Origin of the sequence: Aquabacterium lacunae, from assembly GCF_004310865.1 — a bacterium.
In the GTDB taxonomy this organism is placed as follows: domain Bacteria; phylum Pseudomonadota; class Gammaproteobacteria; order Burkholderiales; family Burkholderiaceae_C; genus Aquabacterium; species Aquabacterium lacunae.
Genome location: NZ_SIXI01000003.1, coordinates 1 through 57671 on the forward strand (window position 1 = coordinate 1; position 57671 = coordinate 57671).

Annotated in this window: 48 protein-coding genes, 1 other RNA gene and 1 pseudogene (1 of these 50 running past the window's edge); 33 read left to right on the forward strand and 17 right to left on the reverse strand. The window is 62.8% G+C overall.

The annotated features are described in order from the left end of the window. Nucleotides 1–263, reverse strand: a pseudogene (locus tag EYS42_RS07445) (IS3 family transposase); the annotation flags it as partial. Further along, nucleotides 260–577 (reverse strand): DUF1153 domain-containing protein, encoded by a 318-nt coding sequence (locus tag EYS42_RS07450; protein WP_130967413.1) that lies wholly within the window; start codon nt 575–577, stop codon nt 260–262. The pseudogene EYS42_RS07445 and the gene EYS42_RS07450, both read right to left, overlap by 4 nt. 76 nt (nt 578–653) lie before the next feature. Here EYS42_RS07450 and EYS42_RS07455 point away from each other — a divergent pair, with 76 nt between their 5' ends. Further along, a complete protein-coding gene (locus EYS42_RS07455; protein ID WP_207301132.1) occupies nt 654–1037 on the forward strand; it encodes a polysaccharide pyruvyl transferase family protein in 384 nt (127 codons plus the stop codon). A gap of 70 nt (nt 1038–1107) precedes the next feature. Here the strand turns inward: EYS42_RS07455 and EYS42_RS07460 are convergent, their stop codons facing one another. The 4 genes from EYS42_RS07460 to EYS42_RS07475 are packed head-to-tail and all read right to left on the reverse strand — an operon-like array spanning nt 1108 to nt 5980. Continuing rightward, nucleotides 1108–2019, reverse strand: coding sequence for a class I SAM-dependent methyltransferase (locus EYS42_RS07460; protein ID WP_130967417.1), 912 nt, complete (start codon nt 2017–2019; stop codon nt 1108–1110). Next, entirely contained in the window at nt 2016–2870 is an 855-nt protein-coding gene (locus EYS42_RS07465) for a glycosyltransferase family 17 protein (protein ID WP_130967419.1), read from the reverse strand. Before EYS42_RS07465 ends, EYS42_RS07460 begins: the two co-directional genes overlap by 4 nt. After that, entirely contained in the window at nt 2867–4933 is a 2067-nt protein-coding gene (locus EYS42_RS07470; protein ID WP_130967421.1) for a glycosyltransferase, read from the reverse strand. Before EYS42_RS07470 ends, EYS42_RS07465 begins: the two co-directional genes overlap by 4 nt. 21 nt (nt 4934–4954) lie before the next feature. Next, a complete protein-coding gene (locus tag EYS42_RS07475; protein WP_130967423.1) occupies nt 4955–5980 on the reverse strand; it encodes an NAD-dependent epimerase in 1026 nt (341 codons plus the stop codon). Here EYS42_RS07475 and EYS42_RS07480 point away from each other — a divergent pair. Both EYS42_RS07480 and EYS42_RS07485 read left to right on the forward strand, forming a co-directional pair. Beyond that, the gene (locus tag EYS42_RS07480; RefSeq protein WP_130967425.1) at nt 5936–7051 is read left to right on the forward strand and encodes a glycosyltransferase family 2 protein; all 1116 of its coding nucleotides are present in this window, start codon (nt 5936–5938) and stop codon (nt 7049–7051) included. The genes EYS42_RS07475 and EYS42_RS07480 overlap by 45 nt on opposite strands. A 10-nt stretch (nt 7052–7061) precedes the next feature. Next, nucleotides 7062–8792, forward strand: coding sequence for a glycosyltransferase family 2 protein (locus tag EYS42_RS07485; RefSeq protein WP_165456668.1), 1731 nt, complete (start codon nt 7062–7064; stop codon nt 8790–8792). Between the two features lie 3 nt (nt 8793–8795). Here EYS42_RS07485 and EYS42_RS07490 read toward each other — a convergent pair whose 3' ends face one another. Beyond that, entirely contained in the window at nt 8796–9557 is a 762-nt protein-coding gene (locus tag EYS42_RS07490; protein ID WP_130967429.1) for a glycosyltransferase, read from the reverse strand. Nucleotides 9558–9649: 92 nt separating this feature from the next. On the opposite strand from EYS42_RS07490, the gene EYS42_RS07495 reads away from it, so the two are divergent. After that, the gene (locus tag EYS42_RS07495) at nt 9650–10411 is read left to right on the forward strand and encodes a glycosyltransferase family 25 protein (protein WP_130967431.1); all 762 of its coding nucleotides are present in this window, start codon (nt 9650–9652) and stop codon (nt 10409–10411) included. Nucleotides 10412–10447: 36 nt separating this feature from the next. Then, complete coding sequence (gene msbA / locus EYS42_RS07500; RefSeq protein ID WP_130967433.1) at nt 10448–12178, forward strand: lipid A export permease/ATP-binding protein MsbA; 1731 nt, start codon at nt 10448–10450, stop codon at nt 12176–12178. On the opposite strand, the gene EYS42_RS07505 is transcribed toward msbA, so the two are convergent. Next, on the reverse strand, nt 12167–13057 hold the full coding sequence (locus EYS42_RS07505; RefSeq protein ID WP_130967435.1) for a glycosyltransferase family 25 protein: 891 nt from the start codon (nt 13055–13057) through the stop codon (nt 12167–12169). The genes msbA and EYS42_RS07505 overlap by 12 nt on opposite strands. A gap of 110 nt (nt 13058–13167) precedes the next feature. On the opposite strand from EYS42_RS07505, the gene pilB reads away from it, so the two are divergent. The 6 genes from pilB to EYS42_RS07535 are packed head-to-tail and all read left to right on the forward strand — an operon-like array spanning nt 13168 to nt 18667. Beyond that, nucleotides 13168–14889 (forward strand): type IV-A pilus assembly ATPase PilB, encoded by a 1722-nt coding sequence (gene pilB / locus EYS42_RS07510; RefSeq protein WP_130967437.1) that lies wholly within the window; start codon nt 13168–13170, stop codon nt 14887–14889. A gap of 30 nt (nt 14890–14919) precedes the next feature. Further along, nucleotides 14920–16137 carry a type II secretion system F family protein gene (locus EYS42_RS07515; protein ID WP_130967439.1) on the forward strand — a complete coding sequence of 406 codons (1218 nt, stop codon included), beginning with the start codon at nt 14920–14922 and terminating at the stop codon, nt 16135–16137. Nucleotides 16138–16173: 36 nt separating this feature from the next. Further along, nucleotides 16174–17034: a prepilin peptidase gene (locus EYS42_RS07520; RefSeq protein ID WP_245503556.1), complete on the forward strand. Its 861-nt coding sequence runs from the start codon at nt 16174–16176 to the stop codon at nt 17032–17034. Further along, entirely contained in the window at nt 17013–17651 is a 639-nt protein-coding gene (gene coaE / locus EYS42_RS07525) for a dephospho-CoA kinase (RefSeq protein ID WP_245503557.1), read from the forward strand. Before EYS42_RS07520 ends, coaE begins: the two co-directional genes overlap by 22 nt. After that, nucleotides 17651–18409, forward strand: coding sequence for a cell division protein ZapD (gene zapD, locus EYS42_RS07530; protein ID WP_130967441.1), 759 nt, complete (start codon nt 17651–17653; stop codon nt 18407–18409). The genes coaE and zapD overlap by 1 nt, the downstream gene beginning before the upstream one ends. A gap of 6 nt (nt 18410–18415) precedes the next feature. After that, nucleotides 18416–18667 (forward strand): DNA gyrase inhibitor YacG, encoded by a 252-nt coding sequence (locus EYS42_RS07535; RefSeq protein ID WP_130967443.1) that lies wholly within the window; start codon nt 18416–18418, stop codon nt 18665–18667. Between the two features lie 14 nt (nt 18668–18681). Here the strand turns inward: EYS42_RS07535 and EYS42_RS07540 are convergent, their stop codons facing one another. Beyond that, the gene (locus EYS42_RS07540) at nt 18682–21186 is read right to left on the reverse strand and encodes a ligase-associated DNA damage response DEXH box helicase (RefSeq protein WP_130967444.1); all 2505 of its coding nucleotides are present in this window, start codon (nt 21184–21186) and stop codon (nt 18682–18684) included. Between the two features lie 38 nt (nt 21187–21224). Continuing rightward, nucleotides 21225–22178 (reverse strand): aspartyl/asparaginyl beta-hydroxylase domain-containing protein, encoded by a 954-nt coding sequence (locus tag EYS42_RS07545; RefSeq protein ID WP_130967446.1) that lies wholly within the window; start codon nt 22176–22178, stop codon nt 21225–21227. A gap of 253 nt (nt 22179–22431) precedes the next feature. On the opposite strand from EYS42_RS07545, the gene EYS42_RS07550 reads away from it, so the two are divergent. Then, nucleotides 22432–22596: a rubredoxin gene (locus tag EYS42_RS07550; RefSeq protein WP_130967448.1), complete on the forward strand. Its 165-nt coding sequence runs from the start codon at nt 22432–22434 to the stop codon at nt 22594–22596. A 14-nt stretch (nt 22597–22610) separates the two neighbouring features. Continuing rightward, nucleotides 22611–23777: an NAD(P)/FAD-dependent oxidoreductase gene (locus tag EYS42_RS07555; protein ID WP_130967450.1), complete on the forward strand. Its 1167-nt coding sequence runs from the start codon at nt 22611–22613 to the stop codon at nt 23775–23777. A gap of 33 nt (nt 23778–23810) precedes the next feature. Here EYS42_RS07555 and EYS42_RS07560 read toward each other — a convergent pair whose 3' ends face one another. Then, entirely contained in the window at nt 23811–24047 is a 237-nt protein-coding gene (locus EYS42_RS07560) for a DciA family protein (RefSeq protein WP_245503558.1), read from the reverse strand. Nucleotides 24048–24185: 138 nt separating this feature from the next. Here EYS42_RS07560 and EYS42_RS07565 point away from each other — a divergent pair, with 138 nt between their 5' ends. The 7 genes from EYS42_RS07565 (at nt 24186) to EYS42_RS07595 (ending at nt 34252) form a co-directional block, all read left to right on the forward strand. Further along, nucleotides 24186–25175, forward strand: a complete 990-nt coding sequence (locus EYS42_RS07565) for a M23 family metallopeptidase (protein WP_130967453.1) — start codon at nt 24186–24188, stop codon at nt 25173–25175. A 68-nt stretch (nt 25176–25243) separates the two neighbouring features. Beyond that, a complete protein-coding gene (locus EYS42_RS07570) occupies nt 25244–25708 on the forward strand; it encodes a DUF2946 family protein (RefSeq protein WP_130967455.1) in 465 nt (154 codons plus the stop codon). Nucleotides 25709–25803: 95 nt separating this feature from the next. Then, nucleotides 25804–27168, forward strand: a complete 1365-nt coding sequence (locus tag EYS42_RS07575; protein WP_130967456.1) for a hypothetical protein — start codon at nt 25804–25806, stop codon at nt 27166–27168. 55 nt (nt 27169–27223) lie between these two features. Next, nucleotides 27224–28111 (forward strand): metal ABC transporter substrate-binding protein, encoded by an 888-nt coding sequence (locus EYS42_RS07580; protein ID WP_130967458.1) that lies wholly within the window; start codon nt 27224–27226, stop codon nt 28109–28111. Continuing rightward, nucleotides 28108–28935, forward strand: a complete 828-nt coding sequence (locus tag EYS42_RS07585) for a metal ABC transporter permease (RefSeq protein ID WP_130967459.1) — start codon at nt 28108–28110, stop codon at nt 28933–28935. Before EYS42_RS07580 ends, EYS42_RS07585 begins: the two co-directional genes overlap by 4 nt. 148 nt (nt 28936–29083) lie before the next feature. After that, the gene (secA, locus tag EYS42_RS07590) at nt 29084–31828 is read left to right on the forward strand and encodes a preprotein translocase subunit SecA (protein WP_130967461.1); all 2745 of its coding nucleotides are present in this window, start codon (nt 29084–29086) and stop codon (nt 31826–31828) included. Nucleotides 31829–32053: 225 nt separating this feature from the next. Next, nucleotides 32054–34252, forward strand: a complete 2199-nt coding sequence (locus EYS42_RS07595; RefSeq protein ID WP_130967463.1) for a TRAP transporter large permease subunit — start codon at nt 32054–32056, stop codon at nt 34250–34252. A gap of 116 nt (nt 34253–34368) precedes the next feature. On the opposite strand, the gene EYS42_RS07600 is transcribed toward EYS42_RS07595, so the two are convergent. Genes EYS42_RS07600 through EYS42_RS07610 form a run of 3 tightly spaced genes read right to left on the reverse strand, consistent with a single transcriptional unit; the run spans nt 34369 to nt 38476 of the window. Next, complete coding sequence (locus EYS42_RS07600; protein ID WP_130967465.1) at nt 34369–34827, reverse strand: hypothetical protein; 459 nt, start codon at nt 34825–34827, stop codon at nt 34369–34371. Between the two features lie 11 nt (nt 34828–34838). After that, a complete protein-coding gene (locus EYS42_RS07605; RefSeq protein ID WP_130967467.1) occupies nt 34839–35564 on the reverse strand; it encodes a hypothetical protein in 726 nt (241 codons plus the stop codon). Continuing rightward, the gene (locus EYS42_RS07610) at nt 35564–38476 is read right to left on the reverse strand and encodes a type VI secretion system Vgr family protein (protein WP_130967469.1); all 2913 of its coding nucleotides are present in this window, start codon (nt 38474–38476) and stop codon (nt 35564–35566) included. The genes EYS42_RS07605 and EYS42_RS07610 overlap by 1 nt, the downstream gene beginning before the upstream one ends. 144 nt (nt 38477–38620) lie before the next feature. Between EYS42_RS07610 and EYS42_RS07615 the strand changes: the two genes are divergently transcribed. From EYS42_RS07615 to ssrA, 6 genes are all read left to right on the forward strand, one after another. After that, nucleotides 38621–40783, forward strand: a complete 2163-nt coding sequence (locus EYS42_RS07615) for a TRAP transporter large permease subunit (RefSeq protein WP_165456670.1) — start codon at nt 38621–38623, stop codon at nt 40781–40783. Then, nucleotides 40780–42018: a sensor histidine kinase gene (locus tag EYS42_RS07620; protein ID WP_130967472.1), complete on the forward strand. Its 1239-nt coding sequence runs from the start codon at nt 40780–40782 to the stop codon at nt 42016–42018. Before EYS42_RS07615 ends, EYS42_RS07620 begins: the two co-directional genes overlap by 4 nt. Then, nucleotides 42015–42866: a LytR/AlgR family response regulator transcription factor gene (locus EYS42_RS07625; RefSeq protein WP_130967474.1), complete on the forward strand. Its 852-nt coding sequence runs from the start codon at nt 42015–42017 to the stop codon at nt 42864–42866. The genes EYS42_RS07620 and EYS42_RS07625 overlap by 4 nt, the downstream gene beginning before the upstream one ends. 39 nt (nt 42867–42905) lie before the next feature. Further along, nucleotides 42906–44009: a putative solute-binding protein gene (locus EYS42_RS07630; protein ID WP_130967476.1), complete on the forward strand. Its 1104-nt coding sequence runs from the start codon at nt 42906–42908 to the stop codon at nt 44007–44009. A 48-nt stretch (nt 44010–44057) separates the two neighbouring features. Then, complete coding sequence (argJ, locus tag EYS42_RS07635) at nt 44058–45287, forward strand: bifunctional glutamate N-acetyltransferase/amino-acid acetyltransferase ArgJ (protein ID WP_130967478.1); 1230 nt, start codon at nt 44058–44060, stop codon at nt 45285–45287. 89 nt (nt 45288–45376) lie between these two features. Further along, nucleotides 45377–45748: a transfer-messenger RNA gene (gene ssrA, locus EYS42_RS07640) on the forward strand. A 92-nt stretch (nt 45749–45840) separates the two neighbouring features. Here the strand turns inward: ssrA and EYS42_RS07645 are convergent. Together EYS42_RS07645 and EYS42_RS07650 are read right to left on the reverse strand one after the other, a co-directional pair. Beyond that, on the reverse strand, nt 45841–46089 hold the full coding sequence (locus EYS42_RS07645) for a hypothetical protein (RefSeq protein WP_130967480.1): 249 nt from the start codon (nt 46087–46089) through the stop codon (nt 45841–45843). Between the two features lie 11 nt (nt 46090–46100). Further along, nucleotides 46101–46304 (reverse strand): hypothetical protein, encoded by a 204-nt coding sequence (locus tag EYS42_RS07650; protein ID WP_130967482.1) that lies wholly within the window; start codon nt 46302–46304, stop codon nt 46101–46103. A gap of 131 nt (nt 46305–46435) precedes the next feature. On the opposite strand from EYS42_RS07650, the gene EYS42_RS07655 reads away from it, so the two are divergent. From EYS42_RS07655 to EYS42_RS07685, 7 genes are all read left to right on the forward strand, one after another. Continuing rightward, nucleotides 46436–47932 (forward strand): sigma-54 interaction domain-containing protein, encoded by a 1497-nt coding sequence (locus EYS42_RS07655; protein WP_130967484.1) that lies wholly within the window; start codon nt 46436–46438, stop codon nt 47930–47932. A gap of 63 nt (nt 47933–47995) precedes the next feature. Continuing rightward, a complete protein-coding gene (locus tag EYS42_RS07660; RefSeq protein WP_130967486.1) occupies nt 47996–50257 on the forward strand; it encodes a type I restriction endonuclease subunit R in 2262 nt (753 codons plus the stop codon). Nucleotides 50258–50282: 25 nt separating this feature from the next. Next, complete coding sequence (locus EYS42_RS07665) at nt 50283–51926, forward strand: type I restriction-modification system subunit M (RefSeq protein ID WP_130967488.1); 1644 nt, start codon at nt 50283–50285, stop codon at nt 51924–51926. Continuing rightward, nucleotides 51923–53191, forward strand: coding sequence for a restriction endonuclease subunit S (locus EYS42_RS07670; RefSeq protein ID WP_130967490.1), 1269 nt, complete (start codon nt 51923–51925; stop codon nt 53189–53191). The genes EYS42_RS07665 and EYS42_RS07670 overlap by 4 nt, the downstream gene beginning before the upstream one ends. Further along, nucleotides 53188–54978: an AAA family ATPase gene (locus EYS42_RS07675; protein ID WP_130967492.1), complete on the forward strand. Its 1791-nt coding sequence runs from the start codon at nt 53188–53190 to the stop codon at nt 54976–54978. The genes EYS42_RS07670 and EYS42_RS07675 overlap by 4 nt, the downstream gene beginning before the upstream one ends. Beyond that, complete coding sequence (locus EYS42_RS07680; protein ID WP_130967494.1) at nt 54971–55909, forward strand: hypothetical protein; 939 nt, start codon at nt 54971–54973, stop codon at nt 55907–55909. Before EYS42_RS07675 ends, EYS42_RS07680 begins: the two co-directional genes overlap by 8 nt. Beyond that, on the forward strand, nt 55899–56906 hold the full coding sequence (locus EYS42_RS07685; protein WP_130967495.1) for a hypothetical protein: 1008 nt from the start codon (nt 55899–55901) through the stop codon (nt 56904–56906). Before EYS42_RS07680 ends, EYS42_RS07685 begins: the two co-directional genes overlap by 11 nt. A gap of 162 nt (nt 56907–57068) precedes the next feature. Here EYS42_RS07685 and EYS42_RS07690 read toward each other — a convergent pair whose 3' ends face one another. Then, nucleotides 57069–57671, reverse strand: the 3' end of a protein-coding gene (locus EYS42_RS07690; protein WP_130967497.1) for a putative Na+/H+ antiporter. 657 nt of this gene lie beyond the right edge of the window; the window shows 603 of its 1260 coding nt (coding positions 658–1260); its start codon lies off the right edge, out of view; it ends in the stop codon at nt 57069–57071.

Here is a 57671-nt window from a genome sequence, read left to right on the forward strand (position 1 = left end):
ACCTGCCAGCCCTTGAGCTGGAAGATCCGCTGCACGGTGTTCTTGTTGAAGCCGAGCAGGTGCGCCACGGTGCGGTAACCAAATGACGGGTTCTCTTCGATCATCGCCTTGATGGGCTTGACGAAGTGATCCTGAACCTTCGGTGCAGCCTTGGTGCTGCGGTAATACACCGTACGCCTTGGCATGTCGAACCACTGGCACAGCTTGACCAGGCTGACCTTGAATCCGTCTTGGGCCAGTCCCTGCTGAAGGCCGAGGATCATTTCTCGTCCTCGTTGCCCAGCAGGGACGCCAGCTTTTTTCTGGCACGCAGCTCCAACATGGCTTCGCCATAGGCCTCCTGCAGTTCGCGCAGTTGCTTCTCGTACTGCTCTTTGACTTCCAAGGGCTTGGTGCGCAGGGCGTTCTCCATGCCGCGCTTGCCTTCATCGACCCATTGCTCAACCTCGGACGGATTGAGATCGAAGGCCCGGCTGGCCTCCGAGATCGTGGTCTTGCCTTGGATGATGTCCTGGACCAGGGCCGTTTTACGCTTGGCTGTCCAGCGCTTGATGTCGTCTTCCATCAGGGTGCTCATCGTCGTTTCCTTCAACGTTAACACCTGAGCAGGAATTCACTGGGTCAATACACGAGAGCCATTTGGGGACCGCGCGGTGCTGACAAAACTTGCCTCAGCAATCAATGCGCGCGCACCTGGTCGCGCCTTGCACTTTGTGCCGAAACTCAATGCCAGAGAGATCAAGCGGTTGTGTGAGAGCCTCGATTTCGTGATCACTGGTCGCATGCATCTGGCCATTGCAGCCTTAGGCAGCGGCACCCCGGCTCTTTGCATCGCTTATCAGCAGAAATTTGAAGGCCTGCTGATGCATTTCAATCTTCCCGGTGACCTGGCAGTGCCAGCATCGTTGCTGAACGATCCTGCTTCAATGGCCTCACGGATTGCCAAAGCCGTCGCGGGAAAAGATGCGCAGCAAAGGAGCATCCGATCGAGAGCGAAAAGGGTCGCCAAGTTTTCTGCCAAAAACTTTTCAGGCTGACCCATGCGGCTTGAGACTTGTCCGCCACGTGCGGCACACCGACTGACCACTGAGCGGCTTTTGCTCTCGATCAGAGCCGCGTGGTTCTTCTTTGCGAAACTCGCGCTCGATTCCAAGCACGCAGGCGCCCGATGAAACCCACTGCAGGCCGTGGCTCAGCACCGATGCTCGGTTCTTGTTGTGCCTGCAGCACTTTCAACGCGCGGGCCCTTTCCAAGTCTGCCTGGTGACAAGGATGCGCAACAATTGTGGCATTCAAGCTGGCGGAATCTGCGAGCAACTGAAGATAGTTCATCTTCAAATCACCTTGTGTCATCTTGTCTCGCTCAGGGATGCCGACACACTGAATCAGGTGCGGCGCCACATTGGCAGATTGAGCAAAAAAGATACCGTGATGTTCCGCGCATGACTGGAATCCAGCCGCCATCATGGAACTCGGGAACAAGGTCGACTTGTGCACAGCACTTTCCAGGCACACAAAGTCATGGGTGCTGATGGGCTCATCGTCCAGCACGGCTTCAACAAGTTCTGGATACAACCAACGAAAGTTGATGCAGTCTGCAGGCAAGGGCGTACTGATCAGCACATGCTTGGCCACCCGCAGCAACTCCCTGATGGCGGCCACCGAGCGATCCCCATACAAATGCTCAAGGTTTTCCATTGACAGCGCCAAATCAAATGACTGGTCTGCAAAAGGCAGTCGCTCGGAATCGCACAGGGAGACTTGGGAGTAGACCTCGGCACGGGCTTCATGGAAGGCCACCGTTGCCGGAGACCAATCGACACCGACCATGTCACCCACCAAGGCACCGCACTGGCTCTTGATCAGCTTGGCTTGCGTCCCGAGTCCACATCCAACATCAAGCACCTTCAAACCGACTGCGCCACTCAACACGGAGGAAATCACAGCGGACACTTCCAGCCCTAGCTCGGGTGGCGACGCCTGCCCCTGTGTGACCAGATCATTTCGATATTTTCTCATTTCATTGCACCAAAAGCTGCGTCGAGTAACAACTGAAGATCACGGGGCACGTGATCATGCGGCAAATCCACAAATCGCTGGTCTCGACCGAATAAGTCCGTCTGGGCTGACATGGCTTGTGAAATACGATCAATGTCGCGCATCTGAGCCGTGTTGTACTCCTGATGGGAAAAGGAGCCAATTTTCTCGGCGATTTGTTCTGGCGTCATGAAGTAGCTGAAATGCCACCCGGCGTCATTGACATACGACCAGCCATACCGACGATCACGAATTTGCTGATTGGACTGATCTCGCGCGGAACCGGGCACCATTATCGTGCCCCGCCACACCTCGTCCTTGAGACACCCTGTGTTGTAGTAGTAAAAATGTTGCGTCAAGGCCCGAGGCTCCTTCCTTGCCCAGGTGGAAAAGGTGGACGAATACCTGATCGACGACACCAAGGCACGATTGGGTATTTCATCCAGATCACCCATCAGCAAAATATCATTGTCATAAAAATGAGCCGGACGAATGGCATTGCGCTGCGTGGCTTCAATTTTCCAGAAATCCGCGGAAGGATCATATTCCTTCAAGGCAACATCCAGCCTGAGCCCTTGTGTGTCAATATGCACAGATCGAAGATCGACCTTGTCTTTCGCCCAAGAAAATCGTTCAGTCTGAAAAATTTCTTGCAGGATCAGCGGCTTCGCTTGGCCACTGAACGTATGGTCCGCCTCCACGATGATGAAATGATCCACATGATCGTAGAGGTAACGCAACCGCACCTCCAGCATGTCCACCTCATTGAAAAAGGTGAACCCATCAATGATGCGGATATCGGCCGGATGCCTTGGAACGTCAAACGGGTTCATGCAATCTTCCGCGCAGTGTCGTTGGCCAACAGTTGTTGAAATCTCTCGCGCATGCAGTTCTCTGAAAAATGCGCGATGACGTAAGCTGTTTGCTCTTGGCTGGCAGCCATCCAGGCTTGGTCATCCATGAGCAATTGTCGAATCTTGATGGCCATGGCCTCGACCTCATCAAAGGGCGCGATCACCCGCTGCACCTCGGGCAAGCCCTGCAGACCCACGGTTGTGGTCACCAATGGCACACCTTGCTGCATGGTCTCCACCACCTTGAGTTTGACCCCGGCGCCGAACCGCAAGGGAACAACCGACACTCGCGCTGACTGGAAGTGCTCTTGCAGCACCTCGGCGGAGACCGAGCCTGTGACGTGCACCCGGCGGCCATCATGCAGCGCCAGCACGGATGCTGTGGGCTTGGAGCCCACCAGGTACAACTCCGCCGTGGGGTGAGTTTGCCAAACCAGGGGCATCACCTCTTGCGCCAGCCACTCAGCCGCGTCGACGTTGGGTGCATGCTGGAAACCAGCAACGAACAACACCTTTTGACCGTTCTGCGCATGCGTGCGATGGACAAACTGCGAGAACTTGAAGGGCGGTATGAAGGCCGCCTTCGCACCGGGTGCCAGCCGACGAACCTCATCCACCTCTTCTTGTGAGGGATAGATGACCAGATCGCAACGGTTCCAGATGTCGATTTCGCAGGTGCGCATGCGTTCTGCAGCCTGGGCCACCGCAGCGTCCTTCTGAACCTCGGCCTGCATCCGCATTCTGGCGAAATGAAGGTCATGACCGTAGTACAGCACCGTACTTTGCGTGTGGCGACGCACGGCATCCAGATAGTCAGGCGCTACTGTGGGGCGGCTCAACAAAACATGCGAGAAGTGCATGCCGTTGGTCGAAATCCATTCATCGAAACTGCGTTGAAAAGGAAATCGAAGCACTTCGATGCCCAGTGCTTCAAGTGGCTCTGTGTATTTGGGTACAGCCTGCAGGTTTTGCGGCCAGAACTTCACGGCATAACCCAGATCAAGCAGGGTACGGATGAAGTCAAACATGTTGCGAGAGCCGGCGTCCCGGTCGCATTCGGGCAGATAATGATCGATCACCAGCACCATACCCGCTTTCTGGTGCAGCCTGTCCACGCAGCGGTAGCTCAAATCACCAGAGGGCAGCCGGGTTGCACGCAGAAAATCTTCATGTGTTGCCAGGAATTTCTCTCGGTTGACCACCTGATAGGCCTTGACCCCTTCATTCAGCGACGTGCCGTTGCTCACACCTTCACAGTGCACCACCACCGAGCGAGGCTCAAAAACCGTTGGCCGCCCCAGCTTCTGCAAACGAATTGAGAGATCCGTGTCCTCATAATAGGCAGGCGCAAACTGTTCATCGAATCCGCCAACGTCGTGCCAAAGCTGGCGCGACAGCATGATCGAAGCCCCCGACACATAATCTGCAGGGCGGCGGTAACAGAACTTCGGATCCCGAGGGTCTTGCAGTCGCCCATAATTGGCAGCATCCCCGTTGCCCCAAACGATGCCACCAGCCTCTTGAAGCCTCCCATCGGGGTAAATCAGTTTGGAACCGACAATGCCGGCGTCCGGTATCTCCTCGAGAGTTTCCACCAGCGCATCAATCGCACGGTCCAGCAGCACTGTGTCATTGTTGAGCAAGTAGAGATACTTGCCCTTGGCATGCTGCGCTGCCATGTTGCACGATCGAAGAAAACCCAGATTCTGCGCATTCCAAAGCAGCGTGATGCCGCGAACTTGTCGCAGCAGTTCTGCCGAGGGGTCACCCGATGCGTCTTCCACCACAATGACCTCGTACGAGCTCTGGCAGCGTGCCGAAAGCAGCGATTTGAGGCATCGCAATGTGTAGGCGGCCTTCCCATATCCGGGCACGATGACCGAAACCACAGGTTGATCCGGCACATCAAAAACCAGCGTTTGTGGATCGACCACCTCGTCAAAATCGATGTGAGCACACATCGGCTCGATTTTTAGAATCCGTGATGCCCTGCGAGCAGCCAGACGTTCCCTGTTTTTACTTTTAATCCAACGGATCAGCATTTAAAATTCCACCTGCATTCGTCAAATTCGACCGTCTTCGGCATACTTCAAATACCACGCCGCGAAAGCATCCACCCCAAGGGATATGTCGTACCCAGGCTGCACGCCGCCCCACGCCTCCAACCGCGAGGTGTCTGCAAACGTGGCCTCAACATCCCCTGGTTGAATGGGCAAAAAAATCTTTTCTGTCTGCTTGCCCAAAGCACGCTCAAGTTCAGCGACAAAATCAAGCAACTGGACCGGCTGACTGTTCCCGATGTTGAACACTTTGTAAGGTGCCCATGAAGTGGCCGCGGTAAGGTTCGCTCGGTCGCAACCAACATCAGCGCCAGGTGGGCGGTCTGCCACCGCCAACACCCCATCCACAATGTCATCAATGAAGGTGAAATCACGCTTCATTTTGCCGTGATTGAAGATCTTGATGGGCTCGCCTGCCAAAATGGCTCTGGCGAACAGCATCGGCGCCATGTCTGGCCGGCCCCACGGGCCATACACTGTGAAAAATCTCAGGCCAGTGGTCGGCAAACCGAACAAATGGCTGTAGGTGTGCGCCATGAGTTCATTGGACTTTTTCGTTGCAGCATAAAGACTGACCGGATGATCCACCCGATCGGTCTCAGAAAATGGCATCTGGACGTTGCCGCCGTAAACACTGGAACTGCTGGCATAAACCAAGTGCTTGACCGCATGGTGCCTGCAGCACTCCAGTACATTCACAAATCCAACCAGATTCGATTGCACATAGGCATGGGGATTTTCTAGCGAATATCGTACGCCCGCCTGTGCAGCCAGATGGATCACGCATTCCGGTTGATGCTCGGCGAACACGCGCCGCACGGCCTCGAGGTCGGCCACGTCGGCGTGGATGTGCTTGAAACGATCGGCTCCCGGCAACTGCGCCAAATGAGCCAATCGGTCTTGCTTGAGCTTGGGGCTGTAGTAGTCGTTGAGGTTGTCGATGCCCACAACTTGGTCGCCACGGCCGATCAACCGAGCCGCCACATGCATACCGATGAAGCCGGCGTCGCCGGTGATCAAGATTTTCATACCAAGTCAGGAGCGGCACACCGGCCGAATCAATCGAAAGAAGCGAACACACGTGGATTTAGCGCCACATCGGATCATCCCATAACCTGCACGGCCCGCAGACGGGAAGCGACGTATGCCGCTCGCGCGCCTGTCGACAGCAGGCAAAATGATGGGATGGATTCGAATTTTCAACCGAGCGACACGCACCGTGCCTCCGCGCTGTCGCGCGTGACCGTCATCTGTGTCACGTACAACAGTGCGGGAAGGGTCGCTGCGTTGGCTCAGACGCTGAATCCGTTTCCGCTGGTGACTGTGGTGGACAACGCCAGCGGTGACCGCACGGTGAGTGAAATTCGCAAGGCCATTCCTCATGCGAGAGTGACGGAGAACAGCCGGAACCTGGGATTCGGTGCTGCCAACAACCTGGGCATTCGCCAAGCCGACACTGAGTTCGTGATGTTGCTGAATCCGGATTGCGAAATCAGCGTCGATGCAGTGATGACCATGATGGCGTGCGCAGACAACCAGCGCGAAGCATCGCTGGTTGCACCTCAACTGCTGGACCGGTCGGGGCATGTCGACGTGAGCTACGCGTGGTTCCCAGGCAGTTGGAACGCCACAGGCCCCCGAGCGCAAGGACCCGCATGCGTCGGCTTTGCCTCTGGTGCGTGCCTTTTGATTCGAACCGCTGCCCTGCGAGCCATCGACGGGTTTGATGAAAAATTTTTCCTCTACTACGAAGACACAGACCTGTGCATCCGCTTGCACAAGCAGGCAGGCCCACTGATCGTGGAACCCCTGGCAGAGGCGCGCCACATCAATCGCGGATCCAGCAGTGGCATCTGGCGTCTGCGAGCCGAGTACCTGCGTGGTTATCACCACATCCAATCGAAGTTCATGTTTGAGGCCAAGCACTACCAGACCCAGCCGTCCATCTGGCGAAAACTGCGCTACAGCCTGTTGGCAGCGCTTGAATTCACGGTGCGCTCGGCCCTGTTGGATGCCCCCAGGGCAGCCCGCGTTCTGGGTCGAGTGTTCGGTGCGATACGCTCGCAACCTGGCGTCCCCAACGTTCACCGTCCCCGTTGACCTTTGCTTCATGGCCACCATTCCACGCAGCTTGTTCGAGCTGAAACAGCTGGTCAGAGCGCTGAACCGCCAGCGACTGCAACAAAGACGCCTCAAGAACAAGACTGATGCGCGCAGCTGGCTGCAAGAGTGCGGGACTCCGCCAGCCGCATGGCTCAGCAAGGCGCATGAGAGGCTGCTGAGGGCGCCCGTTGTCCCGATCCACGTCATCGTCGACACCGACAGAGCGACGCAAGAGCAATTGAAAGCGACGATGGAAAGCCTGGCTGCGGCCCAGCAACCAGGCACCCACGTGTGGCTGGTGAACGCCTCAGGCACACAACTTTCAAGCGCGCGAGTCTGGGCAGATGGCCTGCCGGTTGATCAGATGACTGCCTCCGCGATGGACTGGGAAGGTGCCGCTGAGCCTGATGGCTGGGTGCTGCATGTCCAAGCTGGCACGCAGCTGATGCCCCACGCCTTGATCATGCTGCATGCGCATGGAGCGGCACATTCCGAAACACGGCTGCTTTATTCCGACACCCTGCTGCGATCGGGCCAACGAGAGCAGCTGGAGTTCAAGCCAGCGTTCTCGTACGACTATCTGCTGAGTTACGGCTACATCGAAGGTTTCTGCGCCATCAGGTCACGACACTGGAGGGGCAACTTCTGGGACAGCGTCTTCGAGGTGATCGAAGCCAGTGACGACGGCGGATGCCGCCATGTACCCTGGGTGCTGGCAGAGGTGATGCATGACGCCGCCAGGCATGCCGCAAGACTGCCTGCCATCATGAGCCATCTGGCCAGACGCCACCCTGGCGCTCAGGCTCGCCTGTACCCGCGACAGGAGGGGGTGGCCGTCACCTGGGCCGTGCCGCCAGGCCCCCCTGAAGTGACAGTGGTCATCCCGACGAAAGACCAACCTGACTTGCTTCGAAAGTGCTTGCATTCGCTATTGAAGGGAACTCGGTACCCGAATGTGCGCTTTCTGGTGATCGACAACGGCACGACCGACCCGCTGGCGCTGGGATGTCTTGCAGAAGCTCGTCAAGATCCACGTGTCACCGTGCTTGAGGACAGGGGGCCGTTCAATTACTCCAGGCTCAACAACCAAGCCATCGCAGCACATGTGAAAAGCGAGTTCATCTGCCTGATGAACAACGATGTCGAAGCCATTGATGGCGACTGGCTGCACACCATGGTGGGATTGGCTTCAAGAGACGACGTGGGCTGCGTCGGCGCCAAGTTGCTGTACGGTAATGGCACTGTGCAGCACGGCGGCGTGGTGCTCGGCATCGGCAGCACGTCTGACGGCCTTGGCGTGGCCGCCCACCTGCACAAAGCGTTGGGCAGGCATGACCCTGGGTACGCGTATCGGGCCGTGCTGGATCAGAACTACTCGGCTGTGACCGCGGCATGCCTGCTGATCCGTCGCACTGTGTTCGAGGCCATCGGTGGCTTCAACGAAGAAGAATTGGCCGTGGCCTACAACGACATCGACCTTTGCCTGCGGCTGGGAGAAGCAGGCAAACGGGTGGTGTGGTCATCCCAAGCTGTGCTTTATCACCATGAATCAGTGAGCCGCGGAAAAGACACAAACCGAAAAAACATCGGACGGTTCACACGGGAAGTGGCGTACATGCGGCAACGATGGGGACACCTGCTGGCGAATGATCCGTTCTACAGCCCTAATTTTTCGTTGCGCTACGCCAATTGCGCACCGCGCCTGCCTGGCGAACGGCCCATACCGCCTCTGGACTGATGGTCACTCCCGCCAGTGATCCCTGATCCACGGCGCCGGCTTCACAAACCGGAACTTCCGGTTGCGACGCCCTTCCAGGGCATCCGGCGGGTTCACCTCACCATGGAAAATCACGATACGGGCCTGCGGCGGAATGGCGGGCGTCTTCCAGTAGTTGGCGGGCCAGGTCGGAATGCAGTGGTACTTGTAGCTCGCGCACCATTCGGCCGGCCAGTACTGCAGCTTGCCCTGGCGGTGCACCACCTCTGACAAAAAAGCCTGTTCGTTGCGCAAGCGCTTGCGCACGCTCTCCTGGTCACGGCGGAACTCGGCCAGCACATCGGCATGCGCGCCCAGCCGGAACCGGTACACCGACGAATTGCCGGTGATGCGCCAGGGCCGCTTCCAGTCATGAATGATCAGGAACTCACCCGGCATCTCGAAAAACGGGGTGATGTCGCCCACGATCACAACGTCCACATCGAGGAACAGGGCCGTGCCTTGCAGACCATGCAGGTTGGCCTCGAACGTGGTGAGCTTGGTCCAGCCTCGCTCCGGAATGCCTGGTGGCAAGGCCAGGCTGGGGATGGGCAGGCACTGCACCTCCGGGCGAATGCCCTGTGTGTTGTCGGTCAGGCACACGAAATGAAAGTCGCCCTTCAGATGACGCGCGACCATGCCGTAGAGGCGGTTCACGTACTCCGGCCCATACTTGGTGCCCCACTTCATGCACAAGATGACGCGGCTGTCCTTCGTCGTGGGCAAGTGGGAAGCAAGTTCAGTCATGAAAGAAGGTCCGGCTCGGCCAAACTGTCATTATCGAGGGAATTGCCCCCTTGGTATCATCCCGCACCGTCAGACCAACCCCGACACCCCTGATGCACAAGCTGCCCCAGTTGATGACCTATGTCATCAACCTTGACCGATCCACCGAGCGCATGGCGGCCATGGAGGCAAGGCTTCAACCCATGGGCCTTCGCTGGACGCGGGTGTCCGCCGTCGAGGGCAAGCTGCTGGACCTTGCCACGCTGCCCGAGCTGTCGGTGCCCGGTTTTCTGGCCAAACATGGCCGACAGCCGAAAGCGGCCGAGGTGGGTTGCTACCTCTCTCACCTGAAGATTTATCAGGCCTTCCTGGCCCAAGGCGAGGCCCAATTTGCGCTGGTGCTCGAAGACGATGCCATCTTTGCACCAGACTTCACCGAGGTGCTGGAAGCGCTCTGCCAAGCCGCAGACGATTGGGACCTGGTGCGCCTGTCAGGCTTTCACTCCGGCGGACCGGTGGGCATCCGCCAGCTGACGCCTGAGCGAGAGCTGGCCATCATGTTTTTCCAGCAAACGAACTCGGCGGCCTACATCATCAACCGCCAAGCCGCGCAAGCCCTGCGGAGTCGGCTGGTGCCCATCACACTGCCCTTCGACCATGCCTTCGACCGACCCTGGCACGTGGGCATCAAGGCTCGCATGGTGTCACCGCTGCCGGTGCAGCTCGATTGGGCTCAGGAATCCACGATCGGCTATCTCCCAGCCGACTCCGGCAAGCTGCCTTGGTACCGCCGTTTCTCGACGCATCGGCATCGGGTGATCAATGAGCTTCGCCGCGGCGCGCACAGCCTGGCTGACTGGCTGAAGCACCGCTGACCTCCCCAGGCCACCTCATCGACAACCGCTGCCCCCATGGAATTTCAGGACACCGCCCGCCGCCTCTGGGCCTACGCCAAACCGCAATGGCGCATGCTGGCCGCCACCATGGCCTGCTTCATGGGCAGTGCAGCCATTGAACCGCTGATCCCGGAACTGTTCAAGCGGCTGCTTGACAGCGGCTTCAAGGCCGGGCTGAGCTACCCGATCTGGGTGGTGCCGGCCGTCATCATCGGCCTGTTCATGGTGCGCGGCATCCTGTCGTTTGCCGGCACTTACACCATGAACTCGGCCACGTCCAGCATGGTGCTGATGTTGCGGCGCGACCTGATGCGCGGCCTGCTGAAGGCCGATGCGCGCCTGTTCACCAGCATCAGCCCGGGCCTGGCGGTCACCAAGATCATCAATGACCCCCAGATGGCCGCCAACGGCCTGGGCGGCTCGGCCGTGGCCGCGCTGAAAGACGGCACCACACTGATCTGCCTGATCGGCTACCTGTTCTACCTGAATTGGCAACTGACCCTGCTGTCGCTGGTGGTGATGCCCCTGCTGGCGCTGACCGTGAAGTTCGCCCAGAAGCGACTGGCCAAGGTGGGTGGCGCCTCGTATGAGGCCCAACAGGCCCTGGTGGGCACGGTGGATGACAACGCCCGGGCCTGGCGCGTGGTGCGCACCTTCGATGCCGCCGAGTTCGAACTCGACCGTTTCGACCAGCAGGCCAACCACCACCGCCGCATGACCATGAAGACCGTGGTGGCCAGCAACCTGGTCAGCCCCATCACCCAGGTGATCGCAGCCATCGGCGTGGCCCTGATCGTGACGCTGGCCCTGATCCAGGCGCAAACCAACGCCAAGACGGTGGGTGACTTCACCGCCTTCATCATGGCCATGTTGCTGGCCATCCGGCCCATGCGCACGGTGACCGACCTGTACCAACCCATCTACAACTCGCTGATCACCGCCCGCGGAGCGTTCGAGCTGATCAATGCGCCCACAGAACCCGACACGGGCACGCAAGAGCTGCCCCACTGCCAAGGTGACATCCGCTTCGACCAGGTCACCCTGCAATACGAAGGGGCCGCCAACCCTGCACTGGCTGGGCTGAACCTGCACATCCAACCCGGGCAGACCGTGGCCCTGGTGGGCTCGTCCGGGGCAGGCAAAAGCACGGTGGTCAGCGCCCTGCTGCGCTTTGCCAACCCCAATGAAGGCCAGATCCTGCTGGACGGCACGCCCATCCATGACCTGAAGCTCAAGAACCTGCGCCGCCACTTTGCCGTGGTGTCACAAGACATCGTGCTGTTCGACGGCAGCATTGCCGCGAACGTGGCCTACGCCAGCCCCTCAGGCATTGACCGCGACAAGGTGGAGCGCTGCCTGAAAGCGGCCAACTTGTGGAACCACGTTCTGAACCTGCCGGAAGGCATGGACGCCAACATCGGCACCAACGGGGGCAAGCTGTCAGGCGGGCAACGTCAGCGCCTGGCCATCGCGCGGGCCCTTTACCGCGATGCCGCCGTCTGGATCTTCGACGAGGCCACCTCGGCGCTGGATTCCGAGTCGGAATCGATCGTGCAGCAATCGATTGAAGAACTGCGCCACGCCAAAACGCTGATCCTGATCGCACACCGACTGAGCACCATCCGCAATGCCGATGTGATCTGTGTGATGGCAGACGGTCGCATCGTCGAGCAGGGCAACCACGAGACCCTGATGGCCCGCAACGGGCTTTACGCCAACATGGTGCGCCTGCAGTCAGCCAGCTGAATCGAACCCGCCCAGGTCCAGTGGAACGACTTGGCGCCGTGCATGGTGGAGGTGGGCCAGGAACCTGGCCGCCAAAGCCAGCTGACCCGACAGGCGGCGCCCTTTGTATCGCCACGCAGCCCAACCGGTGGCCGCATGCGCTTTTTTGCCGCCCTGGGCCTGGATGTAGGAAGTGGTCATCAAAGGTGATGCCACCCCGTATGCGAGGGCCACGTCGGCCTGAATGGCCAGCGCAGGAACCGCCTGGACCGACACCAAAGCTCTTGAGTCGTTGATGAACGCATCGGCCAGCGCCGGCCCGCGACGCAAGGCCTGATCCAGCAAGGTCTGGGCACCGCGAGGCCACAGCACATAAGCCGCTGCGCCCGTGCGATCCTGGTACAAGGGTGCCCAGCCACACGAGCCCTCGAGCGTCCGTTGCGGACCGATCAGCTTTTTACGCAACCGCACTTCCAGCGTCAGATGATCGACGCCACGGAGAGAGCTCAGCGCTTCCAGGAACTCTGGCAGGTGCCTGGACAACAAGGCATCGTCCTCCAGAATCAGGCAGGGCTCATCGGCCGCAACGACCCTGCGCCAGGCCGCGCGATGGCTGAGAAAGCAAGCCTTCTCTGTCGGCATCAATGGACGGTGCCACCGAGCCCAGTCCAGGTCGTGGCCGTCCGACAGGTCGGCTGGGCACACTGCCGTGACAATCTCGAGGTTCATGCCCAACTCACGGGCCTGGGCCGCCTGGAAGGCTCGCCGTTCAGCAGCGGCCTGCAAACTGATCAACAAGGCCTTCAAAGACGCGCTCCTGCAAAATTCACCATGCTCGTGCTGGCAATCGGTCAGTATAGGGGTCGCGCAGCGTCCGTGCATGCCAGTGAAAGTCGCCATCACCAGTCCGCGCCCTGCCGTCAACCCTGACGCCTTTGTTGTTCACAGCCCACTGAGCCCGCGTTACCATGCAGGGATCTGTTTTCACTGGCTGAGACGCGCCTGCCCCCATGGCTGAAACCACCTTCGCCGACGTGCCCGGCCCGCTGTCTGGCGTGGCCCGGGTGCTGGTCAATGCCGGCAAGCTGGAAGCTCGCACAGCGGAAGAGCTCACCAAGGCCGCGCGGGAACAGCGCAAAAACTTCGTCTCGACCCTGCTGTCCACTGGCAAGATCAAGCCGGACGAACTGGCACACACCCTGTCCAACGCTCTGTCGGTGCCCCTGCTCGATCTGTCGGCCATCGACCTGCAACGCCTGCCCCAGGGCGTGATCGACAGCAAGCTGTCGGCGCAGTACCAGGTGCTGGTGCTGTCCAAGCGAGGCAGTCGGCTTTTCGTGGCCGGCGCTGACCCCACCGACCAGGAAGCCATTGAGCGCATCAAGTTCGCCACCCAACTCACGCCCGAGTGGGTGCTGGTCGAACACGACAAGCTGATCAAAGCGCTGGAAGGTGTCACCAGCAGCGCAGCCGAACAGCTCAACGCGCTGACCAGCGAAGATTTCGAATTCGATGTCACCGATGAGACATCGTCAGCAGAAAACACCCAGGAGCTGAGCGCCGACGTCGAAGACGCGCCAGTGGTGAAGTTCCTGCAGAAGATGCTGATCGACGCCATCAATGCGCGCGCGTCCGACCTGCACTTCGAGCCCTACGAATACAACTACCGCGTGCGTTTCCGTGTCGACGGAGAACTGCGAGAGATCACCCAACCGCCCATTGCCATCAAGGAAAAGCTGGCCTCGCGCATCAAGGTGATCTCCAAACTCGACATTGCCGAAAAACGTGTGCCGCAAGACGGCCGCATGAAACTGAAGTTCGGCACCAAAGCCATCGACTTCCGGGTCAGCACCCTGCCCACGCTGTTCGGTGAAAAGATCGTGATCCGGATCCTCGACCCGTCCAGCGCCAAGCTGGGCATCGAGGCCCTGGGCTATGAGCCCGAAGAAAAGGTGCGACTGCTCGACGCCATCAAGCGTCCCTACGGCATGGTGCTGGTCACGGGCCCCACGGGCTCGGGCAAGACCGTGTCTCTTTACACCTGCCTGAATATCCTGAACCAGCCGGGTGTGAACATCGCCACGGTGGAAGACCCCGCCGAAATCAACCTGCCGGGTATCAACCAGGTGAACGTCAATGACCGCGCAGGGATGAACTTCGCAGTGGCCCTGAAAGCGTTCCTGCGGCAGGACCCAGACATCATCATGGTGGGCGAAATCCGTGACCTGGAGACGGCTGACATCGCCATCAAGGCCGCACAGACCGGCCACATGGTGATGTCGACTCTGCACACCAACGATGCCCCCACGACACTCACACGCCTGATGAACATGGGCGTGGCGCCGTTCAACATCGCGTCCAGCGTGATCCTGATCACGGCACAGCGCCTGGCAAGACGACTTTGCGAAAACTGCAAAACGCCTGCAGACTACCCCCGCGAATCACTCATCAGCGCGGGCTTCACCGATGACGATCTGCAGGGTGGCTGGCGCCCCTACAAGGCCATCGGCTGTTCAAGTTGCAACAACGGTTACAAGGGGCGGGTCGGTCTTTACCAGGTGATGCCGATCACCGAAGAGATCCAGCGCATCATCCTGACCCAGGGCACGGCCATGGACATTGCGGCACAGGCCCGCCGCGAAGGCGTGCGTGACCTGCGGCAGTCTGGTCTGGTCAAGGTCAAGGCCGGCGTGACGACCCTGGAAGAAGTCATTTCGGTGACCAACGAGTAACCGACCGCCACTGCATCAACGGAGTTCCCCATGGCTGTCAGTGCCACAAAGAAACCTCAGGATTTCATCTACGAGTGGGAAGGCAAGGACAAGGCCGGCAAGAACGTGCGCGGAGAAATGCGTGCTGGTGGCGAGTCCATGGTGAGTGCCAGCCTCAGGCGCCAGGGCATTCAGGTGTCCAAGGTCAAGAAGCGCAAGGTCTCTGGTGGCAGTTCCATCAAGCCTAAAGACATCGCCGTGTTCACCCGCCAGCTGGCCACCATGATGCGCGCAGGCGTGCCTTTGCTGCAGTCGTTCGACATCGTGTCTCGTGGCGCGACCAACCCCCGAGTGGGCAGGCTGCTCAGTGACATCCGAGGTGACGTGGAAACCGGCACCAGCTTGTCGCAAGCGTTTCGCAAGCACCCGATGTACTTCGATGCGCTGTACTGCAACCTGGTGGAAGCCGGTGAGGCCGCCGGCATTCTGGAGTCACTGCTGGACCGACTGGCCACGTACCAGGAAAAGACGCTGGCCATCAAGCAGAAGATCAAGGGGGCCATGACCTATCCGCTGGCGGTGCTGGTGGTGGCGTTCATCGTGGTCAGCATCATCATGATCAAGGTGATCCCTTCGTTCAAGGAGGTGTTTGCATCGTTCGGGGCCGAATTGCCTTTGCCGACCCTCATCGTGATCAGCATGTCCGAGTTTTTTGTTGATTACTGGTGGGCCATCTTTGGCGGCATTTTTGGCAGCGCCTTCATGTTTTTCAGAACCTGGAAACGCTCATTGGCCATGCAGAAAGCCATGGACCGGCTCCTGCTGAAAGTCCCTGTTTTCGGCGCCTTGCTGTACAAGTCTGCCGTGGCGCGTTGGACCCGAACCCTGGCCACCATGTTCGCTGCGGGTGTGCCGCTGGTCGATGCCCTGGATTCGGTGGGCGGCGCGTCAGGCAATCACATTTTTCTGGACGCCACCGAGAAGATTCAAACTGACGTATCGACAGGCACAAGCCTGACCAACGCCATGCAGAGCACGGGCATCTTCCCTGTGATGGTGCTGCAGATGGCCGCCATTGGTGAAGAGGCTGGCTCACTGGACGCCATGCTAAACAAGGCTGCAGACATCTACGAAGAAGAGGTCGATGAAATGGTCAAGGCCTTGTCCAGCTTGATGGAGCCCATCATCATCACTTTCCTGGGTTCGTTGATCGGCGGCATCGTCGTGGCCATGTACCTGCCGATCTTCAAACTGGGTGCCGTGGTCTGACGACGGCTCCCGAGAACGCCCTCGCCGCAATTGCCCATGTGGTTCGATGACCTGATGCTGGTGGCCCTGCACCCTGCAGGCCTGTTCGTGCTCGGCCTGATGGTCGGCAGTTTCCTGAACGTGGTGGTGCACCGGCTGCCCCTGATGTTCGAGCAGACCTGGAAGGCCGATGCCCGCGACATCCTGGGGCTGCCCGAGGTGACCGAGCCCGAGCTCACCCTGTCGACCCCGGCCTCGCGCTGCCCGAAGTGCGGCCACGCCATCCGCTGGTACGAGAACATCCCGCTGCTGAGCTGGTTGGCGCTGCGTGGGCGGTGTTCGGCCTGCCAGACGCCCATTTCTGTGCGCTACCCGCTGGTCGAGCTGAGCTGCGGGCTGCTGTTCCTGGCCTGCGGCCTGACCCAGGGCTCGCAGCCCACGGTGCTGCTGTGGTGCGGGTTCTGCGCCCTGCTGCTGGCCGCCTCCCTGATCGACTGGGACACCACCTACCTGTACGACGACCTGACCGGGCCACTGCTGTGGGCCGGGCTGGTGTCGGCCCTGATGGGCTGGATCCCGGTGTCGCTGCGTGACGCCCTGTGGGGCGCCGTGGCCGGCTACCTGTCGCTGTGGAGCGTGAACCAGGCCTTCAAGCGCCTGCGCGGCGTCGACGGCATGGGCTACGGTGACTTCAAGCTGCTCGCGGCCCTGGGCGCCTGGCTGGGCTGGCCCATGCTGCTGCCCATCATCCTGGGTTCGTCGGTGGTGGGTGCTGTGGTGGGCATCGGCATGAAGGTGTCGGGCGCACTGCGTGAAGGCAAGTACGTGCCCTTCGGCCCCTTCCTGGCGGCGGCCGGCGTGGGCGTGCTGCTCATCGGCCCGAAGCAGGTGGCCGCGTGGTTCGGCTGGCCGATGTGACCGCGCCTGTGCGCCCGCGCATCATCGGCCTGACCGGGGGCATTGGCAGCGGCAAATCGACCGTGGCCCAGACCCTGGTGGCACTCGGTGCCCACCTGATCGACACCGACGCCATCTCGCGCAGCCTGACGGCACCCGGCGGGCGGGCCATCGAGGCGATTCGCCAGGCCTTCGGCAGCGGCATGATCGACGCCACCGGCGCGATGGACCGCGCGGCCATGCGCACCCTGGCCTTTGCCGACCCCGAGGCGCTGCGCCAGCTCGAACACATCCTGCACCCCCTGATCGGGCAGGTCTCGCGCGAGCAGGCCGAGCAGGCGCGGCCTGAGCAACGCATCATTTACGACGTGCCGCTGCTGGTGGAAAGCGGGCGACGCTGGCGCGACATCGTCGACCGCATCCTGGTGGTCGACTGCACGCCCGAAACCCAGATCAGCCGCGTGATGGCCCGCTCGGGCTGGACCCGTGAAGCCGTTCAGGCTGTGCTGGCCAAACAGGCGCGGCGCGAAGAGCGCCTGGCCGTGGCCGACGATGTCCTGATCAACGAGGGCATCGACAAGGAAGCGTTGCGCCAGCAGGTCATCCGCCTGTGGGACCTGTGGAACAATGGCGTTTGATGATCCTCTACGAATACCCCTTCAACGAGAGCATGCGCACCATGCTGCGCCTTGAACACCTGTTCAAGCGCATGAGCACGTTGATGTGGCGTGAGGCGGCGGTGGATCACCACTACGCGCTGGCCACCCTGTTCGAAGTGATGGACGTGGCCTCGCGGGCCGACCTGAAAAGCGATGTGCTCAAGGAGCTTGAGCGCTACAAGCAGCAGTTCGAGTCTTACCGCGGCAACCCGGCCATCAACGAGGCCATGCTGGACCAGGTCATCACCCGCATCAACCTGGCGCATGCCGGGCTGAACCAGATGGTGGGCAAGGCCGGCCAGAGCCTGGCGGCCAATGACTGGCTGATGAGCATTCGAAGCCGCATCAGCATCCCGGGCGGCACCTGCGAATTCGATCTGCCCTCGTACTACGCCTGGCAACACCAGCCTGTGGGCCAGCGCCAGAACGACCTGCAGCAGTGGGTGTCTTCACTGGCCCCGCTGTTTCAGGCACTGGAGCTGATGCTGGGCCTGCTGCGCGACGCTGGCCACCCGCACATGGTGGCGGCCCCGGGCGGCCTGTTCCAGCACAGCATGCGCGAAGGCAAGGCCTACCAGTTGCTGCGCCTGCGCATCGACCCGAGCCTGGGTCTGGTGCCCGAGATCAGCGGCAACCGTCTGATGGTGACGGTGCGCCTGATGCGCCACGAGGCCGATGGCAAGCTCAAACTGGCTGCCAACACCGACGCGGGCTTCGAGTTGACCCTTTGCGGCTGACCCACCATGACCGAGAAAGCCTTGATGGTGCGCTGCCCCTCGTGCGGGGTGGAACACGCCTACAGCACCGAGAACCCCTACCGCCCGTTCTGCAGCAAGGGCTGCAAGGCCATCGACCTGGGCGCCTGGGCCTCCGAGAGCTACCGTGTGGAAGCCAAGCCCACGCGCGAAGAACTGCTGGAAGACATGGAAAAGCTCGACGGGGTCGAGCTGGAGCAGTTCCTGCTGAAGAACCTGCCGGACACCCCGCCGCAGTGAATGCGCAGGCGGCGTCAGGCCTCCTGCACCCCCATGGCCTTGAGGGCCCGCGCCACGCGGTCTGACAGCTTTTCCGTGCTCAGCCGTTCACGCAACCGCTCGACCATCAGCGGCAGGCTGAATGGGCTGGGCTGAGGCAGCTGCACCCAGTCCATCGGCAGGCTCTGCAGGCGTTGCAGACAGGCCTGAAGGCGGGCCAGGTCCAGCTCGTGGGCCAGCACCTCTTCACGGGCCTGCAGAAGCAGGCGATTGGCCGGGTCGTGCTTCTGGAACACCTCGAAGTACAGGCTGCTGGAGGCCTGCACCTGCCGCGCGCTTTTGCCTGCGCCCGGAAAGCCCGTGAACACCAAGCCGGCCACCCGCGCAATTTCGCGGAAGCGCCGCTGGGCCAGTTCGCCCGCGTTCAGGCTGGCCATCAGGTCAGGCATGAGCTGCTCGGGGCTCAGGGCGGCGCGCAGTTCGTGCTCGGTCAGTGCCCAGGGTTCGGCACACAGCAACTCCAGCCCATGGTCGTTCACGGCCAGGCTGAAGGTGCGGGGCTGCAGGCGGGCCAGGCGCCAGGCGAGCACGGCGGCCAGCCCCAGGTGGGCCAGGCGGCCGGCAAAGGGGTACAGCCACAGGTGATGTCCCTCGCGCGACGGGTGCTGTTCGACCAGCAGCCGGTCGCTTCCCGGAAGGCGTGAAAGGCGTGCCTGTGCCGCCAGCATCGGGCGAGCGGCCTGCATTTCGGGCTCGTGCCATGCGGCGTCCGCCGCGGCTTCGTCCAGCAAGGCCAGCACGGCGTCGGCCATTTCGCTGGACAAGGGCATGCGCCCGCCCTGCCAGCGCGGCACGGTGGGCTTGCGCCCTTCGGCACGGCGCACGTAGGCGGTCATGTCCTGCACGCGCACGAACTCCAGCGTGCGGCCGGCAAACACGAAGCAGTCGCCCTTGCGCAGGCGCGCAATGAAACCCTCTTCCACCGTGCCCAGCCTGGGGCCATTGAGGAAGCGCACCTGCATGGCGGCGTCGGACACGATGGTGCCCACCTGCATGCGGTGACGGCGAGCCGCCAGACGGCCCGTGGGGGTGTCTTGGGGCACGCGCCACAGGCCCTGCGCGTCTGGCGCGATGCGGTGGTGCTCCGGGTAGGCCTGGAGGCTGTCGCCACCGCGGGCCGCGAAATCCAGGGCCCAGTCGAAGGCCTCTCGGCCCAGGGCCCGGTAGCTGTGGCTGCGGCGAACCTCTTCAAAGAGCGCATCGGGCTCGAAGCCGCCCCCCAGGGCCACCGTCACCAGGTGCTGCACCAGCACATCGAGGGGCTGCTCGGGGGCACAGCGCGCCTCGACACGGCCGGCCAAAGCGGCCCGGCGGGCGGCGGCGGCCTCCACCAGCTCCAGGGTGTGCGTGGGCACCAGGGTGATGCGGCTGGGCCGCCCTGGCGCATGGCCGCTGCGACCGGCACGCTGCAAGAGGCGGGCCACACCCTTGGCCGAGCCGATCTGCACCACGCGCTCCACCGGCAAGAAATCAACGCCCAGATCCAGCGACGAGGTGGCCACCACCGCCTTCAGGGCACCGGTCTTGAGGCCTTCCTCCACCCAACTGCGCACGTCGGCGTCGAGCGAGCCATGGTGCAAAGCCACCAGACCAGCCCAGTCGGGGCGGGCCTGAAGCAGCATCTGGTACCAGAGCTCGGCCTGGGCTCGGGTGTTGGTGAACACCAGGGCCGTGCCAGCACCATCCAGCGCCTCGGCCAGGGCCGCCACCATGGGCGTGCCCAGGTGGCCGGCCCACGACAGGCGCGTGCGGGCATCGGGCAGCAAGGTGTCGACCACCAGGGTCTTGTCGAGGCGGCCGCGCACCAGGCAAGGCGCGGGTGCCGCATCGATGCCCTCAGGGGGGCTTGCAGGCAACAGGGCCTGCAGGGCTTGCTGCGGGTTGCCCAAGGTGGCGCTCAGGCCCCACACGCGCAGGGCAGGTTGCCATTGGCGCAGTCGGGCCAGGGCCAGCTGCACCTGCACACCACGCTTGTTGCCCAGCAGCTCATGCCATTCATCGACCACCACGGCGCCGAGCCCACCCAGCACCTCGCGGGCATCGGCACGGCTGAGCATCAGGCTGAGCGATTCGGGCGTGGTCACCAGCACCTGGGGCCAGGCCTTGTCTTGCCGCGCCCGCTCGCTGCTGGGGGTGTCGCCGGTGCGCAGGCCCGCACGCCAGCTGGGCTGCAAGGCCTGCAGGGGGGGCATCAGGGCCTTGAGCGTGTCGGCCGCCAGGGCCCGCATGGGCGTGATCCACAAGGCTTTCAGGCCCGCCTTGCCCGCCTGACCGGCCTGGCCTGACAGGGTGGCCCAGGGCAGGTCGAGCACCCCGCCCCACACCGCCAGGGTCTTGCCCGCGCCAGTGTTGGCGTGCAACAGGCCGCTGCGGCCTTCGGCCAGGGCCTGCCACACCTCGCGCTGAAAGGGTGCAGGCTGCCAGCCCTGCTGCTGCATCCACGCTTGGATGCCGGTGTCAGGGCCGGGCTGGCGGGGCATGGCGGCTCAGATGGGTGGCGGCCAGCGTTGCGGCCAGGTCAGTAGAAAATCGCCAGCAGCAGGCCGATGATCAGCACCCACTTGCCCACGTAGTAGCCGGTGCGGTTGGTGGCCTTGAAATCCTTGGCCTTCTGGCGCAGCTTGTAAAAGTGGCCAAAGGCCTTGTTCAGTGCGCCGATTTTTTCGCCGGGCTCGTTCTCGGTGGCCGAGGCCTTCATGACCAGGGTCGAGAAGATGCGGTTGATCCAGCGCACCACCGGGGTGTACACCGGGCGCTCGATGTCGGCGAACAAGATGATGCGCGGGTGCTGCGTGGTGTTCTCTGCGTAGTGGATGTAGGTCTCGTCGAACATCACCACCTCGCCGTCTTTCCAGTGGTAGCGCTGGCCGTCGACGTCGATGAAGCAGCCCGGGTCATTGGGTGTGATCAGGCCCATGTGGTAGCGCAGCGAGCCGGCATAGGGGTCACGGTGACGCACCAGGCGCGCACCGGGTGGCAGCGAGGCGAACATGGCCGCCTTGATGCCCGGGATCTGGTTGATCAGGGCCACGGTTTTGGGACACTTCTGCGCGGCCGAGGGCTGGTCCACCCCGTACCACTTCAAATAGAAGCGTTTCCAGCCGGTGCGGAAGAAGGAGTTGAAGCCGAGGTCGGTGTAGCCGCTGGCGGCCTTGATGCCGCCCTGGTCGTCGAGGGCCAGGGCCTCTTCGCGGATGACCTGCCAGTGATCCTGCAACACCTTGAGTTCAGGGAATCGGGCTGGATCGAGGTAAGGCTCACGCCCCACCTTGGAAAACAGCACCATCAGGGAATTCAGCGGCGCGATCAGCACTGTGAAATCGGTGAGCGCGCGCACCAGGCCGAAGCGCACCTTGCCGCGCAGGTGGGCATGCAGGGCGGCCGCGATGAACACCAGCAGCACCCAGTGGCGGGGGGCAATCGGCCAGAGAGACTGCCAGAGAGATGGCCACACAGAGTCGATCCAGTTCATGGGGCGTTATTGTCAGGCCGCTGACGGGTGCCAGGAGACCCCGGAACGCATGGCCCTGCCAAGGACTCGATTTTCAGAAGGCAAAATGCCAGGGCATTGACCAGACTCAAGCCAGCCAGGGGCCTCACACCGCCGACATCCCCTTGAATTCACGGGTTTGGCACGGAATGTTCCTTTCTGGCGCGCATTCGCCCACCTGCGGCACACTGTCAGGCCCCACAATCCGCCCCGTTTTTTGCGAAAGTTGTTTCCCATGAAGACCTACCAATGCATCGTTTGCGGCTACGTGTATGACGAAGCTGCCGGCAGCCCCAGCGAGGGCATCGCCCCCGGCACCAAGTGGGAAGACGTGCCCGACAGCTGGGTGTGCCCCGACTGCGGCGTCGGCAAGTCCGACTTCGAAATGGTCGAGATCTGATCGGAGCGCACTGAATGTCTGATCCGGTCGTCATCCTGGGCTCCGGCCTGGCCGGCTACAACGTGGCCCGCGAGTTCCGCAAGCTCGACACCGCCACGCCGCTGGTCGTCATCAGCCGCGACCACGCGGGCTTCTACTCCAAGCCCATGCTCAGCAATGCGCTGGCCGGCAAGAAGACAGCCGCCACCCTGGTCATGAAGGACGCCGCCAAGATGGCCGCCGAGCTCAACGCCCAGGTGCTGAACCACACCGAGGTGACTGGCATCGACACCGCCACGCGCCAGCTCACGCTGGGCAACGGCAGCACCCTGGCCTACCGCGACCTGGTGCTGGCCCTGGGTGCCGACCCGATCCGCCTGCCCCTGCAGGGCGACGCGGCCGACACCGTGCTGTCGGTGAACGACCTGGACGACTTCGCGCGCTTCGCCGAGGCCCTGGACACCGCCAAGGGCGGCCAGCCCGTGCAGCGCGTGGCGATTCTGGGCGCAGGCCTGATCGGCTGCGAGTTCGCCAACGACCTGCTGCACCGCCAGATCGAGCCCACCGTGCTGGACCTGGCCGAGCGCGTGCTGCCCCGCCTGCTGCCTGCCGAGGCCAGCGAACGCCTGCAGGCCAGGCTGCAAGCCGGTGGTGCGCACTTCCGCTTCGGTGTGGGGGCCACGGCGGTGAACCGCTCGGCCGACGGCCTGCAACTCACCTTGAGCGACGGCAGCACGCTGAGCACCGACCTGGTCATCTCGGCCATTGGCCTGAAACCCCGCGCCCAACTGGCCAGCGCCGCTGGCCTGATCGTGGCCCGCGGCGTGGTGGTGAATCGCCAGCTGGCCGCCAGCGCCCCGCACGTGCATGCCGTGGGCGATTGCGCCGAAGTGGAGGGCACCTTGCTGCCCTACGTGATGCCCATCATGCAGCAGGCCCGCGCCCTGGCGGCCACCCTGGCCGGCAACCCCACGCCGGTGGCCTACCCGGCCATGCCCGTGGTGGTCAAGACACCCGCCTGGCCCACCGTGGTGTGCCCGCCGGCGGCCAACGCCCAGGGCGAATGGCAGGTCACGGCCGACGACGAGCAAATCGTGGCCCGCTTCGTGGCCGGTGAACAGCTGCTGGGTTTTGCCCTGCAAGGCAAGGCCGTGGCCCAACGCCAGGCACTGGCCCAGCAGGTGCCGGCCATCTTGGCCTGACGCTGGCCAAACCCCGACTGAAACCCACCCGGCTCAACGCCGGGTTTGTACCTTCAGCCGGATTGCGTTAACCTTGTGCCCCTTTTTCTCCAGCGCCTCCTGCAGGCGCGGCAACAGCTGGCGCAGCTTGGCTGACACAGCGGCATTGGCCACCAGCAAGGTCCAGCCCTCGTCGTCCACCGGCCCAGGCTGCACCAGCGACTGAATGCCCGGAGGAAGGTAAGGCTGAAGGATCTGCATGTACAGCTGCGACAGCCGCAGCCGTTGCATCAGAGAGGTCAGGGGTTGGGAACGACCCAGAGCACGCTCCATGGGGGGCACATCAGGCACCGTCGGCCGGAAATTGGGCCGAAGGATTCTGGGTGCGCCGGGGCGGCTGGGAGAGTTCATGGCGTTCGACAGGTTGACATGCAGATTCTGATCACCACCAGTGTGCACAAGCCCGCGCGGGTCCTGAGCTTCACGCCCTGGAGCCTGGCCCTGGCTGTGCTGGCCTTGATCATCCCCCTGATGATCGCATCGTTGCTGGTCTATCACGCCATCGTGCTCAAGGCTGCACACGAAAAATGGCCGATCGTTTCCGATGTGGTGCGCTTCGTGGAACGCCAGGACATGGCCCAGCGCGACCAGTACCTGCGCGCCAACCTCGACGCCATGGCGGTCAAGGTGGGTGAAATGCAGGCCCGGCTGGTGCGCATGGAAGCCGTCAGCGAACGCCTGGCCGGCATGGCCGGCATCAAGCCCGAAGAGCTGCGCAAGATCGAGCCAGCGGCCAACCCCGCCTCTGGCGCCGGAGGCCCCCTGCCCGCCTTGCGACAGGCGCCACAGGTGGATTCCATGGCCGATCTCGACCAGCTGGTGGCTCAGATGGAAGCCCTGGGCGACCGGAATGCCGACGTGTTCACCCTGATCGAATCGCGTCTGTTTGAAAAGCGCCTGGCCGCCCTGACCATTCCCAGCAGCCCGCCGGTGGCAGGCCCGGTGGGCTCGGGCTTCGGCTTTCGAAGCGACCCCTTCACCGGGCGCCCGGCCCTGCATACAGGGCTCGATTTCCCCGCCGACACCGGCACGCCCATCATGGCGGCCGCTGGTGGCGTGGTGCTGAGCGCCAGCTCGCACCCGCAGTACGGGCAACTGGTCGAGCTGGACCACGGCAACGGCGTGGTCACCCGCTACGCGCACACCTCGAAAATGCTGGTCAAACAGGGCGATCTGATCCGCCGCGGCCAGACAATCGCCGAAGTGGGCAACACCGGCCGCTCCACAGGCCCCCACCTGCACTTTGAAGTGCTGGTGGAAGGCGTGCAGCAAAATCCCGCCAAGTTCCTGGCCAGCAAGGATTCCACCGGCATGCCTGTGGCCCAGCTGACGGAGTTCGCACCACGCCCCTGGCGCTGAGCCGCTGCCACCATCCCACCACCATCCCACCACCTGCCACCCGAGCCAACGCCTGACACCGCCTCCTGATGGCCTCGCCCCCCCTGAACGCCCGCACACACACCGGCGCCCCGCCTTGGGCTTCGCGGCCGTCGGTGTGGGCGGTGCTGTGCCTGGCTGTGGTGTTGCTGTGGGCGCAAATGGGGGGCTGGCTGCACGGGCTGTCGCACAGCCGGGGGCACCTCCATCCGGTCGCACCAGCAACTGCGCACCCCACTGAGCACCCCACTGAGCACCCGGTCGGGCTCGTGGCCCACTCGGTTCACGCCGGACACACACACCATCACGCCCACGGTGACGCCACCCAGGCCCATGCCGAGCAGGTGTGTGAAACCTGTCTGGCCTTTGCCGCCTTGGGCGGCACGGCGCCATTGCCTGGCCTGGGCGAGCCCGAGTGGGCGGGCCTGAGCCACGCAGCACCGGGGCCCCGCACAGGCCTGCAGGCCTGGCCCACGGCCTTTCAGGCCTATCGCACGCGAGCCCCTCCGGGCTGACACACGCAGGCGCCTTGCGCCAACTCATCCCTTCCTGTGTTCCGCACCGGCCCCAGCGCCGTCGTGCGGTCGTGTGTCTTTGCCTGATTCAACCCATGACTTCCTTCCTGTTCCATCGCTCGTCCCTGTCGCTGGCTGTGGCCCTGTCCTGCCTGAGCGCCCAACCCGTGCTGGCCAATGGTCCCGCTTCCCCTGCCGACATCCAGCGCCTGCAGCAAGAGCTGCGTGAGCTGCGCCAGCAGTACGAGGGCCGTTTGCAGCACCTCGAGCAGCAACTTCAACAAGCGCTGCAGCGGCCGGCACCCTCCACGGCGGCTGCGCCTCAAGACGCCACCACACCGGGCACCGCCCAGGCAGGCAACGCGTCAGCCAACCGTTACAACCCGGCCATCTCCCTGGTGCTGTCGGGCGTGTACGCCCATCTGCAGCAAGACCCCGGCACCTGGGGCCTGGGCCAGTTCATGCCGGGCGACGGCGAACTCGGCCCGGGCGAAAAGGGCCTGCGCCTGGGAGAATCCGAGCTGCGCCTGTCGGCCAGCATCGACCCCTGGTGGTCGGGCGTGCTGAACCTGGCGCTCACCCCTGAAAACGAAGCCGAGGTGGAAGAGGCCTTCGTGCAGAGCACTGCCCTGCTCGACGGCCTGACCCTCAAGGCCGGCCGCTTCCGCAGTGGCCTGGGTTACCTCAATGAACAGCATCCACACACCTGGGATTTCGTGGACGCCCCCCTGCCCCAGCAGGCCTTCCTGGCTGGCGGCCTGGGCCATGACGGCCTGCAGGCCCGCTTGCTGCTGCCCACCGAGCAGTTCGTGGAACTGGGCGCAGAAGCCGGGCGCGGCGCCACGGCCGACAACGGCGCCGGCAGCACCCTGGTGTTCGCGCGAACCGGTGGCGACATCGGCACCAGCCACAACTGGCGACTGGGCGTGTCGCATCTGTGGGAGCGGGGCCTGAGCCGCAGCTGGGAGGACGCCGCCGGGCTGAACCACGCCTTCGAGGGCCGTTCGCGCCTGTGGGCCATCGACGGGGTGTGGAAGTGGGCCCCCAACGGCAACGCCAAATCGACCAGCTTCAAGCTGCAAGGTGAGGTGTACCAGCGCGACCTGACCGGCGATCTGCAGGCCGACACCGCTGGCGCGGCCAGCACCGACGCGTTCGGCCACAAGGCCCGTGGCTACTACGTGCAGGGCGTGTACCAGTTCGCACCCCGCTGGCGCCTGGGCCTGCGCCACGACGAAGTCAGCCCCGGCACGCCCATGCTGGGGGCCAACACGGGCCTGGTCAGCTGGAACGACCACACGCCCCAGCGCCAGAGCCTGATGCTGGACTACGCGCCCAGCGAATTCAGCCGCTGGCGCGTGCAGGTCAACAACGACCGCGTGCGCTCTGACCTGCGCGACACCCAGGTTTTCCTGCAGTACCAGATGAGCCTGGGCGCCCACGGCGCGCACAGCTACTGAGCGGGGCGCCACCGTGTTGAACACACATCGAACACCCCTGCGCTGGCGCCTGATCATGGCGCTCGTGCTGGGCTGGGCCCTGGGCCCTTCGGTGGCCTCGGCCACGGTGCGGGTGTTTGCCTGTGAACCCGAGTGGGCAGCGCTCACCCGGGAGCTGGCAGGCGATCTCGCCCAGGTGTACACCGCCACCCACGCCCTGCAAGACCCCCACCAGGTGCAGGCCCGCCCCAGCCTGATGGCTGCGGTGCGCAAAGCCGACCTGGTGGTGTGCACCGGCGCTGAGCTGGAAGCTGGCTGGCTGCCAGTGCTGCTGCAGCAATCGGGCAATGCCCGCGTTCAGCCCGGCCAGCGGGGCCACTTTGAGGCCGCCGCCTGGGTGCCCTTGCTGGACGTGCCTGCCCAGCTCGACCGTGCGCAGGGCGATGTGCACGCCGCAGGCAACCCGCACATCCAGACCTCGCCGCACAGCATTGCCCGTGTGGCCGCGGCCCTCAGCCAGCGCCTGACCGAGCTGGACCCTGCCCAGGCCCCCGCCTACAAGGCGCGCCTGGCCGACTTTCAGCAACGCTGGGCACAAGCCACGCAACGCTGGAGCCAGCAGGGCGCGCGGCTGAAGGGCACCCGCATCGTGGTGCAGCACCGCGGCTTCCCTTACCTGCAGCAGTGGCTGGGGCTGCAGGAGGTGGCGGCGCTCGAGCCCAAACCGGGGGTCGAGCCCAGCAGCGCCCACCTGGCCCGCGTGCTGCAGCAACTGAAGGACCAGCCCGCCCAACTGGTGCTGCGCGCCGCCTACGCCGACGGCCGTGGCAGCCAGTGGCTGGCTGAACGGGCCCGCATCCCGGTGGTGGTGGTGCCCTACACCGTGGGCGGCAGCGCCCGGGCCCAGGACCTGTTCAGCCTGTTCGACGACACGCTCGACCAGCTGCTCAAGGCCGTGCCATGACCGAGGGCCTCACCCTGCATCCCATCGAGTGGGGCATCGTGGGGCCTGCCTTGCTGGCGGGCCTGCTGGTGCTGATGTCGCATGTGCCGCTGGGGATCAGGGTGCTGCGCAAGGGCATCGTCTTCATCGACCTGGCCATTGCCCAGATCGCCGGGCTGGGTGTGATCACGGCCGACGCCCTGGGCTTCGAACCCCAGGGCTGGGGCGTTCAGCTGGCGGCCGTGGGCGCGGCCCTGCTGGGTGCCGCCTTGCTGACCTGGACCGAGCGGCACTGGCCCGACATCCAGGAAGCCCTGATCGGCACCCTGTTCGTGGTGGCCTCCTGCCTGGGCCTGCTGATGCTGGCGGGCAACCCGCACGGCGGTGAACACCTCAAGGACCTGCTGGTCGGGCAGATCCTGTGGGTGCGCACTGAACAGCTGTGGGGCATGGCGGGTGTCACGGCCGTGGTGCTGCTGGGGCTCTGGGGACTGTCTGGGCTGCGCCAGGCTCCCGCGCACTGGCAAGGCTGGGGGTTCTACGCCCTGTTCGCCCTGGCCGTGACCGCCTCGGTGCAACTGGTGGGGGTGTACCTGGTGTTTGCCAGCCTGATCATGCCGGCCCTGGCTGTGCGGCGGCTTGGCGCCCGCCAGGGCCTGGCCCTGGGCCTGGCCGTGGGCGCGGGCGGCTACCTGGCGGGCCTGAGCCTGTCGGCCATGCTCGACTGGCCCTCAGGCGCCGTCGTGGTGCTCGCGCTGGCCGTGGTCGCGTGCGCCGCAGGCATCGCTGTGGGCAGGACTCTGCGCACGGTGCCCCTTGCAAATCGGCCTCAGGCCCCCACCTGACACCCTTCAGGCACCGCACGGCCCCTGGGTTCAGGGGCTGGGAAAGCACCGACCGAACGGGATTCGACACCCCCATCGGTCGGTCAGACCCGGGTGCTACACTTTTTCGCTTTGGATGAATCTGGACGAGTCCGTCCGCCCCTGCTCCATGTTGCCCAAACTGTTGACCTCGATTTTTGGCAGCCGCAATGACCGCCTGCTGAAGGAATACCGCCGCACGGTCGCCAAGATCAACGCACTGGAGCCCACGTTCGAGCCCCTGAGCGACGAACAACTGCGCGCCAAGACGGAAGAATTCAAACAGCGCATCGCCAAGGGCGAATCGCTGGACGACCTGCTGCCCGAAGCCTTTGCCGTGGTGCGCGAAGGCTCCAAGCGCGTCTTCAAGATGCGCCACTTCGACGTGCAGATGCTGGGCGGCATGGCCCTGCACAACGGCAAGATCGCCGAAATGCGCACCGGCGAAGGCAAGACCCTGACCGCCACCCTGCCCGTCTACCTCAATGCCCTGACCGGCAAGGGCGTGCACCTGGTCACCGTCAACGACTACCTCGCGCGCCGTGACGCCGAGTGGATGGGCAAGCTCTACAACTTCCTGGGCCTGAGTGTCGGCATCAACCTGCCGCAAATGCCCCGCGAGCAGAAGCAGGCCGCCTACGCCTCCGACATCACCTACGGCACCAACAACGAGTACGGCTTCGACTACCTCCGTGACAACATGGTCATGGAAACCGCCGACCGCGTGCAGCGTGGCCTGAACTTCGCCATCGTGGACGAAGTCGACTCCATCCTGATCGACGAGGCCCGCACCCCGCTGATCATCTCGGGCCAGGCCGAAGACCACACCGACCTGTACCTGCGCATCAACCAGATCGCACCTCACCTCAAGAAGCAGATTGGCGAAGCCGACCCGCGCACCGGCGAAGGCATCATCGAACCGGGTGATTTCACCGCCGACGAGAAAACCCGCCAGATCACCCTGACCGACGACGGCCACGAAAACGCCGAGCGCCTCATGACCGAGGCCGGTCTGCTGGCCGAAGGCGCCTCGCTGTACGACGCCGCCAACATCACCCTGATCCACCACCTGTACGCCTCGCTGCGTGCGCACCACCTGTTCCACAAGGACCAGCACTACGTGGTCCAGCAGGGCGAAGTGGTCATCGTCGACGAATTCACGGGTCGCCTGATGTCGGGCCGCCGCTGGTCCGACGGCCTGCACCAGGCGGTGGAAGCCAAGGAAGGCGTGCGCATCCAGCCCGAGAACCAGACCCTGGCCTCGATCACCTTCCAGAACTACTTCCGAATGTACGCCAAGCTCGGCGGCATGACCGGCACGGCCGACACCGAAGCCTACGAATTCCAGGAAATCTACGGCCTGGAAACCGTGGTGATCCCGCCCAACCGCATCCTGGCGCGCAAGGACCAGCTCGACCTGGTCTACAAGACCGCCGCCGAGAAGTACAACGCGATTGCCGCCGACATCAAGGAATGCCACGGCCGCGGCCAGCCCGTGCTGGTGGGCACCACCTCGATCGAGAACTCCGAGCTGATCGCCCAGCTGCTCACCAAGGAGGGCCTGCCCCACCAGGTGCTCAACGCCAAGCAGCACGCCCGTGAGGCCGACATCGTGGCCCAGGCCGGTCGCCCTGGCATGGTCACCATCGCCACCAACATGGCCGGTCGCGGCACCGACATCGTGCTGGGCGGCAACATCGAGAAAGACATCCAGGCCATCGAAGCCGACGAGTCGCTCGACCACGCTGCCAAGGTCGCCAAGATCGAAGCGCTCAAGACCGAGCAACAGGCCCTGAACGCCAAGGTCAAGGAACTGGGCGGCCTGCGCATCATCGCCACCGAGCGCCACGAAAGCCGCCGCATCGACAACCAGCTGCGCGGCCGCGCCGGTCGCCAGGGTGACCCGGGCTCCTCGCGCTTCTACCTGTCGCTGGACGACCAACTGATGCGCATCTTCGCGGGCGACCGCGTGCGCGCCATCATGGACCGCCTGAAGATGCCCGAAGGCGAAGCCATCGAGGCCGGCATCGTCACCCGCAGCATCGAAAGCGCCCAGCGCAAGGTCGAAGGCCACAACTTCGACATGCGCAAGCAGCTGCTCGAGTACGACGACGTGTCGAACGACCAGCGCAAGGTGATCTACCAGCAGCGCAACGAGATCCTGGAGTCGACCAACGTCAGCGAGGCCATTGCCAACCTGCGCACCGGCGCCATGACCGACGTGGTGCGCACCTACGTGCCAGCCCAGTCGATCGAAGAGCAGTGGGACCTGCCCGGCCTGGAAAAGGTGCTCAAGGACGAGTGGCAAGTGGAAGTCGACCTGGTGCAATGGCTGGCCGCCAGCAACGCCGTGGACGACGAAGACATCCTCACCCGCGTGGTCGAAGCTGCCACCGCGGCCTACCAGAACAAGGTGGAACGCGTCGGTGCCGAGCAGTTCGCTGCCTTCGAGCGCATGGTGCTGCTGCAGGCCATCGACAGCCACTGGCGCGAGCACCTGGCCGCACTGGACTACCTGCGTCAGGGCATCCACCTGCGCGGCTACGCCCAGAAGAACCCGAAGCAAGAATACAAACGCGAGGCCTTCGAGCTGTTCGGTCAGCTGCTGGGTGTGGTCAAGATGGAAGTCACGCGCATGCTGCTGAACGTGCGCATCCAGAGCCAGGAAGAGGCACAAGCGGCCGCGGCCGCACTGGAGCAGCAAGGCGAAAGCTTCCACAACGTGACCTACACGCACCCCACGGAAGACGGTGGCGTGGCCAGCGAAACCGACCCAGCCACCCAGGTGGCCGAGGTGCCGCGCGTGGGCCGCAACGACCCTTGCCCTTGCGGCAGCGGCCTGAAGTACAAGGCCTGCCACGGCAAACTGGCCTGAGCGCAAGCCTCCTGCGCAACACCTGCCAAGCCCCTTCGGGGGCTTTTTTCATGTCTTTGACGCAGCGCAACATCCACTCACACCCAAGAACTTCCATTCACGCCGGGAAATCACCATTCATCTCATCCGGATGGCGCTCCAAGATCCGCCTCGCTAGATTCGGCCGCAAATTGATCCACGCCATCTGACGACCGCTGTACAGAGGTCGCACAAACGGAGACAAGAATGAGTGAAGCCACCCTCCAGGGTGCACACGGCGAAAGCGACGGTGTGAAACTCCTGGGCAGAACCCTCAGCGAATGGTTCGTCAGCCTGCCCACCATCGCCATGCTGCTGCTGGTGCTGGTGATCAGCACGGGCGAGTTGATCCACGGTCGCCTGCTGGCCGGCGGTGAAACCCTGTTCGGCGACCCGGCCAAGGGCGTGCAGTACTACGCCCTGCGTGCCGACCCGATCAAGCCCAGCTGCGATGCCAACATGGACATCGAAGGCGAGATCAAGCGCCGCATGGCCGCCGATGCCGCAGCGCCCAAAGACGCCATCGACGACCTGCTCGGTGCCAGCACCGGCCCCACCGAGGCCCAGCTGCGCCAGTCGCTGACCGACAACATGGCCGAGTGCAAGTTCAAGCACGACTTCTACAACCGTGCCGCCGAACACATCACGCCCGCCGTGGTGGCCTATCGCACCGTGGAAACCAGCTTCTTCGGCCTGTTCCGCTTCGGTGCCGAGAACCGCTCGATGATCCTGCTGATCCTGATGGGCGTGGTGATCCTGGCGGCCACCGCCAAGTACGAGCACATCGGCCTGGTGCCCCTGCGCAACCGCCGCGACTACACCGCGCAATCGCTGACCACCCTGGCCGCTGGTGCCTTCCTGCTGTGGTCGTCGGTCAGTTACTACCAGATCTCGCTGGCTGCCGGCGTGGCCATGGAGCGCCCCGAACACCAGCAAGCCTGGATCGTGATGTTCGCCGGCCTGACCCTGCTGAGCCTGTGGCAACTGATCTCGCCGCCCAAGCTGGCCCCGGACACCCCCAAGGGCAGCTGGAGCCGGGCGTTCTACTCGGCCCCGCTGGCTGGCAACATGGCCATCGGCGCCGGCATGTACTTCGCATCGAAGGGCCACCCCTCGGGCCTGGCGATCTATGTGAACACCCTGATGGAAGTGCCTGCCCTGCCTCTGCAGCTGGCCCTGTTCATCTGGGGCGGCATGCTGTTCAAGCAAAGCCGCCTGGTCGACCTGTTCATGAACCTGCTGCGCCCCTGGCGCCTGTCGCCTGAAGCCCTGACCTACCTGATCCTGCTGGGCGCTGCGCTGCCCACGGCCTACACCGGTGGCTCGGGCGCCTTCGTGATGGCCGCCGGCGCCATCATCTACCACGAGATCCGAGCGGTCGGGGGCTCCAGCCAGTTCGCCCTGGCCGCCACGGCCATGTCGGGCTCGATGGGTGTGGTGCTGCGCCCCAGCCTGCTGGTGGTGGCCATCGTGGCCGTCAACAAGGAAGTGACCAGCTCCGAGCTGTTCCACTATGGCCTGTGGGTGTTCCTGCTGACCAGCACGCTGTTCTTCATTGCCGCCCAGATGCGCCGCGAGAAGCACACCATCGACGTGGCCCGCCCGTCTGATGCACTGCCCGTGATGCTGCGCCAGATCCCGCCGCTGCTGCCCCACATTGCCGTGGTGGCCCTGGTGATCATGTTCTTCACGATCGGCCTGAAGACCGGCCTGAACGAGAACACCGCGCCGACCATCATGCCGGTGATGATGATCTTGATCGTGGCGGCCGACAAGTTCATGCAGGCCCGTGGCATTGGCCAGCCCAACATGGTCACGCCCTTCGTGATGGAGCGCGAAAGCAAGTTCGAGCCGGCCATGCGCACCGCCACCAACGAAACGGTGGGCCACCTGGGCAGCTACATGTTCCTGATCCTGCTGTCGCAAGCCGCAGGGGGTGTGATCGAACGCTCGGAAATGATCACGCTGTTCCCGGCGATCTTCTCCAGCCCGGAAATGTGCATGGGCTTCCTGATGCTGGTGCTGGTGATCCTGGGCATGTTCATGGAACCCCTGGGCGCCATCTTCCTGGTCTCGGGCACCCTGGCCCCCATCGCGTACAACAACGGCATCGACCCCATTCACTTCTGGGTGATGGTGCTGATGTCGTTCGAAGTGGGTTACCTGATGCCCCCCATCGCCCTGAACCAGCTGCTGGCACGCCACGTGGTGGGCGACGACGTGATCGCCAAGGCCGACAAGGAAGTGGCCCACCTGAGCTTCTACCGCCGCTACGAGCGCTGGATCTTGCCCAACGTGGTGATGGTCAGCGCCCTGATGCTGGTGGGCTGGGGCCCGCAGATCGTGGCCCACTTCCCCGACGTGATGGCATTCGCCAAAGACTGGATGGGGTTCGTGCCGGAGTGATGCTTCGCTGAAACCTGTCGATGTGACATGACAAAGGCCCCGAAAAGGGGCCTTTGTTTTTTGGGGGACGCCACTTGATTGGGGTGCGTCAGACAGCCTTCGTGCCGGACCGTCACTCACCGCGCCTTAGGTTGCAACTTTTCTTCCAGCATGGCACGAACTTCGCGACGATCCTCATCCGAGAATTTCGACGACGAAAGAATGTCGTTGACATCCTTGGCGTTCAGCTTCATCAAGCCTAGCAGGTCGATCATTTCTTCCTTGGAGATGGGCTGCAACGACGTAGGTGTTATGGCACCTGGCACTTCTTGCGCGCGCTCCTTCAGTCGATGCCCCTCAACATTGAAGTAAACCTTGTACCTTGAGAATCCTTCTGGCATGTCACCATCCCAGTACAACGTCACGCCAGCAGGGAGCATGAAATAGGCGTTCTCAGAGTTTGAGCCGATCAACATTGGTCGCTCAAGAACATGAATTTTTTCGCTTGTCATTGCACCCTCACGTTGGGTCATCCATACATAGGTCACCAAAGCGCCAGCCAAAGAGAATATCAGGCTTCCAATCCATCGAGACATATGGGATCTTCTCAAGATTTGTAAACGGTTCGTTTGTCAACTTTGATTGCAGGCGCCCCCTCCAAGTAGGATCCCAAGTTGGCAGGCAAGAACAACTTGGACGGAACGTTGTACCCTTGAACCTTCATACCCAGCATTGCGTCTTGGCCCAGAATCCCATCCGTCTTGATGTATTTCTCAGAACCAAGCACGATTTTTGGGACAGCCTGCTGCGCGGCTTCAATACTGACGGTAGTACAGTTCGGCCCCAGCGCAAAGTACTCCATCCGTGTCTTGAAGCGTTGATGCACCGCATTCCGTTCATACGGCTCGATGTCTCGTGTCATTGCCAAGAAGTGCTTCACGATCAGTTGGGCCTGCGATTCCATGATGGTGTAACCATACCCCACTGTGGCCCGCCCCAATGCGTTTTCGGAAGCGATGTAACGCGCAAAGCTGGTCCAGATCTTAAGTATTCCCTCACCACGCGGAGAGCTATCGCCATCTAGGTTGACTGTCGTAATACCCAGGTTGATCTTCTCTGGATAGATTGTTCGATAGCGCCCAAAGTCGTACACGCGCTCCCCACCGGAATAGCGAACCAAAATTGCCGTGTGACCGTACCTATGCTCCTTACCGTCTTTGGAGTAAGGCCCGCCGACCAGCAATTCCATCCAGGCCGTTGGTTTTAACTTATCAACTGGGATTGGCGCACCTGGCTCCAGCGTTTCAGTCTTGAAGATCTTGGGTGGTGGCATCAGATTGTTTCCTTGCCAGTTGGCGTCACACCCCAATGAAACTCGACATTCTGCGAGCTGACCGTGCCGACCAACATGGTGAGTCCGTTTTCATCGGTCGAGCCATACTGAACGTCTCCCTCGGGAGACACGGCTTTATAAGGAACGCCTGCCATTGGTTCACCAGTAAGTTCGTTCACGAGCTTTGCCTGCCGATTAAAGAGCTTGACCCTCGAATCAGGCAACGCCATCAACGCCGCACCTCCAGCACCACCCCCACCCCACTCATGCCCCGCCCCCTTCACCGTCCAGTTCCCCGGACACATGAAGGTGATGTCCCCGCCCTGGATCACGATCTGGCTTTGCCCGGCCGTCAGCGTGATGCTGTTGCTGGCCTGGATGCGGATCTCATCAGTGGTGCTTTGCACGGTCAGGTCCTGGTCTGACCACACTTGCTGGGTGTCGGTGTGGGCGCGCAGGCTGAGCGCTGCGTTGGCTGTGATGGCCTTGATGCCACCGCTGTGGGTGTACAGGCTGGTGGTCTGGCCACTGACGCTGCTGAGGGTGTGGGCTGCTGTCAGGTGCAGATCACCCTGGGTGCTGTGGCTGTGGTCTTGCCCGCTGTAGAAGTGCACGCTGCTGGGCGACACCCAGGCCGCGCTGGCGGGAGTGTCAATGTGCAGGAGCGGCTCGTTGAAGCGCTCGACCGGGTCGGTCAGGCTTCGGCCCTGGGCCTTGCGGGCCGGCTGGCCGTTCACCTGCTCGGGGTGCTTGCCCTGCGCGGTCGGGGCGATTTGCTCGGTGTGGTGCTGCCAGGCATGGCCCGCCTGTGCACTGTGCAGCGGGTGGGCGCCTTGCTGGGCTGCGCTCTGGCCCAAGGTGTCGGCCAGCTGGCGCGCGGCCTTCAGCTGGGCCACGGCGTCCTGGGCGTCCATCTGCGTGCTGTGCACGCTGGCGCCCTGGGCTGGGCGCGCCGATGTGCTCAGCAGCAAGCCCTCGCCGGCGCGCACCACGGCCCAGCCGTCGGTGTGGCCGTAAAAGCCTTCGCCCAGCCAGGGGCCCCGGTGGGCATGGCCCATGCCGCCCTGCCCGCTTTGCGCAATCAGGTGGCCCAGGCTGAGTTCGTTCCAGCCATTGGCGGGCCCCTGGCTGAGCAGGCGCATGCGCAGCTGGCCGGTGGCGTCATCGATCAGCCACTGGTTGCTGCCCTGCCCGTCGAGGTGACGGCTGTGCCAGCCGGCCACGGTGCCCGGGTGGTTGGCGCCCGAGCCCTCACCCGCAGGCCAGGGCAGGTCATGCGCGCCGTTGTACAGCGCACCCACCACCATGGGGCGGTCGATGTCGCCATCGACAAAATCGACCAGCACCTCGGTGCCAGCGCGGGGCGTGAACACGGTACCCCAGTTGGGGCCGGCCACGTCTTGCGCCACGCGCACCCAGGTGCCACTGGCCTCGTTGCCCGGCGCATGGCCCTGCGGCAAGCCTGCGGGTGACTGTGGCGCCTGCAGGGCCCCAGCCACCGGTTTCTCACCACGCTGCCACGCGAACTGCACGCGGATGCGCTGGTCGCGGTCAGTGCCAAGGGGCTGCCCTTCGGCAGCGACCACCACGGCGGTCTGCAAGCCAGGCGCCCTGGGGCGCGGCATGGGCAAGGGGGCCAGGCGCAGGGCGGCGGGCGCTGCTTCAAAGGTGTTGCGGTAGCTGCCAGGCTCCAGCTCGGGCTGTTGCAGCAGCTGGGCTGCCTCGGCGCCCAGGTTGTTGGCGGCCAGGTGCACCACCTTGAGCACCACGTGCTGCCCTTCAGGCCCGGAAGGCACACTGCCGTGGCCGCTGACCGCAAACTCGTGGCCCTCGGCCATGGCACGCACCGCACCTTCGCCACCGGCCAGGTGGTGCAACAGGGCGTGGGCGGCCATGTGGCCGTCGGCGCGTGCCTGGGCCAGGGTTTCGCTGGCGGGCTGGGCGGTGGCCACCGAGCCATCTGCGAACTGGCGCTCGCCATGGCCCTGGTACAACTCCAGCGCGGGCACGGCCTGCGGCAAGGGCGCTTGCGCCTGTGCGGCCACGCCGCTGAGCCGGCGCTCGTCCCAGGCCGCCACCGTGACGGCGGTGGGCCCCACCTGCAGGCCGCTGCGCCAGGCCGTGATCGCATCTTGCGCCAGGCCACGCGCGCCACGGCGAATGTCGGGGCGGCTGTAGGCCAGTGTGCCCAACTGCGGGCGGGCCGCTTGGCCATCAAAAATCACCAGCACGTGCTGGCTCTGGCGCGCCGCACCGGCTGCACCCGTGGCAGCCTGGGCCCCACCCTGCGCGTGTTCCAGCCGCCAGCTCCAGCCTTCTTGCGCCATGAGGCGCTGCACGAAGGCCCAGTCTGATTCACGGTACTGGGTGGTGATGGCGCGCACAGGCCCCGGCTGGGCCAGCTCGAACCTGAAGTTGGCCTGTGGCCACGCGCGCAACACCTGCTCGACCACCGCCTGGGTGTGCAGGTCTTGAAAGATGCGGGTGTCCAGGCGGTGCTGCAGCCAGTGGGTCCAGGCCGCCAGCGTGAGGCGGTAACGCGCCAGGCCGCCATCGGCGCCCAACTGAGCGGCCTGCACCACATGGCCATGCCAGTGGCGCCAGCTGCCATCGGCCCTGTGCAGCTTGATCAGGGCCTGTTCGCCCATCAGGGGCTTGATGGCCAGAAAAGCCGACGTGCTCAGGCAATCGATTTCAGCCCACAGAGGTTCGGCGGCGTGCACGGCCTCGGTGATGCGCACGCGCTCGACCAGCAAGCTGCCCGACTCCAGCGGCGTTTCCAGCTGCAACAGGCGTGTGCCCTGCGTGAAGTCGAGTGCGGCTTTCAGCCGCGACAGCACGGCGCTGCCCAGAGATTGAAACTGGCCCAGACTGCCCAAGGCATCGCCCAGACCTGCGGCCCTCGAAAGCATGGCCCCGCCCTCAGTTCGTGATTGATTTGGGGCCGGATGTTAAGGGTTGCAAGGCGTCACAACTTCCCCAGGATGGGCGGCAAGGGCCGTCTTTTACAATCTGATGCGACTTCGGGGCATCGCGCCCTCCACCCACGCCCACCCATGCAGGACGCCTCGGACCGTTTGCGCCAGACCCGCTCAGCGGCCGAATGGCTGACCAGCCTGCCCACGCTGCTGCTGTTGCTGCTGGTGCTGCTGATCGGCACCGGCGAATTGGTGCACAGCCGCTTCCTGCAGATCGGTCAGGCGCTGTTCGGTGACCGCATGGAGCAGGTGCAGTACTACGCGCTGCGCGAAGAAACCCGTCGCCCCACCTGCAACCCGCAACCCGACATCGACGCCGAGGTGCAACGCTGGCGCCACAGTCTGTCCCAGGAGGCCAGCCCTGACAGCGTTGAGGGCCTGGTGCCCTCGCCCAGCCTGACGGAAGCAGAGTACCGGCAGTCACTGCAGCAGGCCGCTGCACTGTGCCAGGACAAGATCCGGCGCCATGAGCAGATTCAGGCGCGCATCACGCCGGAGGTGCGCGCCTTCCGTGCCGTCGAGCAAGGCTTTTTCTCGCTGTTCCAGTTCGGCACCGAACACCGCACCATGATCGTGTTGCTGATGATGGCGATCACGCTGCTGATCACCAGCACCAGTTACCAGCACATCAGCCTGGTGCCACCCAGATTCCAGCGTGACTACCGCGCCCAAGCCCTCAGCATGCTGCTGGCCGGCTTGGCCCTGCTGTGGTCCAACATCCGTTACCTGCAGATCGCCCAAGCCTCCGGCGTGCCACTCGACCGCCCAGAACAGCAACTGGCCTGGATCGGTCTGTTCGCCGCGCTGGTGGCCATCAGCGCGTGGCAGTTGCGCAAGCCCCCGGCAGTCGAGCACACCGAAGGGCTGGGCACCTGGGGGCATGCGCTGCAGACCGTGCCGCTGGGTTCCTGGATGACACTGATCGCGGCCAGCTATTACGAGGCCAAGGGCCACCCCTCGGGCCTGGCCATCTATGTCAGCTCCCTCACCGAGATCCCATCGCTCACCCTGCACCTGGCCCTGTTCATCTGGTGCGGCATGCTGTTCAAGCAAAGCCGCATGATCGACCTGTTCATGAACCTGCTGCGGCCCTGGCAGCTGTCGCCTGAAACCCTCACCTACTTCATCTTGCTGGCGGCGGCCATTCCGACGGCCTACACCGGCGGCTCTGGGGCCTTCGTCATGGCCGCAGGCGTGATCATTTATCACGAGATCCGGGCACTGGGTGGCAGCCGCCAGTACGCCCTGGGGGCCACGGCCATGTCGGGCTCGCTGGGCGTGGTGCTCAGCCCCAGCCTGATCGTGATGTCGATCGTGGCCATCAACAACGAGGTCACCAGCGCCGAGCTGTTCCACTGGGGCAGCTGGGTGTTTCTGATGACCTCGACGCTGTTCTTCTTGGCCTCGCACTGGCGCAAGCCACCACGCACATCGACCTGGCCGGCCTTCTGGCCCGCCTTGCAGGCGTCGGGCCGGGAGATCCCGCCCATCCTGTCGCACGTGGCGGTGGTCACGGCCGTGCTGGGCTTTTACCGCGTGGTGCTGGACACGCAACTCACGGAAACCTCGGCCGCCCTGATCATGCCGGTGATCATGCTGCTGGTGGTGGCCTTCGACCAGCTCATGCGCTCGCAAGGCATCGGGGTGGACCCGCGCCGCATGGCCACGCTCATGCGCCGAGAAAACAGCTTCCCGGCCTCGGTGCGGGTGGCCACTTCCGAAACCGTGGTGCACCTGGGCGGCTACATCTACCTGATCCTGCTGTCACAGGCGCTGGGTGGCGTGATCGAACGCTCGGAACTGATGCACTGGGCACCGAACCACTTCGACAGCGCCTGGGCGGCCATGGCCTTCCTGGCCGCCACGCTGGTGTTCCTGGGCATGTTCATGGAGCCGCTGGGTGCCATCTTCCTGGTGTCGGGCTCGCTGGCCCCTGTGGCTTATGCCAACGGCATCGACCCGGTGCATTTCTGGATGATGGTGCTGGTGGCCTTCGAGCTGGGGTACCTGCTGCCACCGGTGGCGCTGAACCAGTTGCTGGCGCGCCAGGTGGTGGGCCCGGACAGGATCGACCGGGCTGATGCCGAAGTGGCGCACCAGAGCAGCTTCTACCGGCGCCATGAGCGGTGGCTGCTGCCCGGTGGGGTGATGACGCTGTCGCTGCTGATCGTGGCCTTCGTGCCGCTCTGGTTGCGTGAGACACCCTGGGCTCAGGCCCTGTGGCTGAAGGTGCACCCATGAGCACGCCGGCATTGCCGCCCACCCCGAGCGACTACCCGCGTGAGCTGACCATGTACGGCTCGATCCCTCGCACGGGCCGGGTGCACGTGCTGTGGTCGGTGTCGGTGGCCGTGTTCCTGTGGGCGCTGGGCTGGGCCCAGGGCGTGCCGCGCACCGACAACAGCCTGCTGGTCACGCTGGTGCACACGCTGTGCCTGGGCTACTGGGGCTGGACCCTGATTGGCATCGTGTGGCTGGGTGAGGTGCGCCGCCGATGGCTGACCCTGCACGACGCCGCCGAGCGCTACCAGCGTGACGGGGTGTATGGCTTGCTGCGTCCGTCCACCGTGGCCTGGGTGGCCCTGGTGGGCGTGCCGGTGGCCTGCGTGCTGGGGGTGTTCACAGCCCACATGGTGTTGAGCTGGCTGCCTGCGACCTGGGTGCCTGACCAGGGCTTGCCCCTGCTGGTGTGCCTGGTGCTGAGCTACAGCCTGGCCCTGGGCACCTTCACGGTGGACTGGCTGCGGGTTCACCTGGCCGCCAACGAGGTGCGCGCCGAAGCCGCACAGCGCCAGGCCCTGCAGGCCCAGTTGCAGCTGTTGCACGCGCAGCTGGAGCCGCACATGCTGTTCAACACCCTGGCCAACCTGCATGCGCTGATCGACGCCGACCCAGCCCGCGCGCAAGACATGCTCACGCGGCTGATCGCGTTCCTGCGGGCCACGCTCAGTGCCAGCCAGCGCACCACACACGCCTTGTCGGAAGAGTTCTCCCGGGCCAGTGACTACCTGGCCCTGATGCAGGTGCGCATGGGGGCCCGTCTGCAAGTGGAGCTGGACCTCCCAGGCGCTCTGAGCGATGTGCAGGTGCCCCCCCTGCTGGTTCAGCCCTTGCTGGAAAACGCCATCCAGCACGGACTGGAGCCCACGCGGCGTGGTGGCGTGCTGTCTCTGCAGGCCTGCCAGGCGGGTGACCAGCTCTGGATCACGGTGCACGATACAGGCCAGGGCTTGCGCGAAGCGGCTGCCCACCAGGCCCAGGCCGAAGCCGGCACCGCGGCACGCAAAGGCGGCTATGGCCTGACCCATGTGCGTGAGCGGCTGCTGTCACTGTATGGCGGCCGAGCCAACCTGGTCCTCATGCCAGCCACCGAGGGCTCGGGCACCGTGGCACGCCTGTCACTGCCGCTCTACCATTCACCCACGCTTCCCGCGGCTGCAGCGCCCGTTCCTGATCCATCGAACCCCATCGAATGAACCTCTCTGCCCTGATCGCCGAAGACGAACCCATCCTGGCCCAGGCCCTGAGCACCCAGCTCAAACGCCTGTGGCCCGAGCTGCACCTGGGGCCTGTGGCCACGGACGGAGGTGAGGCCGTGGACCGTGCCCTGGCCGAACGTCCGGACGTGCTGTTCATGGACATCCAGATGCCCGTGCTCAATGGGCTGGAAGCCGCCGAACAGATCATGGACCAGTGGCCTGCCGACCGACCCTTGCCCCTGCTGGTGTTCGTGACCGCCTATGACGAGTACGCGGTCGCGGCCTTTGAGCGCGCCGCGGTGGACTACGTCCTCAAGCCGGTCAGTGGCGAGCGCTTGCGCCAGACCTGCGAGCGGCTGCAGCGGCTGCTGTCCAGCCGGCACAGAGCCGACCCAGCGGCAGAAGAAGACGAAGACCTGCTCGATGACGAACAGGCGGCACCGGCCCTGCAGGCCCTGCAACGCGCCCAGGCCCAGCAGAGCAGCGGGCAGCCCGCTAGCAGCCCCCTGCCCCCGCTGAAGGTGATCCAGGCCGCCATCGGGCAAAACCTGCAGATGGTGCAGGTGCAGGACGTGCTGTACTTCGAGGCCGCCGACAAGTACGTGCGCTTGATCACCCCGCAGCGTGACAGCAGCAGCGAACTGCTGATCCGCACGCCCTTGCGCGAACTGGTGCCCCGCCTCGACCCTGACGAGTTCTGGCAGATCCACCGCAGCCTGGTGGTCAATGTGCGTGCCATCGACAAGGTGGTCCGCCAAAACGGGCGCATGCGCGTTCATGTCAGAGGGCGCGAGGAAACGCTGGAAGTCAGCCGGATGTACGCCCACCTGTTCAAGGCCATGTAAAGCCTTCACAGCCGCACCACAGGACCCACAGGAGACACCATGTTCACGTCGATGTCGATCAGCTTGCACAGCGCCTTGCACCACGCCACCTGGCACCGCGCAGGGCTCCGCACGGCCCTGGCCACCCTGGTGCTGGCCTGCGCCACCCAGGCTTCTGCCCAGTCAGGGAGCGCCGCCCCCACGATCTGCGTGTGGGACCCCATCGGCAAAGGGGGCCAGCTGTTCGACGCGGCACGCAGCTTCAGCGTGGCCATGCAGGGCAAGGGCATCACCGTGAACCTGAAGGCCTACACCGACGAAAGCGTGGCCACCGAAGACTTCAAGGTGGGCCAGTGCCAGGGCCTGCTGGCCACCACCATCCGCACCAAATCCTGGGTGTCCACCCCGGCGGCCCTGGATTACGGGGGTGCCGCCACCGTGGTGCGCGACAACAAGGTCGACATCGAGGCCAGCTACGACGTGATCCGCAAAGCCGGCATGGCACTGGCTTCACCCAACGCTGAAAAGCTCATGGTGGACGGCAAGCACGAAGTGGCCGGCATCTTGCCCGCCGGCGCCTTGTACGTGATGGTGCGCGACCGCGAGATCTTCAAGCGCGGCTTTGCGGGCGCCCGCATGCCCGCCTTCGACAATGACAAACTGCAGGCCTACCTGATCGCCAAGGCCGGCGGCGTGCCCGTGGCGGCCAACATCCGCAACTTCGCCACCATGTTCAACAACGGCAACGTCGACGTGGTGTTCGCCCCGGCCGTGGCCTACATGCCGCTGGAGCTGAACAAGGGCGTGGGCAGCAAGGGCGGCATCTCGCGCTTCCCGCTGGCTTTCACCACCTTCCAGGTGCTGATCGACCGAGAGAAGTTTCCGGCCGGTTTCGGGCAGACCGCCCGCCAGTACTGGGCCGGCCAGTTCGATGCCCTGGTGGCCAGCGCCCGCAAGGCCGAAGCCGCCATCCCGGCGAACGTGTGGGTCGACTACGAAGGCGACGAGGGCGTGAAGTTCGTGGCCCTGCAGCGCGACTCGCGCGTGGAAGCCGGCAAGGCGGGCTACTACGACAAGGCTGGCCTCAAGCTCATGAAACGGGTGCGCTGCAGCGTCAACCCCGGGGCCTCCGATTGCGCCAGCACCGCAGAAATCGACTGGTGAGCCCGGCAGATCGGGGCAAAATGGCGGGCTACGCCGGAGAACCAGCCCATGCCCGTCAACCTGTCTGCCCCGAATCCTTCTGATCTGCACCCTGTGCCCGGCGTGAAGCTGGGCATCACCATGGCCGGCGTGCGCAAGGCCAACCGCCGTGACCTGGTCGTCATCACGCTGGAGCCGGGCAGCGCCGTGGCCGGCGTGTTCACCAAGAACCGCTTCTGTGCCGCGCCCGTGCAACTGTGCCGCAAGCACCTGGCCGCGGGCTCCGACATCCGTGCGCTGGTCATCAACACCGGCAACGCCAACGCCGGCACCGGCGAAGACGGCATGGTGCGCGCCACGCAGACCTGCATCGCCCTGGCACGCCACCTGAACGTCTCGCCCGAGCAGATCCTGCCGTTTTCCACCGGCGTGATCATGGAAACGCTGCCGGTCGACCGCATCGAAGCGGGTCTGCCCGCCGCCCTGGCCGACCTCAAGGCCGACCAGTGGGCCGTGGCCGGTGAAGGCATCATGACCACCGACACGATTCCCAAGGGCTGCAGCAAGCAGATCACCCTGGGTGGGCAGACCGTCACCATCACAGGCATCAGCAAGGGCGCCGGCATGATCAAGCCCAACATGGCCACCATGCTGGGCTTCATGGCCACCGACGCCAACATCGCCCCCGAGCTGCTGCAGCCCCTGGTGACCGAAGCGGCCAACGCCTCGTTCAACCGCATCACCATCGACGGCGACACCTCGACCAACGACAGCTTCGTGCTGATGGCCACCCGCCAGGCGAAACACGCCGAGATCACCAGCCTGGACAGCGCCGATGCACAAGCCCTGCGCGCCGCCCTGATCGAAGTGTCGCAACACCTGGCCCAGGCCATCGTGCGCGATGGCGAAGGCGCCACCAAGTTCATCACCATCACGGTTGAAGGCGGCCGCACCGAAGACGAATGCGCCAAGGCGGCTTACGCCATCGCCCATTCGCCGCTGGTGAAAACCGCTTTCTTTGCTTCTGACCCCAACCTGGGCCGCATCCTGGCCGCCGTGGGTTATGCCGGCATCGACGACCTCGACCAGGGCCTGATCGAGATGCACCTGGACGACGTGCACGTGGTCACCCGTGGTGGTCGCCACCCCGCGTACCAGGAAGCCGACGGCCAGCGCGTGATGAAGCAAAGCGAGATCACCATCCGCGTGGGCCTGGGCCGCGGCACGGCCACCACCACGGTCTGGACCTGCGACCTCTCGCACGACTACGTGAGCATCAACGCCGACTACCGCAGCTGATGACTGCAGGCCGGGGGTTCAATTCCCCCCGGCGCCCCTGAAACCTCAGCGCAAGCCGGCCGAAAGGCCTACAATGGTGCATCTTTCCTGGGGCCGACCTGGTTTCGACGTGGGTGCGGAGGCGGGATAGTGCATGTCGAGGACCAGCCACCTCGTAAATCCATCTGGAAACAAACTAACTGCCAACGACGAATCGTTCGCACTCGCCGCTTAATACCGGCGTGCCTCTCAACAGCTCGCCTGTGGGCTGTGTCTGAGTCGCAAGACAAAGACTGAGAGGTCATTCACACAGGCTGGGTCGGTGCCGGGTCGCTCGGTACAGGCCAAGATCAAGCGACTGGCGTCGTCCTCAGCGTGCTGCTGCGCGGTGGATGGCGTGAGAACCAAATCAGACAGCTAAACATGTAGATCTACTTGCTGATGGCTTACGGACGGGGGTTCAATTCCCCCCGGCTCCACCACACACAAGGGCTCGGACGCGTTCCGGGCCCTTTTTCTCGCCCGAAATCCCCGCACCACGCGGGGTTCCGGCCGTCTGTGCTGCGGGTGGCCATCAGCAGAAACACCCGAAATCGGCCACTTTCTCGGCCAGAGCCGTCTCTGTGGCCGCGTAGCCTGCGCTGGTCAGGGTATGGCCGCCGTCGGCAGGTTCGATCCACCCGCGCTGCAGCAGTGAGGTCAGCACCTTGACCCGTGCGCCGCCGCGCAGCGTGTCAGGCGAGATCACTCGCCCATCAGGACGGCGGGCGGCAGTGCGCAGCAGCAGGCTTTGAGCCGGGGAGAGTTTGAGCAGGGCGTCCATCGCGGCCTCGCTTACTTGGCTTGGCCGTCGAAGATCGCCAGCAGGTCATCCAACGCCTGATCCACCCGCTCGAGGTCACCGACGTGGCTCCAGTGGATGGCTTCAGGGTCGTGGCCGAAGTGGTCGTCAGCCAGTTGCTGCAGCCGGTCCAGCTTGATGTGGATGGCGGCGGCGCGGGCGAGATAGGCGTCGAGGGCAGTGGGCTTGGTGTTCATCGTGGGGCTCCCTGGTTGGTGGATGACAGCACCATTCACGCGCTGAACGATCAAGAAGCCAAGCTGCTGTTCAATCAACCCCCGATCAAAGTACAATATTTTTTCTGATTACATTGAAAATCTTCTAATCCATGGCAATCTTGCTGGCTTGGCTAGGCAATGCTGACCTGCGCGCTGCGGAGGCCGGAGGCCCCGATGAGCAAGGGCCCATCTTAGGCGCGCTCAAGGCGCTCCCCTTTGATGCATTGCACCTGCTGTCCGACCACAGCATCCAGAAGACCCGTGCGTACGCCCAGTGGGTTGGACGGCAGTCTTCAGTGCCGTTGACGTCACATCAAGCCAAGCTCACCAGCCCAACCAGTTTTGAAGAGATCTTCCGTGCCGCCGTCGGCGTCATAGAGGAAGTCAAGCGTGCTTCACCTTTTGGCGACCTGGTGTTTCATCTGAGCCCGGGCACTCCGGCAATGGCAGCCATCTGGCTCCTGCTTGCCAAGACTCGGTACCCGGCAAAACTGATCGAGTCTTCGCGGGAGCACGGTGTCAAAGAGGTCAGCATTCCCTTTGAGTTGTCGGCCGAGTTTGCGCCTGTTGCTGACAAGCAGGCAGACGAGGCCCTGACTCGCCTGATGATGGGCGTGCCGCCCGAAAGTCCGGCTTTCACTGCAATCGTCCACCGCTGCGCGGCAATGAAACGCACCGTGGCGATGGCGCATCGCTTGGCGGTTCGCGATGTGCCGGTGCTCATTCAGGGGGAATCCGGAACCGGCAAAGAGTTGTTCGCGCGCGCCATCCATCAGGCCAGTCCACGCAACGGCAAGCCGTTCGTCGCAGTCAACTGTGGCGCTATCCCGCAAGAACTGGTTGATGCAGAACTGTTTGGTCATGAGAAGGGCGCATTCACCGGCGCTACCGCAGCACGGGCTGGTTACTTCGAGTCGGCCGATGGCGGCACCCTTTTCCTCGATGAGATCGGTGAACTGCCGCTGGCATCCCAAGTCAGGCTGCTGAGGGTCTTGCAGGAGCGTGAAGTTACCCGTGTCGGCGCCACACGGGCCAAGCCCATCGATATCCGCGTTATCGCCGCCACGAATCGAGTCCTGCCCGATGAGATCAGGGAAGGTCGATTCCGAGAGGACCTTTTCCACCGCCTAGCCGTAGGTGTGTTGCTCCTGCCGCCTCTGCGCCAGCGTGAGGGTGATCTCAACATTCTGATCGACTCGATGCTGGCCTCCATCAACGCCGAGGCTGCGTCGCAGCCGGGTTACAAGCACAAGAAATTGGATGTTTCCGCAAGAAACCTTCTGATTCAACACTCTTGGCCTGGCAACGTTCGGGAACTCCACAACACACTGCTGCGCGCCAGCATTTGGGCCGTGGGCGACAAGATCACCACGCAGGACGTGGCCGAGTCTTTGGCTGTAACGGTCGCACCAAAGGCTGACACCATCCTCGGTCGCCCTCTGGATCAAGCGATTTCTCTACCGGACATCATTGGAGACGTCGCGCGCCACTACCTTGAGCGCGCCATGGCCCAGACGCACGGCAATAAGTCCGAGGCCGCTCGAATCCTTGGAATCGGCAGCTATCAGACCCTTAGTAACTGGCTTCAGAAATACGGGGTTGGGTAGCTGGCACGGCATGTGCTCATAGACTGTCACCAACAAAAAAATTTGTAATCACGGAGTACTGACTTGAACGCCCAGAACAAAGAAACCGACGCACGCATCCTGATCGACGATCAGCTGCGTGCTGCCGGCTGGAATCCGGCAGACAAGTCCCAGGTGCTCACCGAGGTCAAAGTCGCCGGCGGCCATGCCGCAGCCGAGCCGGGGGCGCAACCCACTTTTTTCAGCACGTCGGATGGCGATGCCATTCCTACGGGCCGTGCCGACTATGTATTGCTGGACCAGCGTGGTCGTCCGTTGGCCATCATCGAGGCTAAAAAGCAGGCCATTCAGCCCTATACCGCCAAGCAGCAAGCGCTGCCCTATGCCAAGCAAATCGGTGCACCGTTCATCTTCCTCACCAACGGCGAACTGATCTATTTCTGGGACTACCAGAATGACGACGCCCGCATCGTCAACTCCTTCTTCTCCCGGCGCGATCTTGAGCGTTTAGTGCATATGCGTGCCGAACGCAAGCCACTGGCCACGGTGCCGATCCCGGACACCTACCTGCGCCAGGGTGAGACGCGCTCCCTGCGCCCCTACCAGAAGGAGGCCATGCAGGCGCTTGACCGCACGGTTGAACTGGGCAAGCGTCGCTTCCTGATCGAGTTGCCCACTGGTTGCGGCAAGACCGATCTGATCGCGCTTTACCTCAAGCGCCTCGTGCAGGCTGGGCAGGCCGAGCGCGTCCTGTTCCTGGTCGACCGCGATCAGCTTGCCAAGCAGGCCATCGAGGCCATTCAGGATTTGCTCCCCGGCTATTCCAGCTATTGGCTCAAGCCCGGAATGGTCCGGCAGGAAAAGCAGGTCACCGTGTGCCTGCTGCAAACCATGATTGGCCGCTATCACGAGTTCACCAGCGGCTACTTTGATGTGGTCGTGATGGACGAATGTCACCGTTCCATCTACGGCGCGTGGCAGGCTGCGCTTTCGCACTTCGATGCACTGCACATCGGCCTCACCGCCACCCCGGCCATTTACATCGAGCGCAACACGTTCCAGTTCTATCACTGCAAGGACGATACGCCCGACTACTCCTACCCGATCCAGGAGGCCTTCAAGGAAGGCTTTCTCGTTCCCTACAAATTCGCCACCGGCATCACCACCTTGGTGTCCGAAGGCGCCAAGGTCGATGAGGAGCACTACGATCCCGCCGAGTTCGAGCGCAAGTGGACCAACGAGGCCAGCAACCGGCTGATGATGGAGGAGTTCGACCGACTGGCCTGGCAGAGCTACAAGGAGTTGGCGCCGGGACAAAAGAACGGTCCTGGTAAGTCGGTAGTGTTTGCGATCACCAAGCACCACGCGGCACGGCTGGCGCAATACCTGAATGACCTGCATCCCGAGCACAAGGGTCGCTACGCCGAGGTCATCACTTCTGACGTGGCCAATGCAGACGACCTGATCCGCCGCTTCAAGCAGGAAGATCTGCCCATGGTCGCGGTCAGCGTGGGCATGCTCGACACGGGCTTTGATTGCCGCGAGGTGCTGCATCTCGTGATGTGCCGCCGAGTGCGCAGCCCCATCCTCTATCAACAGATGCGTGGGCGTGGCACACGTACAGCACCGCACATCGGCAAAGAGAAGTTCGTCATTTACGACTTCTTCCGCAACCACGAGTATTTCAACGACTCGGACACCGACATTTTCTCCGGCAGCGGTGGCGGTGGTTACGCACCCAAGCCCAAACAACCGGGCGGCAAGACACCACGCGAGCTGATCGAGCTTGGCCTGGAAGATGAATGGCTGGACGCTGTTCACTATATCGAAGTGGGTCCGGACGGCGAGCGCGTCGACAAGCGCGATTACGTGACGGATTGGGAAACCACCGTCCAGCAGGAGGCGGAGGCCGACCCCATCATCGCCAAGGTCAAGGCGGGCGATGCACTGTCGGAAGACGAAGAGGCTCAACTCGCCCAGCGCCTGAACCAACCGCAGCGTTACTTCAATGAAGACAACCTGCGCCGCGCGTACCGCAACCCGGGCGGCAATCTGGTGGACTTCATTCGTGCCGCGCTGGGCATGCTCAAGATCAAGAGCCGCGAGGAGCGTGTGGAGGATAACTTCCGCGCTTGGCTCGTGGCCAAGAACCTTACCCCCGAGCAGGCGCAATATCTTGCGCTGCTCAAGAACCGTGGCTTGGTGAAAGGCAAGGTTTCGCTCGACGACCTGTTCGCCCCGCCGCTGTCCATTCTCAACGCCGCCAACATCGGCATCGAACTGTTTGGCGAGCAGGGCCTGCGCAACGTGATGGACGAGATCAACCAATCCGTCCTGGTGGCGTAGCGCCGATCGAAATTAGGAAAAAGACATGAACAACCAATTACGCCGCAAGCTCGATCACATCACCGACATCCTCTGGGCAGGCGGTGTGACGAACCCGGTCACCTACATCGAACAGATCTCCTACCTCATCTTCCTGAAGCTGCTAGACGAAGAGGAGTCCGACCGCGAGCTGCGCGCTCGCCTCGGTGCCACCGGCGGTAATGCCACGCTTTTGTATCCCGCGCAGTCCGAGCGCTACCGCTGGAGCCACTGGCGCTTCAAGAGCGGTACCGAACTGCGCGACTTCATTCGCGACGAAGTCTTCCCTTACATGGCCTCACTCGCCAAGGATGAGCCTGAGGTCGCCGAGTACTTCCGCGATGCTGTGCTGGAAATCGTTGATCCCAACGTGCTCAAGCAGGTGATCGACGAGTTGGACGGATTCGAATTCCGCAAGCTTGGCCCGGATGTGAAGGGTGACATCTTCGAATACCTGCTTGTGCACCTTGGCTCCAGTTCGCTCAACGGCCAGTTCCGCACCCCGCGCCAGATTCGCGCCTTCATGGTCGAGATGGTCGATCCGGACATCGGTGATTCCATGTTCGACCCCGCCATGGGCACTGCCGGTTTCCTGATCGATGCAGTGGACTACCTGCTGGCGAAATATTCCGATCACATCAGCGAGTACCCCATCTATGGTGAAGACTGGCTGGAGAAAAAGGGGAAATCACTGGCTGACCTGAAGGCCGAAATCCCTCGCCTGCAAACTTACCGCAAAGGCGCGGGCGAAAAGATTCCGGACTGGAGCCTGCTCGAAGCTTCGGTATATGGCACTGACGTGTCGCGCCAGATGCTGCGCATCAGCATGATGAACCTCGTGCTGCACGGAATCCGCCACGCCAAGCTCAAGCGCGCCAACTCGCTCTCCGACATGGGTGGCCTGACTGAGGACGATCTGCGCCGCCGCTACAAGGTCATCCTGGCCAACCCGCCCTTCGCGGGCCAATTGCCCAAGGATTCCATCCGCGCCGACTTGCCCACCAACAGCAAAAAGAGCGAACTGCTGTTCATGTCGTTGATGATGCAGCACCTCGCGCCCGGTGGGCGTTGCGCCGTGGTGGTGCCCGAGGGGCTGCTGTTCGGCTCCACCGGCGCGCACGTGGAATTGCGTAAAAAGCTGGTGCACGACTTCGACCTGTTGGCCGTCGTCAGCCTGCCCGCAGGGGTGTTCAAACCGTATGCCGGTGTAAAGACTGCGGTACTGGTATTCCGCAAGCCAGCTTCGGAATCCGCCAAGCGTCTGGACAAGGTCTGGTTCTACGAGGTCCGCAACGACGGTTACGACCCGGACAAGATTTCCGGTGGCGGCCGCGTGGAAACGCCTGAAAAGAACGATATTCCCGACCTGCTCGCACAGTGGAAGGCCTACAAGGTCAGTGGCTACGCCACCCCACCGGGTCTGGAGGCCAACACCCTGCTGGTGCACGGTACGGATGAACCCGCTTGCTGGTGGACCACCCGCGAGAAGTTGGCCGATGGCGATTACAACCTAGGTGCTGGTCAGTGGAAACCGCGCGTGGCGGAAAAGTCTAGCGATGAAGACCCACGTGATCTCGTTACCGATGTGTTGGGTGACTACCGTAAGGTTGTGGCGGGGCTGGAAACGTTGATGGTGGAGTTAGCCAAATGACTTGGCTAAGTGCGCCCATTCGCTCTGTCGCCCAAGTTGTCACTGGCAATACACCTCCCAAGAGTGATGAAGCAAACTATGGGAATGATGTGCCTTGGGTGAAGCCGCCTGAACTCGGTTCCACTGAACCGATCGTTGCGACATCTGAAATGCTTTCTGTGCAGGGTGCCGAAAGGGCAAGGGTGTTGCCCAAGGATGCTGTGTTAGTTAGTTGCATCGGATCAATTGGACGCGTTGGAATTGCTGGTGTCCCTTTAGCGACTAATCAGCAAATCAACGCTGTCGTATGTGGCCCAGCGCTACTACCTCGGTTCGCCATGTATTGGTTTATGCATTCTGCCGATGCACTTTCCGCTGCAGCAAACAATGCTGTAGTCCCAATTCTGAACAAGGGCAATTTCGAGAAAATGCCCATACCTATTTGGCCATTAGGTGAACAATCACGCGTCGTCGAACTGCTCGACGATGCTGATCGTCTGCGCCGCCTGCGCCGCGAGGCCGAGGCCAAGGCTTTGCGCATCCTGCCGACGCTCTTTGAACGGACCTTTGGCAAGCCATTTCAAGATGAGCATTGGCCAGTCCTGCCGCTTGGCGAACTATTGAGCACCATGCGCAACGGAACGACCGCTGATCAAAATACTAGCTGTAAGGGATACCCAGTAACTCGGATAGAAACAATTTCGGCTGGCGTTATAAACCCTCGGCGTGTTCGATATGTGGATATGACTTACGAAGAAGCAGCGAGATGGCTCTTGCAAAAGGGGGACATCTTGTTCAGTCACATCAACAGCGAAACCCATATTGGCAAAACCGCGATCTACCAAGGCTCACCGGAACACTTGGTTCACGGCATGAACTTGCTTCTTCTGCGACCTGACGCCACGAGAATTGATCCAACGTATCTTTTTGCATTGCTCAACACCCCAGAGGTAAGAACGTTTTATCGAAGCCGCTGTAAGCGGGCTGTGAATCAGGCCAGTCTTAATCAGAAAGATATTAGCTCATTACCAGTTCCCCTTCCGCCACTTCAGGAGCAGCAAGACTTTGGCGCCCTGTCGCGTCAGGTCGAGACGATTCTTGGCCGCGAAAGCATTGCTGCAGAAAAATTAGACGAATTGTTTGAACTAATGCTCAAACAAGCATTTTCAGGCCAACTTACCGCCCGATGGCGCGAGGCTCATATTCAGGAATCGTTGACTGAGATGGCGCAGCAGGCTCACGCACTGAATCTTCCGCTGCCCAAAGAACAGGAGGTCCTGTCATGACTCGCCGCCTACAAGCCCTGCGCGTGGGTAACTTCAAGGCTTTCGCAGATACCCAGCGCATCCCGCTTAAGCCGATCACTTTGATCTTCGGGCCCAACAGTGCCGGCAAGTCCAGTTTCATTCACAGCCTTGCGCTGGCGCACGAAGCACAGTTCGGCCGTGAAAAACGCAGTCTGGCCCGTCTGGACGTACACCACACCGACGTGGGCGGCAGCGCTATCGATCTCGGCGGCTTCCGCCAGTACGTGCACCGTGGGCAACTGAACAAGCGCGTGGAATGGGGTGCTGAGCTCAAGGTGTCAGCACTGGCCCAGGGCAAGAATCAGCGTCTGGCGCAGTTGTTGGCACCAGTCAGCAGCGTGGCCCTGAACATCGCCCTCGGCATTGAGTTGGACGACCAGGACCGCCCAAGGCCGGGTGCGGAGCCCCGGGTGGACTCCATCGAGATTATCGGCGACGGTGCGGAATTGGTGCGTATGAGCCGCCGTCCAGCGACCGTGCGATCAGATGCCCACGCTGGTCACCTTCGTTTGGATCGCCTCGCCAGCGACCATGCCGTATTTCGACAGGTGCTGAAAGCCATCGTCGAGGCACAGACCACATCCGAAGAAATGCGCCCCGAAGATTTCGATGGCGCCAATGAGGCCATCGCCTCACTGCTGCCGGAGCTCGTTGTGCGCGTCGATCAGTTCTTCCCATCTAGTGTGGAACTCCCCAAGACCGACGGCGGCGATATCTCGCCAGTCAGTATGTTGTTCCCCGTCAGCAAGGGCAACCGCAAGGAAGACATCGCGCAAGCCGTCCGATTCGTGCTGCCCCGCACATTGAACGACCTGATTAAGGGGCTGGCAGATGCGCTGGCCGACGACCTCAAACAGCTGCAGTACCTTGGGCCGCTGCGCTCTTTTCCCCCACGCCATCTGGCCTTTGCCGAGCATGAAGATGCCAATTGGTATGCCGGCGGCGGTTATGCCTGGGACGTCGTGCGTCGCGACGATGCTGTGCGGGATGCGGTAAATGGCTGGCTGGGTTCCAGCAAACTGAAAACCCCGTACAAACTGGTGGTGCGGTCATTGGTGGCGTTGGATCAAATCGAAGGCGCAATCGAGGAGAAGCTGGCCGAGGAAAATTTCGCCAGCATTGAAGGGTTGACGCATGACCGCGAGTGGGTCGAAATCGCCAAAGCAAGCGATGACAGTCCTTTGCTTCCACAAAATGCCATGGACCACCTCCTCGACGTTCGAGGGGCAATCTCAGATCCAGAACGCGCTGCAGTTCAAATCGTAAAGACGATAGAGAAATCAGATTCAGATCGCATTCGCGAGCTTGTGCTCGTCGATCAGCGCACCAACACGGTCGTCACCCATCGCGACGTAGGTATCGGCATCTCTCAGGTGCTGCCCGTGCTGGTGATGGCCTATGGTTCGCGCGGCAAGTTGCTTGCCATGGAGCAACCCGAGATTCACCTGCATCCTGCACTGCAGGCCGAGCTCGGCGATGTTTTCATTGAGGCTGCATTGGGGGAGCGCAAAAACACCTTCATCCTGGAAACACACAGCGAGCATTTGATCTTGCGGCTTATGCGAAGGATGCGCGAGACCTACCAGCGCAAGGAAACCGGCGTCCCTTCAGTCACGCCGGCGGACGTTTCGGTGCTTTACGTTGAGCCTGATGGAACGCGGAGCATCGTTCGCGAAATGCCGCTCAACGAATTGGGTGAACTGGTCAAGTCATGGCCCGGAGGATTTTTCGAAGAGGGTCTGAGGGAGCAGTTCGGCGATGCTTGAGGAATACGCCATTGTTCCAGATGTGTTCGATCCGGCCGCGTATTCCAACGCTGCGTTCATCGAGATGTGTCTGCCACACCTGAAAGAACCACTGCTGCAAGAGGCGGTGGTTCGAGATCTATGTGATGGCGGCTGGAGTCAGTTCTGCATGGCGAATTCAGGGAGCCTGCATCGGCTTTGCAAGGAGATCGTCAAAAAGCTTGCGCAGAACAACCGGCTTCGCCGGTTCCCCCGCCATAACGGTTCTGATCCAGCGACACCCTCTGACTGGTGCCGGGAAGGTCTGGGCACATCAGCCGTAGATCAACTGGCTGGCATCATTGTTGGCCACAACACAAAACAGAATTTCACGCAGAGTGAAGTTGCGTCGATTGAAAAGCTGACCGGCACCCCGTGGTGGCAGAACCGCAGTCCCTCCGTAACTGTGGATCGCAAAACAGGGGAATATCTGCGCGTGCTCCATCGGGTATTGCTGCAAGCCAATTCCTTGATGTTCATTGATCCGAATCTTGACCCCAGTAGCCACAACTATCGCGAATTCATTCAGTTGCTCGCACCGCTTGCCGAACGTGTAATCAGGCCTCGAATCGAAATTCATCGCAGCTTCTGCAAAGGCGATGGGCCAGCGCGAACGTTTCCCACCGAGGGCGATTGGAAAGTAGCCTACGCATCACTGAGCACTTCTCTCGAGGCCCAGAATCTTGCGGCAGATGTCTTTTTCTGGGATGACTTTCACGAACGCTACCTTATCGCTGACGTGATAGGCATCAGCGTACCTGCAGGATTCGACGTGACCGGTAAGTTGAACGATTGTTCAACCTGGGGGCGCCTTGGCCGTGAGGACAAGGACAAAATTCAGCGCCTCTTTGATCCTGCCGCTCGGCAGCCCAAATGGCATTTTTCGATTGGAGTAGTGGCGAATGGCAACTGAGGCATTGATAAAGCAGTTCCGCGATTTGATCGGCGACTGTACGCAGTCCCCTGTCGACGAACTGCTTATCAACCCCGACTGGGGCAAGATCACTTTTGAAGGTTGCCGTCCAGAGCTGGAGCGCACCTACTCGATGCTGAACCAGTTCAAGCTGCTGTCATTGGATCTGCTGCCAGATGGGCCCACGCAGCAAATCGTTAATACGCTCCCGTCCATCAAGCAAACCATTGACCAGATTCGCAGCTTCTCCATTGAATCGGGCAATCCGACAGGGACACGTGATCAGTTGGTCAACCAGATCAAGAGCCAAGCCGACCAGTTTTTTACGGCGGCGCATTTGTACATTCCGTACCTCGCCTATCAGAAGGGCGATGTACAGCGGAACATCAACGAACTGACCCGATCCGTTGAGGAGGCAGGGCAGTTGGTGGACGGCACCAAAAAGGACATCGAGCAGCGGCGAGGGGAAATTGGTGACATCATCGTTGCTGCCCGTGAGGCAGCAGCCAGCGTCGGAGTCGCGCATTTCACAGCTGACTTTAATGCTGAAGCGGAGGCGCAAGACCTGAGCGCGGAGAAATGGCTCAAGACGACCGCAGGGTTGGCTGCAGCAACGATCTTGGCGGCTTTGCTCATGGTATTCGTTCCGGTCAAGCCAGATGCCACGACACCGCAAGTCATCCAGCTCTTTACTTCGAAGGTCGTGATTCTGGGCTTGCTTTTCACCGCAACGATCTGGTGCGGCCGACTCTACAAGGCGGCTCGGCACCAAAGCGCGATCAACAAGCATCGGGCAAATGCGCTGCGAACATTCCAGGCCTTCACCAAGGCGGCCAGCGACGATGCCGCTCGTAATGCGGTACTGATGGAAACCACCAAGTCGATTTTCGCCATCACGCCGTCCGGTTACTTGGAAAACGAATCGGCCCCTGATGGTGGGCTGAAGATCGTCGAGGTCGTGAAGCACGCCACCCAAGCCGTGGCGTCGGTCAAATAGGCAGGCCGCCCGTAGTCGTCTGCCCGCAGCAACCCGCGCCAGTGCTCATAAGCTCGGGAGGCCGGTCGGCACATGGTCAACCATCCACCACCACACACAAGGGCTCGGACGCGTTCCGAGCCCTTTCCTTTTGGGGGCGCTCATAACAACCCCTAAGTGACCTCACAACAGCTTGAACGCCAGCACGGCCACCAGGGTCGGCGGCAAGGCTGCCACCAGCAAGCCCAGGGGCTGGATGGTGCTGTCGGAGAACTTCTCTTTCAAGATGGCCGCCCCCGCCGGGTTGGGTGCATTGGCGATCAGGGTCAGGCCACCACCGGTCACGGCGCCGGCCACCAGGGCCACCTTGAACTCGTCGCTCAAGCCCTCGACCAGCGAGCCCAGGTAGGTCAGTGCCGCGTTGTCGGTGATGGCAGTCAGCGCCGTGGCGCCGAAGAACACCGCGTTGGCGTCCATGCTCATCAGCACCGGCTCCAGCCACCAGCGTTGCAGGCCGCCCAGCACCACCAGCCCGGCCAGGAAGAAGGCGACCAGCAGGGCCTCACGCAGGATCAGCGGACTCTGGTGACGCTCGTAAGCCGAGGCGTAGCCCAGGAAAAACAGGAACAAGCCCAGGAACACGGCCGGATGGTGTGCAAACAGCACCACCAGCGCCAGCATCACCAGGTGAACCAGCACCACCGAGGCCGGCACGGCAGGCTGCGTGGCGACCGGCCTCGCCGCCATGTGCCCCAACTGTTTGCGAAACAGCACCGTGGCGCAACC

What these genes read in the sequence shown, in the direction of transcription:
- EYS42_RS07450 (WP_130967413.1), bottom strand. Translation starts at nt 577, where the DNA reads ATGAGCACCCTGATGGAAGACGACATCAAGCGCTGGACAGCCAAGCGT.
- EYS42_RS07460 (WP_130967417.1), bottom strand. Translation starts at nt 2,019, where the DNA reads ATGAGAAAATATCGAAATGATCTGGTCACACAGGGGCAGGCGTCGCCA.
- EYS42_RS07465 (WP_130967419.1), bottom strand. Translation starts at nt 2,870, where the DNA reads ATGAACCCGTTTGACGTTCCAAGGCATCCGGCCGATATCCGCATCATT.
- EYS42_RS07470 (WP_130967421.1), bottom strand. Translation starts at nt 4,933, where the DNA reads ATGCTGATCCGTTGGATTAAAAGTAAAAACAGGGAACGTCTGGCTGCT.
- EYS42_RS07480 (WP_130967425.1), top strand. Translation starts at nt 5,936, where the DNA reads ATGCATACCGATGAAGCCGGCGTCGCCGGTGATCAAGATTTTCATACC.
- EYS42_RS07475 (WP_130967423.1), bottom strand. Translation starts at nt 5,980, where the DNA reads ATGAAAATCTTGATCACCGGCGACGCCGGCTTCATCGGTATGCATGTG.
- EYS42_RS07485 (WP_165456668.1), top strand. Translation starts at nt 7,062, where the DNA reads ATGGCCACCATTCCACGCAGCTTGTTCGAGCTGAAACAGCTGGTCAGA.
- EYS42_RS07490 (WP_130967429.1), bottom strand. Translation starts at nt 9,557, where the DNA reads ATGACTGAACTTGCTTCCCACTTGCCCACGACGAAGGACAGCCGCGTC.
- EYS42_RS07495 (WP_130967431.1), top strand. Translation starts at nt 9,650, where the DNA reads ATGCACAAGCTGCCCCAGTTGATGACCTATGTCATCAACCTTGACCGA.
- msbA (WP_130967433.1), top strand. Translation starts at nt 10,448, where the DNA reads ATGGAATTTCAGGACACCGCCCGCCGCCTCTGGGCCTACGCCAAACCG.
- EYS42_RS07505 (WP_130967435.1), bottom strand. Translation starts at nt 13,057, where the DNA reads ATGGCGACTTTCACTGGCATGCACGGACGCTGCGCGACCCCTATACTG.
- pilB (WP_130967437.1), top strand. Translation starts at nt 13,168, where the DNA reads ATGGCTGAAACCACCTTCGCCGACGTGCCCGGCCCGCTGTCTGGCGTG.
- EYS42_RS07515 (WP_130967439.1), top strand. Translation starts at nt 14,920, where the DNA reads ATGGCTGTCAGTGCCACAAAGAAACCTCAGGATTTCATCTACGAGTGG.
- EYS42_RS07520 (WP_245503556.1), top strand. Translation starts at nt 16,174, where the DNA reads ATGTGGTTCGATGACCTGATGCTGGTGGCCCTGCACCCTGCAGGCCTG.
- zapD (WP_130967441.1), top strand. Translation starts at nt 17,651, where the DNA reads ATGATCCTCTACGAATACCCCTTCAACGAGAGCATGCGCACCATGCTG.
- EYS42_RS07535 (WP_130967443.1), top strand. Translation starts at nt 18,416, where the DNA reads ATGACCGAGAAAGCCTTGATGGTGCGCTGCCCCTCGTGCGGGGTGGAA.
- EYS42_RS07540 (WP_130967444.1), bottom strand. Translation starts at nt 21,186, where the DNA reads ATGCCCCGCCAGCCCGGCCCTGACACCGGCATCCAAGCGTGGATGCAG.
- EYS42_RS07545 (WP_130967446.1), bottom strand. Translation starts at nt 22,178, where the DNA reads ATGAACTGGATCGACTCTGTGTGGCCATCTCTCTGGCAGTCTCTCTGG.
- EYS42_RS07550 (WP_130967448.1), top strand. Translation starts at nt 22,432, where the DNA reads ATGAAGACCTACCAATGCATCGTTTGCGGCTACGTGTATGACGAAGCT.
- EYS42_RS07555 (WP_130967450.1), top strand. Translation starts at nt 22,611, where the DNA reads ATGTCTGATCCGGTCGTCATCCTGGGCTCCGGCCTGGCCGGCTACAAC.
- EYS42_RS07560 (WP_245503558.1), bottom strand. Translation starts at nt 24,047, where the DNA reads ATGCAACGGCTGCGGCTGTCGCAGCTGTACATGCAGATCCTTCAGCCT.
- EYS42_RS07565 (WP_130967453.1), top strand. Translation starts at nt 24,186, where the DNA reads ATGCAGATTCTGATCACCACCAGTGTGCACAAGCCCGCGCGGGTCCTG.
- EYS42_RS07570 (WP_130967455.1), top strand. Translation starts at nt 25,244, where the DNA reads ATGGCCTCGCCCCCCCTGAACGCCCGCACACACACCGGCGCCCCGCCT.
- EYS42_RS07575 (WP_130967456.1), top strand. Translation starts at nt 25,804, where the DNA reads ATGACTTCCTTCCTGTTCCATCGCTCGTCCCTGTCGCTGGCTGTGGCC.
- EYS42_RS07580 (WP_130967458.1), top strand. Translation starts at nt 27,224, where the DNA reads ATGGCGCTCGTGCTGGGCTGGGCCCTGGGCCCTTCGGTGGCCTCGGCC.
- EYS42_RS07585 (WP_130967459.1), top strand. Translation starts at nt 28,108, where the DNA reads ATGACCGAGGGCCTCACCCTGCATCCCATCGAGTGGGGCATCGTGGGG.
- secA (WP_130967461.1), top strand. Translation starts at nt 29,084, where the DNA reads ATGTTGCCCAAACTGTTGACCTCGATTTTTGGCAGCCGCAATGACCGC.
- EYS42_RS07595 (WP_130967463.1), top strand. Translation starts at nt 32,054, where the DNA reads ATGAGTGAAGCCACCCTCCAGGGTGCACACGGCGAAAGCGACGGTGTG.
- EYS42_RS07600 (WP_130967465.1), bottom strand. Translation starts at nt 34,827, where the DNA reads ATGTCTCGATGGATTGGAAGCCTGATATTCTCTTTGGCTGGCGCTTTG.
- EYS42_RS07605 (WP_130967467.1), bottom strand. Translation starts at nt 35,564, where the DNA reads ATGCCACCACCCAAGATCTTCAAGACTGAAACGCTGGAGCCAGGTGCG.
- EYS42_RS07610 (WP_130967469.1), bottom strand. Translation starts at nt 38,476, where the DNA reads ATGCTTTCGAGGGCCGCAGGTCTGGGCGATGCCTTGGGCAGTCTGGGC.
- EYS42_RS07615 (WP_165456670.1), top strand. Translation starts at nt 38,621, where the DNA reads ATGCAGGACGCCTCGGACCGTTTGCGCCAGACCCGCTCAGCGGCCGAA.
- EYS42_RS07620 (WP_130967472.1), top strand. Translation starts at nt 40,780, where the DNA reads ATGAGCACGCCGGCATTGCCGCCCACCCCGAGCGACTACCCGCGTGAG.
- EYS42_RS07625 (WP_130967474.1), top strand. Translation starts at nt 42,015, where the DNA reads ATGAACCTCTCTGCCCTGATCGCCGAAGACGAACCCATCCTGGCCCAG.
- EYS42_RS07630 (WP_130967476.1), top strand. Translation starts at nt 42,906, where the DNA reads ATGTTCACGTCGATGTCGATCAGCTTGCACAGCGCCTTGCACCACGCC.
- argJ (WP_130967478.1), top strand. Translation starts at nt 44,058, where the DNA reads ATGCCCGTCAACCTGTCTGCCCCGAATCCTTCTGATCTGCACCCTGTG.
- EYS42_RS07645 (WP_130967480.1), bottom strand. Translation starts at nt 46,089, where the DNA reads ATGGACGCCCTGCTCAAACTCTCCCCGGCTCAAAGCCTGCTGCTGCGC.
- EYS42_RS07650 (WP_130967482.1), bottom strand. Translation starts at nt 46,304, where the DNA reads ATGAACACCAAGCCCACTGCCCTCGACGCCTATCTCGCCCGCGCCGCC.
- EYS42_RS07655 (WP_130967484.1), top strand. Translation starts at nt 46,436, where the DNA reads ATGGCAATCTTGCTGGCTTGGCTAGGCAATGCTGACCTGCGCGCTGCG.
- EYS42_RS07665 (WP_130967488.1), top strand. Translation starts at nt 50,283, where the DNA reads ATGAACAACCAATTACGCCGCAAGCTCGATCACATCACCGACATCCTC.
- EYS42_RS07670 (WP_130967490.1), top strand. Translation starts at nt 51,923, where the DNA reads ATGACTTGGCTAAGTGCGCCCATTCGCTCTGTCGCCCAAGTTGTCACT.
- EYS42_RS07675 (WP_130967492.1), top strand. Translation starts at nt 53,188, where the DNA reads ATGACTCGCCGCCTACAAGCCCTGCGCGTGGGTAACTTCAAGGCTTTC.
- EYS42_RS07680 (WP_130967494.1), top strand. Translation starts at nt 54,971, where the DNA reads ATGCTTGAGGAATACGCCATTGTTCCAGATGTGTTCGATCCGGCCGCG.
- EYS42_RS07685 (WP_130967495.1), top strand. Translation starts at nt 55,899, where the DNA reads ATGGCAACTGAGGCATTGATAAAGCAGTTCCGCGATTTGATCGGCGAC.